Source organism: Streptosporangium sp. NPDC002544 (genome assembly GCF_040295965.1).
Taxonomy (GTDB): domain Bacteria; phylum Actinomycetota; class Actinomycetes; order Streptosporangiales; family Streptosporangiaceae; genus Streptosporangium.
Window position 1 is genome coordinate 262,889 of record NZ_JBEOWJ010000005.1, and the last position, 55,853, is coordinate 318,741.

Annotated in this window: 50 protein-coding genes, 3 tRNA genes, 1 pseudogene and 1 riboswitch (1 of these 55 cut by a window edge); of the genes and pseudogenes, 29 read left to right on the forward strand and 25 right to left on the reverse strand. The window is 70.0% G+C overall.

Features of this window, described 5'->3' with window-relative positions; genetic code table 11:
* Positions 1-419: 419 nt before the first annotated feature.
* Positions 420-803: an SH3 domain-containing protein gene (locus ABT061_RS09845; protein ID WP_350914683.1), complete on the forward strand. Its 384-nt coding sequence runs from the start codon at positions 420-422 to the stop codon at positions 801-803.
* A gap of 268 nt (positions 804-1,071) precedes the next feature.
* Here ABT061_RS09845 and ABT061_RS09850 read toward each other — a convergent pair whose 3' ends face one another.
* Together ABT061_RS09850 and ABT061_RS09855 are read right to left on the reverse strand one after the other, a co-directional pair.
* Entirely contained in the window at positions 1,072-1,389 is a 318-nt protein-coding gene (locus tag ABT061_RS09850; protein ID WP_350914686.1) for a DMT family transporter, read from the reverse strand.
* 5 nt (positions 1,390-1,394) lie between these two features.
* The gene (locus tag ABT061_RS09855) at positions 1,395-2,126 is read right to left on the reverse strand and encodes an SDR family NAD(P)-dependent oxidoreductase (protein WP_350914689.1); all 732 of its coding nucleotides are present in this window, start codon (positions 2,124-2,126) and stop codon (positions 1,395-1,397) included.
* An 82-nt stretch (positions 2,127-2,208) separates the two neighbouring features.
* Here ABT061_RS09855 and ABT061_RS09860 point away from each other — a divergent pair, with 82 nt between their 5' ends.
* The gene (locus tag ABT061_RS09860) at positions 2,209-2,790 is read left to right on the forward strand and encodes a TetR/AcrR family transcriptional regulator (protein ID WP_350914692.1); all 582 of its coding nucleotides are present in this window, start codon (positions 2,209-2,211) and stop codon (positions 2,788-2,790) included.
* An 80-nt stretch (positions 2,791-2,870) separates the two neighbouring features.
* On the opposite strand, the gene ABT061_RS09865 is transcribed toward ABT061_RS09860, so the two are convergent.
* From ABT061_RS09865 to ABT061_RS09875, 3 genes are read right to left on the reverse strand one after another with little or no spacing between them, the layout of a single operon-like run.
* Positions 2,871-4,364, reverse strand: coding sequence for a tripartite tricarboxylate transporter permease (locus ABT061_RS09865; protein WP_350914695.1), 1,494 nt, complete (start codon positions 4,362-4,364; stop codon positions 2,871-2,873).
* Positions 4,365-4,979 carry a tripartite tricarboxylate transporter TctB family protein gene (locus ABT061_RS09870; protein ID WP_350914698.1) on the reverse strand — a complete coding sequence of 205 codons (615 nt, stop codon included), beginning with the start codon at positions 4,977-4,979 and terminating at the stop codon, positions 4,365-4,367.
* Positions 4,979-5,944: a Bug family tripartite tricarboxylate transporter substrate binding protein gene (locus ABT061_RS09875; protein ID WP_350914701.1), complete on the reverse strand. Its 966-nt coding sequence runs from the start codon at positions 5,942-5,944 to the stop codon at positions 4,979-4,981. Before ABT061_RS09875 ends, ABT061_RS09870 begins: the two co-directional genes overlap by 1 nt.
* A gap of 175 nt (positions 5,945-6,119) precedes the next feature.
* Between ABT061_RS09875 and ABT061_RS09880 the strand changes: the two genes are divergently transcribed.
* The 8 genes and pseudogenes from ABT061_RS09880 to ilvC all read left to right on the forward strand — a co-directional run bounded on the left by ABT061_RS09880 (position 6,120) and on the right by ilvC (position 18,158).
* Positions 6,120-7,763 (forward strand): ATP-binding protein, encoded by a 1,644-nt coding sequence (locus ABT061_RS09880; RefSeq protein WP_350914704.1) that lies wholly within the window; start codon positions 6,120-6,122, stop codon positions 7,761-7,763.
* On the forward strand, positions 7,760-8,455 hold the full coding sequence (locus tag ABT061_RS09885) for a response regulator (protein WP_350914707.1): 696 nt from the start codon (positions 7,760-7,762) through the stop codon (positions 8,453-8,455). The genes ABT061_RS09880 and ABT061_RS09885 overlap by 4 nt, the downstream gene beginning before the upstream one ends.
* Before the next feature lie 348 nt (positions 8,456-8,803).
* Positions 8,804-10,609: a VanW family protein gene (locus tag ABT061_RS09890; protein ID WP_350914710.1), complete on the forward strand. Its 1,806-nt coding sequence runs from the start codon at positions 8,804-8,806 to the stop codon at positions 10,607-10,609.
* Between the two features lie 202 nt (positions 10,610-10,811).
* The gene (locus ABT061_RS09895; RefSeq protein WP_350914713.1) at positions 10,812-11,720 is read left to right on the forward strand and encodes a 2-hydroxyacid dehydrogenase; all 909 of its coding nucleotides are present in this window, start codon (positions 10,812-10,814) and stop codon (positions 11,718-11,720) included.
* A 268-nt stretch (positions 11,721-11,988) separates the two neighbouring features.
* Positions 11,989-14,646, forward strand: coding sequence for a putative bifunctional diguanylate cyclase/phosphodiesterase (locus ABT061_RS09900; protein WP_350914716.1), 2,658 nt, complete (start codon positions 11,989-11,991; stop codon positions 14,644-14,646).
* A 225-nt stretch (positions 14,647-14,871) separates the two neighbouring features.
* Positions 14,872-16,611 (forward strand): annotated as a pseudogene (locus ABT061_RS09905) (acetolactate synthase large subunit); the annotation flags it as partial.
* Positions 16,612-16,613: 2 nt separating this feature from the next.
* Positions 16,614-17,138, forward strand: a complete 525-nt coding sequence (gene ilvN / locus ABT061_RS09910) for an acetolactate synthase small subunit (RefSeq protein WP_343969953.1) — start codon at positions 16,614-16,616, stop codon at positions 17,136-17,138.
* 39 nt (positions 17,139-17,177) lie between these two features.
* Positions 17,178-18,158, forward strand: a complete 981-nt coding sequence (ilvC, locus tag ABT061_RS09915; RefSeq protein ID WP_343970053.1) for a ketol-acid reductoisomerase — start codon at positions 17,178-17,180, stop codon at positions 18,156-18,158.
* Positions 18,159-18,342: 184 nt separating this feature from the next.
* Here ilvC and ABT061_RS09920 read toward each other — a convergent pair whose 3' ends face one another.
* Positions 18,343-19,212 (reverse strand): CAP domain-containing protein, encoded by an 870-nt coding sequence (locus tag ABT061_RS09920; protein WP_350914720.1) that lies wholly within the window; start codon positions 19,210-19,212, stop codon positions 18,343-18,345.
* Between the two features lie 335 nt (positions 19,213-19,547).
* On the opposite strand from ABT061_RS09920, the gene ABT061_RS09925 reads away from it, so the two are divergent.
* The gene (locus ABT061_RS09925) at positions 19,548-20,945 is read left to right on the forward strand and encodes an MFS transporter (RefSeq protein WP_350914722.1); all 1,398 of its coding nucleotides are present in this window, start codon (positions 19,548-19,550) and stop codon (positions 20,943-20,945) included.
* Between the two features lie 64 nt (positions 20,946-21,009).
* On the opposite strand, the gene ABT061_RS09930 is transcribed toward ABT061_RS09925, so the two are convergent.
* Positions 21,010-21,558 (reverse strand): FHA domain-containing protein, encoded by a 549-nt coding sequence (locus tag ABT061_RS09930; protein WP_350914725.1) that lies wholly within the window; start codon positions 21,556-21,558, stop codon positions 21,010-21,012.
* A gap of 88 nt (positions 21,559-21,646) precedes the next feature.
* Here ABT061_RS09930 and ABT061_RS09935 point away from each other — a divergent pair, with 88 nt between their 5' ends.
* From ABT061_RS09935 to ABT061_RS09945, 3 genes are all read left to right on the forward strand, one after another.
* Positions 21,647-22,168, forward strand: coding sequence for a PadR family transcriptional regulator (locus tag ABT061_RS09935; protein ID WP_350914728.1), 522 nt, complete (start codon positions 21,647-21,649; stop codon positions 22,166-22,168).
* Between the two features lie 139 nt (positions 22,169-22,307).
* Complete coding sequence (locus tag ABT061_RS09940) at positions 22,308-23,015, forward strand: ABC transporter ATP-binding protein (protein WP_350914731.1); 708 nt, start codon at positions 22,308-22,310, stop codon at positions 23,013-23,015.
* Positions 23,016-23,055: 40 nt separating this feature from the next.
* Positions 23,056-25,677, forward strand: a complete 2,622-nt coding sequence (locus ABT061_RS09945) for an FtsX-like permease family protein (protein ID WP_350914733.1) — start codon at positions 23,056-23,058, stop codon at positions 25,675-25,677.
* A gap of 121 nt (positions 25,678-25,798) precedes the next feature.
* Here the strand turns inward: ABT061_RS09945 and ABT061_RS09950 are convergent, their stop codons facing one another.
* Positions 25,799-26,653: a hypothetical protein gene (locus tag ABT061_RS09950; protein ID WP_350914735.1), complete on the reverse strand. Its 855-nt coding sequence runs from the start codon at positions 26,651-26,653 to the stop codon at positions 25,799-25,801.
* 232 nt (positions 26,654-26,885) lie between these two features.
* Between ABT061_RS09950 and serA the strand changes: the two genes are divergently transcribed.
* Positions 26,886-28,475 carry a phosphoglycerate dehydrogenase gene (gene serA / locus ABT061_RS09955; protein WP_350914738.1) on the forward strand — a complete coding sequence of 530 codons (1,590 nt, stop codon included), beginning with the start codon at positions 26,886-26,888 and terminating at the stop codon, positions 28,473-28,475.
* A 631-nt stretch (positions 28,476-29,106) separates the two neighbouring features.
* On the opposite strand, the gene ABT061_RS09960 is transcribed toward serA, so the two are convergent.
* Positions 29,107-29,703: a C40 family peptidase gene (locus ABT061_RS09960; protein WP_350914740.1), complete on the reverse strand. Its 597-nt coding sequence runs from the start codon at positions 29,701-29,703 to the stop codon at positions 29,107-29,109.
* A riboswitch (cyclic di-AMP (ydaO/yuaA leader) is annotated at positions 29,691-29,921 on the reverse strand. (Overlaps the previous gene by 13 nt.)
* Positions 29,922-30,062: 141 nt before the next feature.
* Here ABT061_RS09960 and ABT061_RS09965 point away from each other — a divergent pair.
* Together ABT061_RS09965 and ABT061_RS09970 are read left to right on the forward strand one after the other, a co-directional pair.
* Positions 30,063-31,109, forward strand: coding sequence for a 3-isopropylmalate dehydrogenase (locus ABT061_RS09965; RefSeq protein ID WP_350914742.1), 1,047 nt, complete (start codon positions 30,063-30,065; stop codon positions 31,107-31,109).
* 171 nt (positions 31,110-31,280) lie between these two features.
* Positions 31,281-32,375 (forward strand): branched-chain amino acid aminotransferase, encoded by a 1,095-nt coding sequence (locus ABT061_RS09970; RefSeq protein ID WP_350914744.1) that lies wholly within the window; start codon positions 31,281-31,283, stop codon positions 32,373-32,375.
* A 232-nt stretch (positions 32,376-32,607) separates the two neighbouring features.
* Here ABT061_RS09970 and ABT061_RS09975 read toward each other — a convergent pair whose 3' ends face one another.
* The gene (locus ABT061_RS09975; protein ID WP_350914746.1) at positions 32,608-33,183 is read right to left on the reverse strand and encodes a Uma2 family endonuclease; all 576 of its coding nucleotides are present in this window, start codon (positions 33,181-33,183) and stop codon (positions 32,608-32,610) included.
* Between the two features lie 114 nt (positions 33,184-33,297).
* Entirely contained in the window at positions 33,298-33,951 is a 654-nt protein-coding gene (locus ABT061_RS09980; RefSeq protein ID WP_350914748.1) for an O-methyltransferase, read from the reverse strand.
* Positions 33,952-34,228: 277 nt separating this feature from the next.
* Between ABT061_RS09980 and cimA the strand changes: the two genes are divergently transcribed.
* A complete protein-coding gene (gene cimA, locus ABT061_RS09985; protein ID WP_350914750.1) occupies positions 34,229-35,803 on the forward strand; it encodes a citramalate synthase in 1,575 nt (524 codons plus the stop codon).
* Between the two features lie 150 nt (positions 35,804-35,953).
* On the opposite strand, the gene ABT061_RS09990 is transcribed toward cimA, so the two are convergent.
* Positions 35,954-37,483 (reverse strand): heparinase II/III family protein, encoded by a 1,530-nt coding sequence (locus tag ABT061_RS09990; protein ID WP_350914753.1) that lies wholly within the window; start codon positions 37,481-37,483, stop codon positions 35,954-35,956.
* Between the two features lie 355 nt (positions 37,484-37,838).
* Between ABT061_RS09990 and ABT061_RS09995 the strand changes: the two genes are divergently transcribed.
* Complete coding sequence (locus ABT061_RS09995) at positions 37,839-38,435, forward strand: HD domain-containing protein (RefSeq protein WP_350914756.1); 597 nt, start codon at positions 37,839-37,841, stop codon at positions 38,433-38,435.
* A 123-nt stretch (positions 38,436-38,558) separates the two neighbouring features.
* Here ABT061_RS09995 and ABT061_RS10000 read toward each other — a convergent pair whose 3' ends face one another.
* Genes ABT061_RS10000 through ABT061_RS10030 form a run of 7 tightly spaced genes read right to left on the reverse strand, consistent with a single transcriptional unit; the run spans position 38,559 to position 42,196 of the window.
* A complete protein-coding gene (locus ABT061_RS10000; RefSeq protein ID WP_350914758.1) occupies positions 38,559-38,954 on the reverse strand; it encodes an antibiotic biosynthesis monooxygenase family protein in 396 nt (131 codons plus the stop codon).
* 52 nt (positions 38,955-39,006) lie between these two features.
* Positions 39,007-39,594 (reverse strand): alkaline shock response membrane anchor protein AmaP, encoded by a 588-nt coding sequence (locus ABT061_RS10005; RefSeq protein WP_350914760.1) that lies wholly within the window; start codon positions 39,592-39,594, stop codon positions 39,007-39,009.
* Between the two features lie 5 nt (positions 39,595-39,599).
* Complete coding sequence (locus ABT061_RS10010; RefSeq protein ID WP_350914762.1) at positions 39,600-40,295, reverse strand: DUF6286 domain-containing protein; 696 nt, start codon at positions 40,293-40,295, stop codon at positions 39,600-39,602.
* Positions 40,292-40,891, reverse strand: coding sequence for an Asp23/Gls24 family envelope stress response protein (locus ABT061_RS10015; RefSeq protein WP_350914764.1), 600 nt, complete (start codon positions 40,889-40,891; stop codon positions 40,292-40,294). The genes ABT061_RS10010 and ABT061_RS10015 overlap by 4 nt, the downstream gene beginning before the upstream one ends.
* Complete coding sequence (locus tag ABT061_RS10020) at positions 40,888-41,076, reverse strand: hypothetical protein (protein ID WP_350914766.1); 189 nt, start codon at positions 41,074-41,076, stop codon at positions 40,888-40,890. Before ABT061_RS10020 ends, ABT061_RS10015 begins: the two co-directional genes overlap by 4 nt.
* Positions 41,073-41,642, reverse strand: coding sequence for an Asp23/Gls24 family envelope stress response protein (locus ABT061_RS10025; protein ID WP_350914769.1), 570 nt, complete (start codon positions 41,640-41,642; stop codon positions 41,073-41,075). The genes ABT061_RS10020 and ABT061_RS10025 overlap by 4 nt, the downstream gene beginning before the upstream one ends.
* Positions 41,643-41,695: 53 nt before the next feature.
* The gene (locus tag ABT061_RS10030) at positions 41,696-42,196 is read right to left on the reverse strand and encodes an Asp23/Gls24 family envelope stress response protein (RefSeq protein WP_451935028.1); all 501 of its coding nucleotides are present in this window, start codon (positions 42,194-42,196) and stop codon (positions 41,696-41,698) included.
* Between the two features lie 261 nt (positions 42,197-42,457).
* On the opposite strand from ABT061_RS10030, the gene ABT061_RS10035 reads away from it, so the two are divergent.
* Positions 42,458-43,234, forward strand: a complete 777-nt coding sequence (locus ABT061_RS10035; RefSeq protein WP_350914771.1) for a fumarylacetoacetate hydrolase family protein — start codon at positions 42,458-42,460, stop codon at positions 43,232-43,234.
* Between the two features lie 28 nt (positions 43,235-43,262).
* Positions 43,263-44,594 (forward strand): glutamate--tRNA ligase, encoded by a 1,332-nt coding sequence (gene gltX, locus ABT061_RS10040; protein ID WP_350914925.1) that lies wholly within the window; start codon positions 43,263-43,265, stop codon positions 44,592-44,594.
* Positions 44,595-44,738: 144 nt separating this feature from the next.
* Here gltX and ABT061_RS10045 read toward each other — a convergent pair whose 3' ends face one another.
* The gene (locus tag ABT061_RS10045; protein ID WP_350914773.1) at positions 44,739-46,430 is read right to left on the reverse strand and encodes a carboxylesterase/lipase family protein; all 1,692 of its coding nucleotides are present in this window, start codon (positions 46,428-46,430) and stop codon (positions 44,739-44,741) included.
* Between the two features lie 94 nt (positions 46,431-46,524).
* Positions 46,525-48,504 carry a M3 family metallopeptidase gene (locus ABT061_RS10050; protein ID WP_350914775.1) on the reverse strand — a complete coding sequence of 660 codons (1,980 nt, stop codon included), beginning with the start codon at positions 48,502-48,504 and terminating at the stop codon, positions 46,525-46,527.
* A 174-nt stretch (positions 48,505-48,678) separates the two neighbouring features.
* Here ABT061_RS10050 and ABT061_RS10055 point away from each other — a divergent pair.
* The 3 genes from ABT061_RS10055 (at position 48,679) to ABT061_RS10065 (ending at position 48,974) form a co-directional block, all read left to right on the forward strand.
* Positions 48,679-48,750: transfer RNA gene (locus ABT061_RS10055), tRNA-Gln, on the forward strand.
* A gap of 62 nt (positions 48,751-48,812) precedes the next feature.
* Positions 48,813-48,888 (forward strand) — tRNA-Glu (locus ABT061_RS10060).
* 13 nt (positions 48,889-48,901) lie between these two features.
* A tRNA-Glu gene (locus ABT061_RS10065) sits at positions 48,902-48,974 on the forward strand.
* Positions 48,975-49,254: 280 nt separating this feature from the next.
* On the opposite strand, the gene ABT061_RS10070 is transcribed toward ABT061_RS10065, so the two are convergent.
* Positions 49,255-50,991, reverse strand: a complete 1,737-nt coding sequence (locus tag ABT061_RS10070) for a hypothetical protein (protein WP_350914777.1) — start codon at positions 50,989-50,991, stop codon at positions 49,255-49,257.
* A 79-nt stretch (positions 50,992-51,070) separates the two neighbouring features.
* On the reverse strand, positions 51,071-51,787 hold the full coding sequence (locus tag ABT061_RS10075; RefSeq protein ID WP_030913609.1) for an IclR family transcriptional regulator: 717 nt from the start codon (positions 51,785-51,787) through the stop codon (positions 51,071-51,073).
* A 70-nt stretch (positions 51,788-51,857) separates the two neighbouring features.
* Here ABT061_RS10075 and leuC point away from each other — a divergent pair, with 70 nt between their 5' ends.
* The 4 genes from leuC to ABT061_RS10095 all read left to right on the forward strand — a co-directional run bounded on the left by leuC (position 51,858) and on the right by ABT061_RS10095 (position 54,528).
* Positions 51,858-53,234, forward strand: coding sequence for a 3-isopropylmalate dehydratase large subunit (gene leuC / locus ABT061_RS10080; protein ID WP_350914779.1), 1,377 nt, complete (start codon positions 51,858-51,860; stop codon positions 53,232-53,234).
* 12 nt (positions 53,235-53,246) lie between these two features.
* Entirely contained in the window at positions 53,247-53,834 is a 588-nt protein-coding gene (leuD, locus tag ABT061_RS10085) for a 3-isopropylmalate dehydratase small subunit (RefSeq protein WP_350914781.1), read from the forward strand.
* On the forward strand, positions 53,813-54,067 hold the full coding sequence (locus ABT061_RS10090; protein ID WP_350914783.1) for an SCO5555 family protein: 255 nt from the start codon (positions 53,813-53,815) through the stop codon (positions 54,065-54,067). The genes leuD and ABT061_RS10090 overlap by 22 nt, the downstream gene beginning before the upstream one ends.
* A 161-nt stretch (positions 54,068-54,228) precedes the next feature.
* Positions 54,229-54,528, forward strand: coding sequence for an HU family DNA-binding protein (locus ABT061_RS10095; protein WP_350914785.1), 300 nt, complete (start codon positions 54,229-54,231; stop codon positions 54,526-54,528).
* Between the two features lie 201 nt (positions 54,529-54,729).
* Here ABT061_RS10095 and ABT061_RS10100 read toward each other — a convergent pair whose 3' ends face one another.
* Together ABT061_RS10100 and cofC are read right to left on the reverse strand one after the other, a co-directional pair.
* Positions 54,730-54,936, reverse strand: a complete 207-nt coding sequence (locus tag ABT061_RS10100) for a hypothetical protein (RefSeq protein WP_350914787.1) — start codon at positions 54,934-54,936, stop codon at positions 54,730-54,732.
* A gap of 44 nt (positions 54,937-54,980) precedes the next feature.
* Positions 54,981-55,676, reverse strand: a complete 696-nt coding sequence (gene cofC, locus ABT061_RS10105) for a 2-phospho-L-lactate guanylyltransferase (RefSeq protein WP_350914789.1) — start codon at positions 55,674-55,676, stop codon at positions 54,981-54,983.
* Positions 55,677-55,743: 67 nt separating this feature from the next.
* Here cofC and ABT061_RS10110 point away from each other — a divergent pair, with 67 nt between their 5' ends.
* Positions 55,744-55,853, forward strand: the start of a protein-coding gene (locus tag ABT061_RS10110; protein ID WP_350914791.1) for a lysophospholipid acyltransferase family protein. 604 nt of this gene lie beyond the right edge of the window; 110 of the gene's 714 nt are visible here — the first part of the coding sequence; it begins with the start codon at positions 55,744-55,746; the stop codon falls past the right edge of the window.

The window sequence follows — 55,853 nt, forward strand, 5'->3', positions numbered from 1 at the left end:
TCGGCCGCGTCGCCGCGACCCCCGCTGGTCTTCCGGTCCCGTGATCGGGAACCGGTCACCGGGTCCTCGTTCTCGGCCCTGGTTGTGCGGAGAAATCTAGGAATGACTACTTGCGGGTCACTTGTGCCCTGGTTGTGGCCGGAGGCGGAGGTTCCTGACCGTCGTGGCCGCCTCCGGACGATCCGCGGGAGCGGGTGGCCTCCCCACGCGGCCCGGCCCGTCGAAGCGGTCCCCGTCCCGCTGAATCCGGGAAACGCGAAGAAAAGCGCCCGGTGATCGGCGGGGCTTTTTCATGTGGTAATTCATATTTCTGAAATTCAACAGGTATTGACGAAATTCTTGATGGCTTGCAAAGTGATCACTGCAGTCCCGCCATTCACTCTGGTACGACCTGACCTCACATTCGGAGAGCGCGAAAAATGAGAAGGTTCCTGGCATTCGCCGCCGCGACGTTGACGGCCGCGGCGGGAATGGTCGTCGCGGCGCTTCCCGCCCAGGCAGCCCCTGCGAACAGGCTTTCCGTCCTGTCGGCGCTCCCGGCGGTGGACGCCGTGGTCGTCGCCGACGGGGTGCGCCTGCGGGCCAGCGCCGGAGGCTCGACGGTTATCGGCTATCTCTATTACGGCGATTACGGGCAGGTGCTGAATCCGAACTCGACGAGCGGCTGGTGCAACTTCCGGCTGGGCGGCAGATCGGCCTCGGGACTGGCGGCGGGCACCACGGGATGGGTCTCGTGCAGCTACCTGGCCAGGGAGGACGGTCTGGGCGCCGACGGCTCGGACGTCGACACCCTGCGGGGATAGACCCGGCCGCCCGGCTCCCCACGGCCGGGCGGCCGTTTTCCGTTGTGAAACCCCGTGCGAGATCCCGTACGAAACCCCGCGTGAATTCCCGCGCGAAACCCCGTCGTCGCGCGAGGCTTCGACATCGCGTGAGCCCCCAACGTCGTGAGGCCCCAGCGTCGTGAGGCCCCGGCATCGCGCAAGACCCCAGCGCCGCGTCGTGAGGCCTCGGCGTCGCGAAGCCCTAACTTCGCGAAGCCCCAGCGTCGCGTGAGCCCCCGCCGTCGCGTCACCCGTCCAGGAGCTTGAGGCCGATGACGCCGACCAGGATGAGCGCCAGGCAGGCGAGCCGGCCGGGGGCCGCGCTCTCGCCCAGGGCGACGATGCCCACCGCGGCGACCCCGAGCGTGCCGAGCCCGACCCAGACCGCGTACGCGGTGCCCATGGTCAGCGTCCTGAGCGCGAAGGTGAGCATGACGAAGCTCAGGACCGCCGCCGTCACCCCGACGAACGCCGGCCAGAGCCGGGTGAACCCGTCCGAGCGTTCGAGCGCGGTGGCCCAGACGATCTCCAGCGCGGCGGCCACGAGAAGCAGGACCCAGGCCATGGCGGTCAGGCCGTGGTGCCGGCGTCGACGGTGATGGTGGCGCCGGTGATGTTCCTGCCGCCCTCTCCCGCCAGGTGCGCGACGGTGGCGGCGATGTCGCCGGGGGCGCAGTAGCGGTCCAGGGCGGTGAAGCGCCGCTCCTCCTCCGCCTCAGGGCTGTCGGCCGGGTTCATCTCGGTGTCGGTCGAACCGGGCTGGACGAGGTTGGCCGTGATGCCCCTCGGCCCCAGGTCCCTGGCGAGCCCCTTGGTCAGGCCGACCAGCGCGGACTTGCTCATCGCGTAGAGCGTCCACCCCGGGTACGGCACGCGCTCGGCGAGGCTGCTGCCGACGCAGATGATCCGGCCATCCCGGCCCATGTGCCGGGCCGCCGCCTGGGCCAGCACGAACGAGGCGCGGGAATGGATCGCGAGGGTGCTGTCGACCTCGGCAAGCGTCACCTCCTCCAGCGGGCCGAACGGGGCGACGCCGGCGTTGCTGACCAGGATGTCGATCCGCCCGAACTCGGCGACCGTCCGCTCGACCGCGGCGACCAGCACCCCGGCGTCGGTGGCCTCCGCCGCCACGGCCAGCCCGCGGGCGCCGGCGGCCTCGATCTCCTTGACGACCGCCGCCGCCCGCTCCGCCGAGCGCGCGTACGTGATCACCACGTCGGAGCCCTCGGCGGCGAGGCGTACGGCGACGGCGGCGCCGATCCCACGGCTTCCCCCGGTGACGAGCGCGACTCTGCGTGTCATGTGTGCTCCTTAAGCGGAATCAGTTCCGCTTAACTGTAAAGCGGAACTGATTCCGCTTACAAGTCTCCAGTAGCCTGTGATCGTGGACGTCGTCATGAACCCGCGCCGCGAGCGGGTCGACGCGGCGCGCAACCGGGAGAAGATCCTCGCCGCCGCCGCGGGCATCGTCGCCGCTCACGGCGTCGAGGGACTGTCGATGGCGGAGGTCGCCGCCGCCGCGGGGGTCGGAGTCGGCACGCTGTACCGCAGGTTCGGCGATCGCTCGGGGCTGGCGTACGCGCTCATCGACGAGCGGGAACGCGAGTTCCAGGCGGCCTTCATCGAGGGGCCGCCGCCGCTGGGGCCCGGTGCCGACGCGCCCGCCCGCATCCGCGGCTTCCTGCACGCCCTCGCCGACAGGACCGTGGAGCAGATCGACCTGCTGGTGATGGCCGAGACGGCGACGCCGTTCGCCCGCTTCGGCGGTGCCTACGACGCCTACCACGCCCACCTGTCGATGCTCGTCGGCCAGGCCAGACCCGGCGCCGACGCCTACGTCCTCGCCGACGCCCTCCTCGCTCCGCTGGCCGCGCCGCTGCTCGCCCACCGCCTGCGCGACCGCGGGGTGACGGTCGAGCGCGTCAAGGCCGGGCTGGACGACCTGCTGGCCGCCTTCACTCCTTAAGCCTTCACTCCTTAAAAGGAAGCGGGCACGGACGTCCGTCCGTGCCCGCGTGTGCCGCACCCCGGTGCGGCCCGCTCCGGTCAGGCGCCGCGCCTGGCGGCCACCTTCCTGATGAGGGGCGTGAACAGCGCCAGTACCGCCACGACCAGCAGCGTCGCCGCGATCGGGCTTTTGACCAGGACCGTCACGTCACCCGCGCCGATGGCCAGGGCCCGGCGAAGCTGGATCTCGGCCATCGGGCCCAGGATCAGGCCGATCACCGCGGGGGCGACCGGCAGGCCGAACCGGCGCATCGCGAAACCGAGCAGGCCCAGGAGATAGAGGATGACCAGCTCCACCCAGGAGGAGTTCAGCGCGTAGACGCCGAGCGCCGCGAACAGCGCGATCCCCGAGTAGAGGTAGGGGCGGGGGATGTGCAGCACCCGGGCCCAGAGCGGGGCCAGCGGCAGGTTGAGCACCAGCAGCATGGTGTTGCCCACGAACAGCGAGGCGATCATGCCCCAGACCAGTGCCGGGTTGTGGTCGAACAGTTGCGGCCCCGGCTGCAGCCCGTACTGCTGGAAGGCCGCCAGCAGGATCGCGGCCGTCGCGGAGGTGGGCAGGCCCAGGGTGAGCAACGGGACCAGCGTGCCCGCCGCCGAGGCGTTGTTGGCGGCCTCGGGACCCGCGACGCCCTCGATGGCGCCCTTGCCGTACTCCTCGCGGGCGATCCCGCGCGCCAGGCGCTTCTCGATCGAGTACGACAGGAACGTCGGGATCTCCGCTCCGCCACCGGGCAGCGCGCCGAAGGGGAAGCCGAGTGCGGTGCCGCGCAGCCAGGGCCGCCAGGAACGCGACCAGTCGGAGCGGCCGAGGAACGCCCGGCCGACCGGGATCACCTCCGGCTGGCCGTGCCGCAGCCGGGAGGCGACGTAGAGCACCTCGCCCACGGCGAACAGACCGACCGCGACGATCACCACGTCGATGCCGTCGAGCAGTTGCGGCACGCCCAGCGTCAGCCGGGCCTGGCCGGTCTGCTGGTCGATGCCGATGAGCCCGATGACCAGGCCGAGCCCCAGGGACGCCAGCCCCCGTACCACGGAGCGGGACAGCACGGACGAGACGGCCGTGAAGGCCAGAATGGCCAGTGCGAAGTAGTCCTCGGGGCCGAAGGAGATGGCGAAGTCCACCACCAGGGGCGCCGCGACGACCAGCAGCGCGGTGGCGATGGTGCCCGCGACGAACGAGCCGATCGCGGCGGTCGCCAGCGCCTGGGCGGCCCGGCCCCGCTTGGCCATCTTGTTGCCCTCCAGCGCGGTGATCATCGAGGAGCTCTCACCGGGCGTGTTGAGCAGGATCGAGGTGGTCGACCCGCCGTACATGCCGCCGTAGTAGATGCCCGCGAACATGATGAACGCGCTGGCCGGAGGGACGGTGAAGGTGATCGGCAGCAGCAGCGCCACGGTCATGGCCGGGCCGATGCCGGGCAGCACGCCCACCAGTGTGCCCAGCGTGACGCCCACCAGCGCGTACAGCAGGTTGACCGGGGTGAGGGCGGTCGCGAAGCCCTCCAGCAGCAACTGGAACGAGTCCACTCAGATCACCCCGGACAGCAGCCCGGCCGGCAGCGTCACGCCGAGCCCTTTGACGAAGGCCAGGTAGGTGGAGGCGGACAGCAGGATCGCGATGACGCCCGCGCGCAGCCGGTGGGGGGCGCCGAGCGTCACGGACAGGCCGAAGAAGAGCAGCGCGCCCGCGATGATCCAGCCGAGCAGGTCGAGCAGCCCGGCGAAGGCCAGGAAGATCACGCTGACCAGCGCGACGGTGCGCCAGTCCGCCCGCGCGCCGGAGTCGGCGTCCTCGGCGTCCTCGGGATCGCCGTGGCCTCCCCTGAGCACGTCGATCACGTAGAACAGCCCGATCAGCAGCATCGCCGCCCCGACCAGGGCGGGGAAGAACCGGGGACCGAGACCGAAGGAGGAACCCGGGGCGGTCACGTCCGCGGTGCCGACGATCACGAACGCCCCCAGCGCGAGGACCAGCACCGCCAGCCCCAGCTCGGGCCGCCGCCACGACCAGCCGGCACCGGTCTCGGAGGCCGGACGGGGATGCGCGCCGGTCTCCTGGCCGGTACCGCCGTCGCCGGCGCGGGCGACGGCGACGGCGACGGGTTCGTGTCCGGTGCCGGACGGGTCTTTCGCGGACGACATCAGGAGACGAGGCCCATCTCCGCGATGACCGCCTTGACCTTGGTCTGCTCCGCGGTGAGGAAGTCGGCGAACGGCTGCCCGGTCTGGAAGACGTCGGTCCAGCCGTTCTTGATCACCGCGTCCTTCCAGGCCGGCGAGTCGTGCATCTTGGTGACCAGCTCGGTGAGCTCCTTCTTCGCCCCGTCGTCCAGCCCGCCGGGCGCGACGAAGCCTCGCCAGTTGGCCAGCTCCACGTCCAGGCCGCCCTCCTTGAGGGTCGGGGCGTCCACGTTGTCGAGCCGGGCGGGCGAGCTGACCCCGAGGGCGCGCAGCTTGCCGGACTTCACGTGCTCGGCGAACTCGCCGATACCGGAGATCCCGGCCGCGACCTTCTCACCGAGCAGCGCGTTGAGCGCCTCGCCGCCGCCGGAGTGGGCGATGTAGTTGACCTGCTTGGGGTCGATGCCCGCGGCCTTGGCCATCAGGCCCGCCACGATGTGGTCGGTGCCCCCGGCGGAGCCACCCGCGATGGCGACCCTCGCGGGGTCCGCCTTCCACGCCGCCGTCAGGTCGGCCAGCGTCTTGTAGGGCGACCCTGCGGGAACCACGACGATCTCGTACTCCTCGGTCAGCTTCGCGATGGGCGTGGTGTCGGCCAGGGTGACCTTCGACTTGTTCTGCTCCACCGCACCGACCATCACCAGGCCCATGGTCATCAGCAGGTTGCCGTTGCCCTTCTCACCCGCGAGCTGGGCGAGGCCGATGGTGCCTCCCGCGCCTGGCACGTTGTAGATCTCGACCTTGCGGGACGGATCGGCGGACTTCAACGCCTCTCCCGCGACGCGGGAGGTCTGGTCCCAGCCGCCTCCCGGTGAGGCCGGAGCCATGATTCTCAGCGCGCTGGTACCTGAGCTGCCACCGGAACCGCAGGCGGTGAGGGCGGCGAGGGACAACACCGCGAGGGTGGCGAGTCTCCGAAGACGCATGGTCGAACTCCCAACAACATGAACAGAGCGTGGTGAGGATGGTGACCGCAGCCGGTCGCCGTGTCGATCCTTTGCGTGTTTGCCGTCGTATCGGTCATATTGGTCACGCGCCCCCGCGACCTCGTCGTTATCTCGGGCTGCTTTCATCGACCTTCCCTGACCAGGGAGTCAACTCGTGCGACGCTTAGTCAACGCCTCGCTCGGCACCCAGCTTTTCGTGTTGCAGACAGTGATCGTGTTTCTCGCGGTCGGCGGTACGGCGGGCGTCTGGATGGAGCACACCCGTGAGCTGCTGGACCGGCAGTACCAGCAGCGTGCCCTGGCGATCGCCGAATCCGTGGCGGGGCTTCCCCAGGTGCGGGAGGCGTTCACCAGGGCGCGGCCCGAACTGAGCCTGCAGCCGATCGCGGCCGGGGTGCAGGCGGCCACCGGCGCCGACTACGTGGTGATCGCCAACCGGAACCAGATCCGCTACGCCCACCCCAACACGGCCCTGATCGGCAAGCGGCTGTCCACCGACGGCTCGCAGGTGATGACGGACGGGCACCCCTGGACCGGCATCCAGACGGGAACGCTCGGCCGCTCGGTGCGCGGCAAGGCGCCGATCTTCGACTCCTCGGGGAAGGTCATCGGCCTGGCCTCGGTCGGGATCCTGGAGGAGACCGTCGACGACCAGCTCGGCGCGGCGCTCCCGCCGCTGTTCTGGACCGTGCTCGCGGTCCTGGCCGCCGGGTCGGCCGCCGCCGCGCTGATCGTCCGGAGGGTTCGCCGTCAGACGTTCGGCCTGGAACCGGCGGAGATCGCGGCCCTGCTCGAACAGCGCGAGGGCGTGCTGCACGGCGTCAAGGAGGGGGTGCTCGCCCTTGATCTGGCGGGCCGGGTGACGCTGGTCAACGACGCGGCACGCGACCTGCTCGGACTCTCCCAGCACGACGTCGGCCGGAGCCTGGGGGAGATGCCGCTCTCCGGCCGGATGCGGGACGTGCTGGACGGTGTGGACCCCGGTGACGACCGGGTGGTGCTCCACCGTGACCGGGTGCTGGTGCTCAACCGGACCCCGGTGGCGGTACGGGAGCGGCAGAGCGGCTGGGTGGTCACCCTGCGGGATCGGACCGAGCTGGTGCGGCTGGCACGCGAGCTCGACCAGGCCAGCACCACGACCGGCGCGCTGCGCGCGCAGGCCCACGAGTTCGCCAACCGGATGCACACCGTGGTCGGCCTGCTGGAACTCGGCGAGTACGAGACGGCCGTCAGTTACATCACCCAGACCACCGAGGCGTACAGCAGGCACGCCTCGGGCGTCCGGGAGAAGGTCGCCGACCCGACGCTGGCCGCGCTGCTGCTGGCGAAGTCGGCAGAGGCGGCCGAGCGGGGCGCCACCCTGGTGCTGTCCGACGACTCCCGGGTGGAGGAGGGCATGCTCGGTGATCCGCACGACGCGGTCCTGGTCGTCGGCAACCTGGTCGCCAACGCCCTCGACGCGTTGCAGGAGAGTGGGGGAACGGTGGAGGTCTCGGTCCGTACCGAGGCGGACGGGCTGCACATCCGGGTCGGCGACTCCGGTCCGGGGATCACCCCGGGCCTGGTCCACGAGGTGTTCCTGGAGGGCTTCACCACCAAGGTGGCCCACGCCGGGCCACGGGGCCTGGGGCTGGCACTGACCCGCCAGACGTGCTCGCGCCGGGGTGGCTGGGTACGGGTGCACAACGCGGGCGGCGCCGTCTTCACCGCGCTCCTCCCCACGGGTGAGCCCGCGCCGTCTTCCGAGAGGGAGCCCGCCGGCCCCGGGGAGCTCACGGAACGGCAGACGCGGAGATGACCGGGGACGGGCACGTGGGGGAGATCCGTGTACTGGTGGTGGACGACGACTTCATGGTGGCCAGGATCCACGGCGGCTACGTCGCCAGGGTGCCCGGCTTCACGGTCGCCGACGTCGTGCACACCGGAAGTGCCGCCATCGAGTCGGTCACGACGCACGGGCCCGACCTGGTGCTGCTCGACATCTATCTGCCGGACATGTCGGGACTCGACGTACTCATGACACTCAGGGGAGCCTCGCACCCGGTGGACATCCTGATGATCACCGCCGCGCGTGACGTGGCCACGGTCCGGGCGGCCATGCGCGGCGGCGCGGTCAACTACCTGATCAAACCTTTCACCGCCCGCGCCCTCACCGACCGCCTCGAACAGTACGCCGAGATGCGCCGGAGGCTCGCCACCCTCGGGGACGAGGCGCGCCAGGACGAGGTCGACCAGCTCTTCGGCACGGTCAAGGGGGTCCCACTGCCGCTGCCCAAGGGGTTGTCGGCCACCACGTGCACCCTGGTGGCCACCGCGCTCAGGAAGAGCGACACCGACATGTCGGCGGCCGAGGCGGCGGCGATCACCGGTCTCTCCAGAGTCAGCGCCCGCCGGTACCTTGAGCACCTGTGCGCGGCGGGCCAGGCGGAGCTCCGTCCGAAGTACGGCACCGCTGGTCGGCCTGAGCATCGCTACCGCTGGACTGGTTGATTTGTTATTTATTTTCGGGTGTTGGTTGACCAGTGTGGTTTAGGGTTGCGGGAGGTGGAAGCTGCGAAGCAGGAGGAGACGGAGGCCGTGCGGAACGCCGGAGCGTCTGTGGACCCGCCGACGGACCCCTTTGAGGCGATACCGCTTCCCTCACGTCCCGTCCCGCCCGGCGCCCGTGATCCACGCCTTCCTCCGGGAGCACCGGGCGGCCAGTCCAAGGACGGCTCGCGCCTCCCCCCGGGAGTCTCCCCCGACATCTTCGGCCCCACCGGCTTTGGCGGTCCCGCCGCACCGGCCCGCGGGGCGACGGCGCTTCCGCCCGCGGCACAGCCTCCGCAGCCCTGGCAGATGGCGGCCCCGCCCGAGCCCTCGTTCCGGCGAGACGAGCCCTCGCTCGTCCCCGGCGGCGACGGGGGGTTCCCACAGTCCAGCGGCCTCCGTTACGAGGAGCCCTCCCCGAGCCGGCGCAAGGGCCGCAGGATCGTCCTGATCATCCTCGCCGTGCTGTTCGTCGCCGCTCTCGCCTACGCGGTGCCCGCGGTCGTCATGTCCGGCAAGATGCTGCCGGGCACCGTGGTGCGGGGTGTCGAGATCGGCGGCCTGACCGCGACCGAGGCGGCCGACAAGCTCAGAGACCGTCTGGCGGGTGAGGCGTCGAAGGAGATGACCCTCCTGGCCGCGGGCAAGCGCCACGAATTCGACCCGGGCAAGGCGGGTCTGGAGTTCAACGTGGTCGCCACCATCGACCAGGCGCCCAGCGACTTCCCCACTCCCGCCGAGGTATGGCGGGCCTTCACCGGCACCACCGAGCTGGAGCCCAAGGTCTCCACCGACGCCGAGGCCATGAAGACCGCGGTCGCGAGCCTGGCCAAGAAGATCGACCTCAAGGTCCGCGAGGGCTCGGTCACCTTCGAGGGCGTCAAACCCGTCGTCGTGACGCCCCGCGACGGCAGGGAACTGGAGAGGGAGGCCGCGGTCGCCGCGATCACGGACGCCTTCCTCGGTCCGGCGAAGGAGGTCAGGCTCCCGGTCTCGGTGATCAAGCCCAAGGTCGGCGCGGAGACGGTCAAGAAGGCCGCGAACGACGCGGTCAAGGCCCTGTCCGGGCCGGTCACCCTGACTTTCTCCGGCAAGCAGGTCCAGTTGCCGGTGGAGACCCTCGCCGCGCACCTGTCCTTCGAGCCGGACGGCTCCGGCGGCATGCGCCCGGTGTTCGACGCCAGAAGCGCGGTGGCCTCCGTGGAGGACAAGCTCGTCGATCCGGCCCTGGCCCCGCGCGACCCCACCTTCCAGATCATCGCGGGCAAGCCGAAACTGGTGCCCGGCCGCAAGGGGAAGGGCGTCGACGACGAGCGGCTCGCGGCCGACGTGGCCGAGATGGTCTCCCGCAACGGAGAGCGGACGATCCCGGTGGCCATGACCACGGTCCGGCCGCGGATGTCCGACGCCGAGGCGCGCAAGCTCGGCATCAAGGAGCGGATCAGCCAGTTCACCACGCCCTACGAGTGCTGCCCGCCACGGGTGACCAACATCAGGGCGCTCGCCAAGCTGCTGGACGGTTACCTGGTCAAGCCGGGCGAGACCTTCTCGCTCAACGGCGTCATCGGCCAGCGCGACACCGCCCGCGGCTTCGTCCCCGCTCCCATGATCCAGGGCGGCAGGCTGGTCGACTCGGTCGGCGGTGGAATCTCCCAGTTCGTAACCACGATGTACAACGCGGTGTTCTTCGGCGGCCTTGAGGACGTCCAGCACATGGCACACGAGTTCTACATCTCCCGCTACCCCGCCGGACGGGAGTCCACGGTCTCCTGGCCCGAGCCCGACTTCCGCTGGAAGAACGACTCGCCGTACGGGGTGCTGGTGAAGACCTCCTTCGACAACAACGGGGTCACCGTCGCCTTCTGGAGCACCAAGCGGTACGAGATCGAGTCGATCTCGTCCGAGCGCTACAACATCACCCCGTTCAAGAGCGCGACCGACAGCGGCCCCAACTGCATCCCGATGGTCGGCCAGCAGGGGTTCACGATCGACGTCTGGCGCGTCTTCAAGCAGAACGGCAAGGAGATCAAGCGCGTCAAGGAGACCACGGTCTACCGCCCCGAACTCGACCTGAAGTGCGTGCGTGCCGATGGCGACGCTGACGCGTCGCAGTGAGGCCGCTCTTATCCGGCTCCTTCCCTCGTCGAGCGGGGTCGTTCGTTCCTCACGACCCCGCTCTCCTCAGTCCAGTCCCCGGCGCGGCCTCACGGGTAGTCCCTCGTGGACGGAGTAGGGGCACCTCCCCGCAGGAGTCCTGAGGGTGGTTTGTGGAGTGGTTGCCGAGCAACCTTTTGGAGAGCGGTTGGATAATGCGGGGATGAAGATCTGGGTCCCCTCGAAAGCCGCCGCCGACGTTCTGTGTGATCTGCCCGAAGTGGAGTGCGTCGTCTATGACGGCACGGAGCCGGTGCCGGAGGGGGCGGAGCAGGTCGAGGTCTGGATCCCACCGCTGACGCCGGTGGCGGATCTCCCCGATCTGCTCGCCCGGATGACCGGCCTGCGGTTGCTGCAGACCGTCACGGCGGGTGTCGACGCCTACCGGCCGCACCTGGCGGAGGGGGTGACGCTGTGCAACGCCCGGGGCGTGCACGACGCGGGTACCGCCGAGTGGGCGGTGGGAGCCATGATCTCCGTGCTCCGGGAGTTCCCCGGGTTCGTCCACGCGCAGCGGAGGGGTGAGTGGACCTACCACCACACCGGGGTGCTGGCCGACTCCACGGTCCTGATCGTCGGCTACGGCTCGATCGGTGAGGCGCTGGAGCGACGGCTCGACGGTTTCGAGGTGGACGTCGTCCGGGTGGCCAGGACCGCCAGGCCCGGCGTGCACGGCATGGACGAGCTGCCCGCCCTGCTGCCCGCGGCGGATGTGGTGGTGCTGCTCGTACCGTCCACCCCTGAGACCGCGGGCATGGTGGACGCCGGGTTCCTGGCGGCGATGAAGGACGGCGGCGTCCTGGTGAACGCGGCCAGGGGCCCGGTGGTGGACACCGCCGCGCTCGTCGCCGAGCTGGGCAGCGGCCGGATCCTGGCCGCGCTCGACGTCACCGACCCCGAACCGCTGCCCGAGGGACACCCGCTGTGGAGCGCGCCGGGGGTCTTCATCACCCCGCACGTCGCGGGCAGCAGCCCGGCGTCCGTACGGCGCACGCTGAAGCTGCTCCGCTCCCAGCTGCTGCGTTACCTCGCGGGGGAGCCGCTCAAAAATGTGATCACGGGTTCCTACTGACCGGCAAAGGAATCCGGACCGTGGCTACCTCGTGACCTGCGGTGCGTAGCGTCGGCGGAAACGATGTCCATCGCCCGCGCGGTTATCAGATCGGTGACGACTACGGCGTTGTCACCCCTCGCGCGGGCCGGACGGCCCACACTGGCCGTGTGTCGGTACGAGCGCCGAGGACGAAGGACGACGCGCTCGCGCCGGTGACATGAGCGCAGCGAGCAAGAGATGCTGCGGGAGCAGAACACACTGAAACGACACCGATAGGCAGACGACATTGATCCGCTGGCGTGACCCCCGGGTACCGCTGACCGCCGCCGCCGTCGGCGTGGTGGGGCTCGTTGCCGCTCTTGTCAGCGGCGCTCCCGCCGTGGTCGTCGAGGCGGTGGCAGGTGTCGTCACCGCGGCGGCCGCCGCGGGTTCACTGTTCGCCGCGGCCTCCAGGGTGATCGGCCGGCGCAGGGCGCTGGCCTGGCGCTGGCTGGCGGGTGGTTCGGTCACCTGGCTGGTCGGGGTGGGGGTGCGGCCGATCGCGGACGGCGCGCCGTTCGTGGTGACCTTCGCAGACCTGGTGCTCCTGGCCGGTACGGCCATGATCGCCGTCGGTACCGCGCTGTCGGCGGCCAGGCCCGCCCGAGGGCATGCCCTGCTGCGCGATCTCGCCGACTCCTACGTGTGCGCCGCCTCCATCCTGGTGATCATCTGGGTGACGCTGGTGGGGCCGGTCTACCGCGACGCCGGCGACGCGGGCAATGCCGCGGTCACCTTCGCCTCACCCCTGTTCTGCCTGATCCTCGCCTGCGTCGTGGGCCCCGCCGTGGTGCCGATCAGGCGGTCGGCCTGGCCGGTCGGCCTGGCGGCGCTGGCCGTGCTGGCCGCCGTCGCGACCTCCGAGACGACCACCGCGCTGGCCCGGGTGAGCGGCGACACGCCGTCGCTCACCTGGGTGTGGCTGGCCCCCGCCGCGTTCCTGGTGCTCGCCGTGGTCCCGTGGAGCGGGCGCGCGGCGCGGTCGCCGGATCTCGAGGACGACGAGCCGTTCCTCCGCGAGAGCACGTCCTCGCTGATCGCGGCGGTGCCGCTGTTCCTCGTCGCGGTGGCCGCCGTCGTCGTGCTCCTGAAGGTGATCGGGGGCGGGGTACAGGGGCCGCCGGTGGTTCTGGCCTCGGTGTGCGCGTCGATCGTCGCGGTCCTGCTGGTACGTATGTTCGTGATGCTGCTGGAGACCGGGCGGCTGCGGAGCCTGCTCCATCTCGGTGAGCGGCAGCTGCACGACCTGGCCGAGAGCGCCGGCGACGTGGTCCTGCTCTGCGACTACGACGGTGTGGTGCGGCAGATCGGCGAGGGTGTCGAGATCACGTACGGGTACCGCCCCGAGGAGCTGGTCGGCGGGAAGATCTTCGACTACATCCACCCCGAGGACGTGCCGGGAATCCAGGGGGCGCTGAGCGCGATGAGCCTGGAGGAGGAGACCGAGGAGGGGCCTGGCGCATGCATGGTCGCCTGCCGGGTCCGAGCCTCCGACGGTACCTGGCGCCCCGCCGAGTCGGTCGCCACCCGGCACGTGCGCGGCGAGGGCCTGCTGCTCGTCACCACCCGTGACATCAGCGACCAGGAGGCCCTGCGCAGCCAGGTCGCCCACCTGACCTTCCACGACGGTGTCACGGGCCTGCCCAACCGGGCCTACTTCGAGGAGCGCACCCGCGAGGTGCTCGGCCGTCCCGGCGCGAACAGCGTCGCCGTGGTCTTCCTGGACCTGGACGGCTTCACCGCGGTGAACGACTCGGTCGGCCACGCCAGCGGCGACTACCTGCTCGGCCAGGCGGCCCGCAGGCTGCGCGCCGCGGTACGGACCGACGACACCCTGGCGCGCTGGGGCGGAGACGAGTTCGCGGTGCTGCTTGAGGCGGTCGACGCCCAGACGGCGGTGGACCTGGCCGAGCGACTGGTCCGTACGGTCTCCTCCGAGCCGTTCCGGGTGGCCGACCGTGACATCGCGCTGACCGCGAGCGTCGGGGTGGCCTTCGCGGCCGACGACGTCTCCTCCGCCGATCTGATCCGCAACGCCGACGTGGCGATGGCCAGGGCCAAGGAACTGGGCGGGCGCAGGGTCGAGGTGTTCGCCGCGCACATGCACGCCGACGTGGTACGGCGCCTGGAGCTCGCCGCCGACCTGCAGCGGGCGCTGCTGGAAGACCAGTTCGTGATCGAGTACCAGCCGGTGGTCGACCTGGCCACCTCGCGCGTCACCGCCGTCGAGGCGCTGGTGCGCTGGTGCCGGGGGGGCGAGTTCGTACCGCCCGAGCAGTTTCTCGGCCCGGCGGAGGACACCGGCCTGATCGTGCCGCTGAGCGAGTGGATCCTGCGCGAGGCATGCCGGGAGGTGGCCACCTGGCGCGCCTCCGCCTGGGAGATCGGCCTCTCGCTCAACCTGTCCGCCCGGCAGATCATGGCGCCGCGTTTCGTGGAGACCGTCGAGTCCGCCCTGGTCGAGAGCGGGCTGCCACCCAGCGCGCTGACCCTGGAGGTCATCGAGGAGATGCTGGTCGAGGACGCCGAGCAGACCATCACCCGGCTCTCCGAGCTACGTACCCTCGGGGTCCGGCTGGCCATCGACGACTTCGGCACCGGTTACGCCTCGCTGGCGCTGCTGCGGCAGCTCCCGGTCGACATGATCAAGATCGACCCCTCCTTCGTGTCCGGGCTCGGTTGCGACGAGACGCTGACCCTGCTGACCCGTACGATCGTGCGGCTCGGTCACGACCTGGGGCTGATCGTGGTCGCCGAGGGCATCGAGCGGCCCGAGCAGCTGGAGTTGCTGCGTGAGATGGGCTGCACCCGAGGCCAGGGATTCCTGGTGGCGCGCCCGATGGCCGCGCGCGGCGTCGACTCGCTGATGCGTACCAGCCTCTCCAGCCTGGGGACTCACGCCTGACCTCACATCTCGGACTCTGAGATATCTGTCCCATGAATTTGACGTGGGGCCACTCCGTCGGCCAAGGTGGAGGCATGCAGATTGACCGTGGGATCCTCGTAGTACTTCACCGGCGCGCAGGTCGCTGAGCGAAGTACTCCGACCTGCGCGCCGCCCCAGCTCCGCCGACCAAGCGGAATGGGGCATTTTTTATGCCATTAAGCATGTTCAGCCACAAGGAACGAGCCGATGACCGAACAGATGACAGGAGCCCAGGCCCTCGTTAGGGCGCTGGAGCACGTCGGAGTCGACACTGTGTTCGGGATCCCGGGCGGCGCGATTCTCCCCGCCTATGATCCGCTCTACGACTCGACCAAGGTCCGGCACGTGCTTGTACGGCACGAGCAGGGTGCGGGGCATGCGGCCCAGGGGTATGCGCAGGCCACCGGCAAGGTCGGAGTCTGCATGGCCACCAGCGGTCCCGGCGCGACCAATCTGGTCACCCCGATCGCCGACGCCTACATGGACTCGGTCCCGATGGTCGCGATCACCGGTCAGGTGGCCAGCGCCGCCATCGGCACCGACGCCTTCCAGGAAGCCGACATCTCCGGCATCACCATGCCGATCACGAAGCACAACTTCCTGGTCACCGACCCGAACGACATCCCCAGGACGATCGTGGAGGCATTCCACATCGCCTCGACCGGGCGTCCGGGGCCGGTGCTGGTCGACATCGCCAAGGACGCGCTCCAGGCGAAGATGACCTTCGAGTGGCCGGTCGTCATGCAGCTGCCCGGCTACCGGCCGGTGACCCGGCCGCACTCCAAGCAGATCCGCGAGGCGGCCAAGCTCATCGTCGAAGCCGGCAGGCCGGTGCTCTACGTGGGCGGTGGCGTGCACCGGGCCGGCGCGTCGGCGCAGCTGCTGGAGTTCGCCGAGCTGACCGGCATCCCGGTGGTCACCACCCTGATGGCGCGGGGCACCTTCCCCGACAGCCATCCGCAGCACATGGGCATGCCCGGCATGCACGGCTCGGTGTCGGCGGTCGGCGCGCTGCAGAAGGCCGACCTGATCATCGGACTCGGTGTCCGCTTCGACGACCGTGTCACCGGCGACCTGTCGACCTTCGCGCCGTACGCGAAGATCGTCCATGCGGACATCGACCCGGCGGAGATCTCCAAGAACCGGCACGCGGACGTCCCGATCGTGGGCGACTGCAAGGAGGTCATCTCCGACCTGATCGCCGCGGTGCGCGGTGAGGGACGCAAGGGCGACTACGCCGAGTGGTGGACGGCGCTCAACACCTACAAGGCGACCTACCCGCTGGGTTACACCGAGTTCGAGGACGGCTCCCTCGCCCCGCAGTACGTGATGGAGCGGCTGGGAGCGATCGTCGGCCCGGACGCGATCTACACCGCGGGGGTCGGCCAGCACCAGATGTGGGCCGCGCAGTTCATCGGTTACGAGAACCCCGGTACGTTCATCAACTCCGGCGGCGCGGGCACGATGGGCTTCTCGCTGCCGGCGGCGATGGGCGCCAAGATGGGCCGGCCCGACACCACGGTCTGGGCCATCGACGGTGACGGCTGCTTCCAGATGACCAATCAGGAGCTCGCCACCTGCACGATCGAGGGCGTGCCGATCAAGGTCGCGATCATCAACAACGGTAACCTGGGCATGGTCCGGCAGTGGCAGACGTTGTTCTACAACGAGCGTTACTCCAACACCGACCTGCAGACGGTCCGCCGCATCCCCGACTTCGTCAAGCTCGCCGAGGCCTACGGTTGCGTGGGCCTGCGGTGCGAGCGCCCCGAGGACGTGGACGCGACGATCAAGAAGGCCATGGAGATCAACGACGTGCCGGTGGTCGTCGACTTCGTGGTGCACCAGGACGCCATGGTGTGGCCGATGGTCGCGGCCGGGACCAGCAACGATGACATCAAGTTCGCGCGCGACATGGCGCCGGTCTGGGACAGCGAGGACTAGGCATGAGCAGGCACACGCTCTCCGTGCTGGTGGAGAACAAGCCCGGCGTGCTCGCGCGCGTCGCGTCGCTGTTCAGCCGCAGGGGATTCAACATCGACTCGCTGGCGGTCGGGCCGACCGAGCACGCGGACATCTCCCGGATGACCATCGTGGTCAGCGTCGCCGACCTGCCGCTGGAGCAGGTCACCAAGCAGCTGAACAAGCTCGTCAACGTGCTGAAGATCGTGGAGCTCGACCCGGCGCAGTCGGTGCAGCGCGAGCTCACACTGATCAAGGTGCGGGCCGACGCGGACAACCGCTCCAGCGTGCTGGAGCTGGTCAACCTGTTCCGGGCGCGCTGCGTCGACGTCTCCTCGGACGCGGTGACCATCGAGGTCACCGGCACGCCGGACAAGCTGCAGGCCTTCATCAAGGTCCTTGAGCCGTTCGGCATCAAGGAGCTCGTCCAGTCGGGCATGGTGGCCATCGGCCGCGGCGCCCGTTCCATCACCGACCGTTCTCTCCGGGCCCTGGACCGGACCGCGTAACGCACCCGAGAAATCCGAAAGGTTAAGCAAGTGACTGAGATCTTCTACGACGACCAGGCCGACCTGTCGATCATCCAGGGCCGGCACGTCGCCGTTCTGGGATACGGCAGCCAGGGCCACGCCCACGCGCTCTCGCTGCGCGACTCCGGCGTGGACGTCCGGGTCGGCCTGCCCGAGGGTTCCAAGAGCCGGGAGAAGGCCGAAGCCGACGGCCTGCGGGTGCTCACGCCCTCGGAGGCCGTCGAAGAGGCCGACCTGACCATGATCCTCGCGCCGGACCACATCCAGCGCCACCTGTACGCCGACCACGTGGCCCCGAACCTGGTCGAGGGCGACGCGCTCTTCTTCGGGCACGGCCTGAACATCCGCTACGGCCTCATCGAGGCGCCGGAGGGTGTGGACGTGGCCATGGTCGCCCCCAAGGGCCCCGGTCACCTCGTGCGCCGCCAGTACACCGCGGGCCGCGGTGTGCCGTGTCTCGTCGCGGTGGAGAAGGACGCCAGCGGGAACGCCCTGGACCTCGCCCTGTCGTACGCCAAGGGCATCGGCGGCACCCGCGCCGGCGCGCTGAAGACGACCTTCAAGGAGGAGACCGAGACCGACCTGTTCGGTGAGCAGGCCGTGCTCTGCGGCGGCGTGTCCGAGCTGATCAAGGCCGGTTTCGAGACCCTGATCGAGGCGGGCTACCAGCCCGAGGTCGCCTACTTCGAGTGCCTGCACGAGATGAAGCTGATCGTCGACCTGATGTACGAGGGCGGCATCCACAAGATGTACTGGTCGGTCTCCGACACCGCCGAGTACGGCGGCTACTCCCGCGGCCCGCGCGTGGTGACGCAGGAGACCAAGAAGGAGATGCAGCGCATCCTCGCCGAGATCCAGTCCGGCGAGTTCGCCAGGGAACTGGTGGAGGAGTTCGACAGCGGCCAGAAGAAGTTCACCGCCTACCGCGAGGAGCTCGCCGAGCACCCGATCGAGAAGACCGGTGCCAAGCTCCGTCCGATGATGAGCTGGCTCAAGTAGGAGCCGCCCGCACCGGGCACCCCGTACGGCCCGCGCCCCCGCGACGAGTTCACGTCGCGGGGGCGCGGGCCGTTCCGGTGCGGATGGCCGACCGGCTCTCCCGCCCTGGCCGGGGTGGGAGAGCCGGTCGGACGCCGGGTCCGGCCGGGCTGGGCGCCCGCCCGGATCCGGTGCCCGGTGATGCTCAGTGCTTGGCGAAGATCTGGGTCCAGTAGATGCCCTGGGAGCCGGTGGCCACGCCCACCCCGAGATGGGTGTAGGCGCAGTTCATGATGTTGGCCCGGTGCCCGGTGCTGCCCATCCAGCTCTGGAGCACGTCGGCCGGGGTGCGCTGGCGCATCGCGATGTTCTCGGCCCAGGCACGCATCGGGCTGAACCCGCTCGCCTTGATGCGGGTGGTCAGGTCCCTGCCGTCCGGCGAGGTGTGGCTGAAGTAGTTCTTGGCGGCCATGTCGGCGGAGTGGCTCTGCGCGGCCGAGCGCAGCTGGGGGTCGGAGACGAGTGGAGCGCAGCCGCCCTTCTGCCGCTCGGCGTTGGTCAGGCGCACCACCTCCTCGGAGACGGCGGACCCTCCTCCCGGTGCGGGGGTGGTGGGGGACGGAGCCGGTGTCGGCTCGGTGGTGGCCGTCGGGGTGGGGGCCGGGGCGGTGGAGGTGGAGCTCGGGGTCGGGGTGGCCGCGGGGGAGCAGGCGAGCCTGACGGCCTTGGAACGGCTGACGCTGCCCCGGTAGTCGGTGACGACGGAGTAGTAGACGCCGGGGGCGCACGCCAGTCTCACGGTCACCCGCCCGTTGGTCCCGCGCAGGGAGGCGCTCTTGACGACCGGGTCGGCGCCGGCCACGGCGCGCTTGATGCGGATGCGGACCAGCGCGGTGTCGTCGCAGCCCAGCCGGGCGGCGGAGGCCTGGATCCGTCCCGCCGCGGTGACGTACGGCTTGGCGGCGTACACGCGGCACTCGGCCAGGGGGGCGGCCGCGGCGTGCGCGGTGGCGATCGGCGTGCTGAGGGCCGCCAGGCTCCCGAGGCACAGCAGTACCCCTAGCGGTCTGCGCATGTCGGTTCCTCCAGTTGGTGAGACGCTGGACGGTTCCGCATTCTGTCGGGGACAGATCGGGCTTGTCAGCAAATTACCGACATTAATTATGGGCTCCAGGTAAACCAGAGTGATCACATAGGCGTCTGGGACCGGCGATGCACCGGTCCAAATTTGGGGCGATCTGCCATAGAAAGTCCCTTTGTGGCCTGTCTGAGCTGGACATTCATGACATTGGTCGGTATAGAGATCGACTGGACCGGGTCGGGCGAAGGGTGCCCCTCGGAGCGGAAGGGAAAAAATATTCACGTTGCCCGGGGCCTACCAAGCGGTCGCTCGCTGCGATTGAATATGGCATGATCTCCCCGGCGCCATCCCCCGCCGTCGTCACCGTGCCGCGCGGCGTGCGCATCGGCTACGGTGTCGGCTCGATCTGCACCGCGACCTTCTCCACCGTCCCCGGGCTGCTGCTGCTCTTCTACATGACGAACGTGCTGGCGATTCCCGCCTGGATCGCCGGGGTGGTGGCCTTCCTCCCCAAGCTCTGGGACATGTTCATCAACCCCTGGGTGGGTCAGCGCTCCGACCGGACGGTCTCCCGCTTCGGGGCCCGCCGCCCGTGGATGCTGCTGGGCGCGCTCACCCTGCCGGTGGCCTTCGCGCTCACCTTCGCGGGCCCTCCGCTCACCGGCCTGTCCGCCGCGCTGTACGTCGGCCTCTGCTACTTCCTCACCGCGACGGCCTACGCCTTCTACGAGGTGCCGTACAAGGCGATGCCGGCGGAGATGACCGACGACTACCACGAGCGCTCCTCCCTGCTGCAGTGGAAGATGGTCTTCGTCGGTCTGGGGATCCTGCTCTCCGGGGCCGTCGCGCCGGTGATCGCGGGCACCGAGGTCTCCGGCTACCGGACCATGGGGCTGGTCGTCGGCGCGGCGCTGCTGCTGTCGATGCTCGCCTCCTTCTTCGGCACGGCCCGCGCCCCGATGGTCGCGCGGGCCGAGGCGGAGCCGTCGCTCGGCGCCCAGTTCACCGCCGCCCGCTCGAACGGGACGTTCATGGTGCTGCTCGGGCTGAGCTGCGCCCAGATGCTCGCGGCCGGGATCATGCTGGCCGGTGCACCGTACTTCGCCACCTACACGCTGGGTGATCCGGCGGCGACCACCACGCTCTTCGTGAGCCTCGTCGGCCCGCTGCTGATCACCATGCCGCTCTGGGTCTGGCTGTCCAAGCGTTACGACAAGCGCGGGGCGATGATCCTGTCGTCGGCGCTGTTCACGGTGGGCACCGTCGGGATGGTCTTCTCGGGACCGCTCGGCTCGGTGTACGCGCACGCCTGCGTGCTTCTCGTCGGCATCGGTTACGCGGGTTTCCAGCTGCTGCAGTTCTCGATGCTCTCGGACGTGATCGTCCATGACACGCTGGTCACCGGAAAGCGGCGTGCGGGGGTGTTCACCGGGCTCTGGACCGCCGCCGAGACCGTGGTCTTCGCGTTCGGCGCGCTCATCCTCGGCTGGCTGCTCGGCGCGACCGGATTCGTGGAGTCCGACCCCGCCACACCGGTCGCGCAGCCCGAGTCGGCGACCACGGCCGTGCTGTACGGCGCGACGCTGCTGCCCGCGCTGCTGATGGTGGTCAGCATCCTGCTGACCATGCGCTACACCCTGACCGCGGAGAAACTCAGGGAGGCCGGAGCCGGGGTGACCGAGGCAGCGGAGACCGAGGCCGGAGCGGCGGAGACCCAGGCCGACTGAGGAGGATGACCGGGTCCGGTTCGGGGTGATCGCGGCCCGGACCCGGGAGGGCCGGGCGGTGGGGTCATGACAACAGCTGAGGCGTGATCATCAGGAAGCCGCAGTCGCCGAAGGAGACGACGTCGCCCGGCCGGACCTTCGCCGGGCCGACCAGGCGCCAGTCGTTCAGCCGGGTGCCGTTCAACGAGCCGAGGTCGACGAGGACCCAGCCGTCCTCGTCGCGGCGGAGCTCGGCGTGCACCCGGGAGACGGTCAGGTCGGCGAGGACCAGGTCGCAGGCGGAGCCCCGGCCCACCACGTAGCGGGCCCGGTCGTCGGCGGGCAGTGCCAGCCTGGGCAGCCTGGGACGCCGCCAGGCCGACTCCACCCGCTTGGTGAAGTCGGAGGCCGAGGCGACGACCTCGGTGATCATGCGGCGGAACCGGCCGCGTTGCGGCAGGTCAGCGACGAGATTGTCGAGTTCGCCCTGGTTGCGCGCTCGCAGGGCCATATCGACGCGACCGAGGAACGTGTCGTGCGACAGATGCCCCTCGACAGCACGGTCACGGAGCTCGTTGATCGCACGATCGCGATCCCCGTCGGAGGCGCGGGACGGGGGATGCGTCGAGCTCATCCTCCGAGTATCGGCCCCAAGGGCGGAACCTGTCCAGAATATGCAGATCTCTTGCAACTGACATACTGGGTATGCATACTCAGTATGTATGGCGATTCGACAAGGGCTCCTCGCCCTGCTGAGCCAGGGACCTCGCTACGGCTACCAGTTGCGCGCCGAGTTCGAGGCGTCGACGGGGGCGGCCTGGCCGCTCAACATCGGTCAGGTCTACACGACGCTCTCCCGGATGGAGCGCGACGGCCTGGTGAGCCCCGGTGAGCAGGACGAGCAGGGCCGGGTCGTCTACTCGATCACCGAGGCCGGTCGGGCCGAGATGGAGCGATGGTTCGGCACCCCCGTCGTCCAGTCGGACCGGCCTCGGGACGAGCTGGTCATCAAGCTCGCGATGGCGGTCACCGCCGCCGCGGACGTACGGCCGATCATCCAGGCCCAGCGCACCGCGACCATGCGCACGCTGCAGGAGTTCGTCCGCGCCAAGCGCGCGAACGTCGAGAGCCCGGCCCAGCGGCTGGTGCTCGACTCGATGATCTTCCAGGCCGAGGCCGAACAGCGCTGGCTCGACCACTGCGAGGCCGTGCTCACGGCCACTGCCGAACCTCCGACCCCCTAGGTGCGGGCTTTCCGGAAACAGGCCCGGGAACGCCAGGTCCCGGCCACGGGATCTCGACGCGGGCCCTTCAGACGTAGGAGACAGACTTGACATCCTTCCCCCACTCGAATCCAGCGCTCCGGACGCCGGAGGGACCCAGATGACCCTCGGCCCCGTCGTGCGGCTCGCCGAGGTGACCCGTACGCACGGTGCGGGATCGCAGGCCGTGACGGCACTGCGCGGGGTGAGCCTCGACGTCGAGGCCGGAGAGCTGGTCGCGGTGATGGGCCCCTCCGGGTCGGGCAAGTCCACCCTGCTCAACCTCGCCGGCGGCCTGGAGGGGCCCACCTCCGGATCGGTGACCGTCGAGGGCACGCCGCTGGCGAGCCTGTCGGTACGGGAGCTCGCCGGGCTCCGGCGCAGGCACGTGGGTTATGTCTTCCAGGACCTCAACCTGATCCCCTCGCTCACCGCGCTGGAGAACGTGACCCTCCCGCGCGAGCTGGACGGAGTCGCCTTCAAGGTCGCCCGCCGAGAGGCGTTGGAGGTGCTCGCCGAGGTCGACCTCGGCGAGGTCGCCGACCGCTTCCCCGACGAGATCTCCGGCGGCCAGCGCCAGCGGGTCGCCATCGCCCGCGCGCTGGTCGGGGAGCGGCGGCTGCTGCTGGCCGACGAGCCCACCGGCGCGCTGGACACCCCGACCGGCGACGACATCCTCCGGCTGCTGCGCACCCGCTGCGACGCGGGAGCCGCCGTGCTGCTCGTCACCCACGAACCCCGCTACGCCGCCTGGGCCGACCGGGTGGTCTTCCTGCGCGACGGCGAGATCGCCGACTCCACCGCCGTCCCTCTGGAGAGCGCCCGATGAGCGCGCGAACGGACACCCGGCCGCGAGGCGGGAGGAACAGATGAGCGCCCTCCTCGCCGCGTTGCGGATCTCCCGCAGGGACGCCCTGCGGGCCGGCGGCCGCAGCGCGCTGATCATGCTGATGATCGGCCTGCCCGTTCTCGTCATCACGGGTTTCCTGACCCTGGTCGAGACCGCCGACATCAACCCCCGCGAGGGCCTCACCGCCGACCTCGGCACGGCCGACGCCCTGATCCGGATCGCCTCGGTGCAGGGGGAGGTGAGGCAGGACATCAGAGGCCGGATGTGGTCGAGTAACGAGGCGTCCAGTGGTCCCGCGCGGCCCAGGACACAGGCCGAGGTGGGAGATCTCCTCGGGCCCGGGGTCCGGTTCCTCCCGGCGAACGAGGGCAGCGTCGACTACCTGGCCGCCGACGGCCGCGACCACGTGAGCGCGCGCGAGGTGGACCTGCGAGACCCTCTGACTGCGGGAATGTACCGCCTGGTCGAGGGCCGGTTCCCGGCCTCCGCCCAGGAGATCGCGGTGACCCCGGAGCTACTGGGGCGGGGGGCTCGCCTCGGCGCGCCGCTGGAGGTCACGCGGGACAGGAAACCGATGAGGGTCGTCGGTGTGATCGAGCACCCGCACCGGACCCGTGCCACGGAGATCGTCGGGCTCCCCGGCACCCTGCTCTTCGCCCAACCCGGTACCCAGGGCACCAACTGGCTGGTCGACACCCCGGGACCGGTCACCGGGGCCGTCGTCCAGCGGCTGAACGCGGTCGGACTCCTGGTCCAGTCCCGCGCCGTCATCGAGAACCCGCCCGACCGCGACTGGCTCACGCCTTCGGGCAATGAGAACCGGCCCGTGGCGATCGGACTCGCCGGGGTCATGATCGTGCTGGAGGTGGTGCTGCTGGCCGGCCCCGCCTTCGCGGTCGGCCTCCGGCGCCGCCGCAGGGAACTCGCGCTGATCGCCGCCCAGGGCGGCTCACCGAGGCAGCTGCGTTTGATCGTCCTCGCCGACGGCATCGTTCTCGGCGGCGGGGCCGCGGCGCTCGGCCTGGTCCTCGGCGTGGGCCTGGCGTCGCTCTCGGCCGCACTGGAGGCGGGCCGGCTGATCGGCACGATCGGCCCACTGGAGATCCCCTGGCTCCCGATCGTGGGCGTCACCCTGCTCGGCGCGGGAAGCGGGGTGGTCGCCGCCCTGGTGCCCGCCGTACAGGCGGCCCGCCAGGACGTGGCGGCGGTGCTCGGCGAGCGCCGGAGCATGGTGCGCGACCGGGTGGGCCGCCCGGTGCTGGGTCTGATCCTCCTCGCGGCCGGAGTCGCGGCGACCGTCCTGTCCATCAGGTACGACGTGGTCTGGGTCTTCGCCGCCGCGGTCCTTACCCAGTTCGGGCTGGTCGCACTGGCACCGAGGCTGGTCAGGAGTGCCGCGGCCCTGGCCGCCCGGCTCCCGCTACCCTTCCGGCTGGCCGCCCGCGACGCCTCCCGCCACCGGGGCCGCACCGCTTCCGCCGTCGCGGCGGTGATGACCGCCACGGCCACGGTCGTCGCGGCCGGCATCGCGGTGAACAGTAACTTCGCCCAGAACCGGGACGCCTTCCAGGCGGTCGTCCCGGCCGGGAGCACGACGATCGAGGCCGGTGACCTCGACGACGACCGGTGGGCCACGCTGAGAGCCACCGTCGGGCGCGTGCTGCCCGGGGTGCCACTGGTCGAGGCCGCCGTGCTCAAGGACACCAGGGGGGCGTCCGTCTGGATGGAAATCCGGCCCACCGCTGAGAACGCCGAGAACGAGAGGAGACGCTTCTATGGAAATCTTCCCATCGGAGACGAACGGCTGCTCACGCTCGTGCAGGGACGGCGGGACCCCGTGGCGGCGGCCGCGCTCGCCTCGGGAAAGGCAGTGGTGTTCGATCCCCGCCTGGTGCGGGACGGGAAGCTCACCCTGAACCCCGTCGTGACGGCGACCGCGGTCCCCTTGGGAGAGGCCGTGGTGTTCGACGACGAAACCGCGATACCCAGGAACATCGTGGTTCCCGCCGTCCTGGCCAGGGCCGCCGATCCCCGGCACGCCGTCGCGGTGCTGCCAATCGCCGCCGTACGGAACGCCGGGCTGAAGACCGAGCCCCGCGTCCTGTACGTCGACCCGGCCGCACGCCGGCTCACCGAACGGCAGGGAGTGACGCTGGAATGGGAACTCGCGGCAGTGGTTCCCGGGGCCGACCTCTACGTCGCCGTCGAGCGCGGATTCCAAGGCGACATCGTCCCCGAGATGTGGCTGCTCCTGGGCGCGGCGGTCATCCTGGTGCTGGGTGGCACGTTCGTCGCCACCGGGCTCGCGGCGGCGGACATGCGGCCCGACCTCACCACGATGGCCGCCGTCGGGGCGCCGCCAGGCACACGCAGGCTGGTCGTCGCCGGGCAGGCCGGATTCATCGCGGGGCTTGGCGTGCTGATCGGCGCGGTGGCCGGCGCCGTGACGGGAGTCGCCGCGACCTGGCCTATGGCGGTTCGGACACACGGGGTCTTCTCATTCCTCCCGCCGGGCGTGCCGACGGTCGAGATCCCCTGGCTTCTCCTCGCGGCCGTGGTGATCGGTCTGCCGGTGCTGGCGGCTCTGCTGGCGGGGGTGTTCACCCGTGCGAGGGTGACCCTGACCCGCAGGACCGGCTAGCTGTGTTGACCACGAACGTTGTTGACAGTTGGGCCTGATCAATAGCGAAGACCTCCGATGTGGTGGAGGTGTCTAGGCTCCACACCACACACGGAGGTCTTCGTGTCCCGCGAGCCCGGAGTCAGTCGGTGACGTCGGCGCAGACCACGTGCGCGCCCAGCTCGACCATCCGCTGCTCGCTGCGGGCGTCGGCGACCCTGGCCATCAGGATCGGCGCCTCGCTCGCGGCGAGCTGCGGCAACCGGGCGCGCACCCCGCGATGGATGTCCCTGACCACGTCCTCGGCCGCCGACATGTGCACCTTCACGTGCAGCATGATTCCCGGGGCACCGGAGGAGGTGCTGGCCTCGGAGATCCACACGTGATGGACGAGCGGGTAGTCGACGAGCAGGTGCGAGATCGCGGCGCGCAGCGCGGGCAGGATCGGGTGCTCGCACCGCCGGTAGCCGGGATCCACCATCTGCATCGGCCCCGACAGATGGGGCCGGGGCGCGGGGATCCACGGCTGGGCGGGTGCGGCGGGCACCGGCGTCCGCTGCGGGCGCACCGGCGCGGGACGCGAGACCGTGGCCATCGCCCCGGTCGCGTACGCCGTCGGCGTCGCGCTCGACAGCACGGGCGCGGGGCCGCTGCGCTTCGAGAGCAGGTACCGCTGGAGATCCTCGATCGGCACGGCCGCGGCTGCGGGTCCCGCCGCGTCGATCACTATCTCCCGCACGCCGGTGACCCGCTGGATGTCGAGGACCGTGTCGGCGTCGCACGCCGACAGTGAGTGGCCGCCACGGTGCCGCGCGTAGGTGTCCGCCGAGGTGTACCCGAGCAGGACACGCTCACCGGCCTGCGTCGTGCCGAGCACGACGGAGCGGTCAGGTCGCACGGCGACCAGGAGTCCCCATTCGGCAAGCGCCGCCAGCAGCCGGTGCGGCTCGCCGTGCTGCGCGAGGACGTTGCCGAGAGCGGGGTTCCCGATGCTCATATGAGGAACGATAGGTAGTGACCCACGGCTTATCAGGGTAATCGCGAAGTTTTCTTAGGATCAAGACCAACTTGAATTTTTGGCGCATGGGATGCGTCAGGGGCGGGTACCGGCGTGCTGGATCATGGAGGCGGTCGCGTCTCGCATCTCGGGACACTCGTGAATACGTTCACAAGCGCCGATAGACTACGTGAGGTCCGTGCACCCTCACCGCCTAGTAAGGATCCAGCCTGTGAACAAGCCCGTCGTACTGGTCGCCGAGGAACTTTCCGAGGCCGGTCTCGCGGTCCTGGGCGCGGACTTCGAAGTCCGCCACACCGACGGCGCCGACCGTGCCCAGTTCCTGCCCGCGCTCGCCGACGTGGACGCGCTCATCGTGCGCAGCGCCACGCAGGTCGACGCCGAGGCGATCGCCCACGCGCCCAAGCTCCGCGTCGTCGCCCGCGCCGGTGTCGGTCTGGACAACGTCGACGTGGAGGCCGCCACCAAGGCAGGCGTCATGGTGGTCAACGCGCCGACCTCCAACATCACCAGCGCCGCCGAGCACACCGTCGCGCTGATCCTCGCCTCCGCCCGCAACGTCGCCCAGGCGCACTCCGCGCTCAAGGGCGGCGAGTGGAAGCGCTCGAAGTACACCGGCGTGGAGCTCGACGAGAAGGTCGTCGCCATCCTCGGTCTCGGCAAGATCGGCCAGCTGGTCGCGCAGCGCCTCCAGCCGTTCGGTGTCGAGCTGATCGCCTACGACCCCTACCTGCAGCCGGCCCGCGCCGCGCAGATGGGCGTCCGCCTGGTCACGCTGGAGGAGGCCCTGCGCGAGGCCGACTTCATCACGGTGCACCTGCCCAAGTCCAAGGAGACCATCGGCCTCATCGGTGACAGGGAGCTGCACGCGGTCAAGCCGAACGTCCGCCTCGTCAACGTCGCCCGCGGCGGCATCATCGACGAGAACGCCCTCTACTCCGCGATCAAGGAGGGCCGCGTCGCCGGGGCCGGCATCGACGTGTTCCCGAAGGAGCCGGTCACCGACAGCCCGCTCTTCGAGCTCGACCAGGTGGTCGTCACCCCGCACCTGGGCGCCTCCACCCACGAGGCCCAGGAGAAGGCCGGCACCCAGGTGGCGCGTAGCGTGAAGCTCGCCCTGGCCGGGGAGTTCGTGCCCGACGCGGTCAACGTCCAGGGCGGTGCCGTCGCCGAGGACGTCAAGCCGGGCCTGCCGCTGGCCGAGAAGCTCGGCCGGGTGTTCACGGCTCTCGCGGGCGAGGTCGCCACCAAGCTCGACGTCGAGGTGCGCGGCGAGATCGCCGCCCACGACGTCCGCGTGCTGGAGCTGGCCGCGCTCAAGGGTGTCTTCACGGACGTGGTCGAGGACTCCGTCACCTACGTCAACGCCCCGCTGCTGGCCAAGGACCGCGGCGTCTCGGTCGAGCTGGTCACCAGCGCCGAGAGCCCCGACTGGCGCAACGTCGTGACGGTCCGCGGCGTCCTCGCCGACGGCCGTGCGGTCTCGGTCTCCGGCACCCTGTCGGGTCCGCGGCAGATCACGAAGATCGTCGAGGTCAACGGCTACCAGATGGAGATCGAGCCGACCGACCACCTGTCGTTCTTCACCTACACCGACCGCCCCGGCGTCGTCGGCGTGGTCGGCCGCATCCTCGGCGACCACTCGATCAACATCGCCTCGATGCAGGTGGCCCGGGACGTCAAGGGCGGCAAGGCCCTCATCGCGCTCACCGTCGACACCGCCATCCCGGCCGACGTGATCGACCAGATCGGCGCGGAGATCGGCGCCGACAGCGGCCGCTCGGTCGACCTGGCCGACTAGGGCCTGCCCCGCGGATCTTGCCGTGGCGAGGATCGGTCAGGCGGTGTCTCGCAGGGCGGAGGAGGGAGCCGTAGCGTGCTGCGGTGACCGACGACAACGCGGCGAGGCGCCGCCTGGGCGACCGCGGTAGGCAAAAGATCCAAGGGACAGGGCCTGGGCCCGATAGGCAAAGGATCCACCGAGGTGGCCGCCGCCCCGCATCGCGGGGCGGCGGCCACCTTTCGTCTCAGTATGTGAGAAGTGTGTACGCCGGGCGAGACGGTGTTCCGGCCGCCAGGTAGCCTGGGATGAAATGCGCCAGGTCCCAGCCTGCCGCGACGGGGCCTGACAGGGGTGGGCCGGCAACTCTCTGGCACCACGCCCCAGATCACCGGTCCGTGACCCGGACCCGTGACATCAGGCCTGGTCGGAGCCCTGATCGGAGTCTCGACCATTGCCCCTGCTCGCATGCGACCGAGACGAGATTCGCCATGTACGACATGTATCCCTGGAACCACGCCGAAGAGGTCAAGGACGAGGCCGCCGAGGCGCTCCAGACCGCCCTGGACCGCCGGGACAACGGTGGTTCCCCCATCCGCTGAACCTGTTCCCAGCGCCGGCGGGGTTCCCGCGGCTGATCAGCCGGCGTGTCTCATCCGCCGGTCGCGATCTCGATCTGCTCGGTCGACTTGACCCCCTGCGGATCGGGGCGCACCGCGCCGACGAAGGAGGACCGGCGCCAGGCGCTGAGCTTCTCCTCCTTGACCACGTCGCCGCTCCGCGGGGCGTGGACCATGTAACCGGGTCTGGTGATCATGCCGACATGGCCGAGGCCGCTGAAGAAGGCCAGGTCACCGGCCCTGAGGTCCTTCCAGGCGATCTTCTTGGAGAAGGCGGCGTACTGGTCGTTGGTGACGCGGGGCAGCTTGATCCCGGCGGCGCCGTAGGCGCGGAGCATCAGGCCTGAGCAGTCGAAGCCGCCGTTGCCGGTGCCACCCCAGACGTAGGGCGTGCCGCGCTTGGACATGGCCCACTTCACGGCCTTCTGCCAGGCGGGCCTGGGGGTCGCGCTTTTCACTGCCGCCTTCAGCCTGACGGTGCCGAGTGCGGGAGCTTCGGGGGAGGGGAGAGGGGCGGCGGCCAGGGCCGCCGTCGGCGCCATGGCCGAGGCCGCGAACACCGCGGCACCTGAGACGAGAATGGACAGGACGCGGGAGTACATCTTGCCGGACAGGATGATTCCTTCCATAAGGCCGGCCGGGTGAGCTGTCGGGCTCGGGCGTGGAGGCCGCCCTACGGCGCGAGAGTGCGCCGATTCGCCCCAAGGAATCCCGTGATGGCGGCCGGGAGCGCGCTCCGGGGGAGGAGCGGGTTCCCGGGGGCCCGGTGGATCCCGGAAAAAGTGGTTCCCCGGCTCCGTACGGGCCGGTAAGGGGGTGGTCCGTACGGATTAGGCATCGATGTGAATGGGGAGGACGATAACGAAACCTCGCGAAACGGTCAATAGGGAGCAAAAAAGGACAAAACGATCACATGGGTGGACGTGCGGACACGTCCGAAGAGTGAGACCGGTGTTCGATCACCGAGACGGACAGGTAAGGTGCCTGCATGGATTCGCGTAACATTCGCCTGGCGGTCATCCCCGGGGACGGGATCGGAGTCGAGGTCGTCACCGAGGGTCTGAAGGTCCTCGAAGCGGTCGGCACCAAGGTGGAGACCACCACGTACGACCTCGGGGCCAAGCGCTACCACGAGACCGGCGAGACCCTGCCCGACCCGCTGCTCGACGAGCTACGCGGATACGACGCGATCCTGCTCGGCGCGGTCGGCGACCCCAGCGTGCCCCCGGGCATCCTGGAGCGCGACCTGCTGCTCAAGCTCCGCTTTCAGCTCGACCACTATGTGAACCTCCGCCCGGTCAAGCTCTTCCCCGGCGTCGAGACGCCGCTGGGCAAGGCCCGCCCCGAGGACATCGACATGATCGTCATCCGGGAGGGCACCGAGGGCCCCTACGCCGGTGCCGGAGGCGCCATGCGCCGCGGCACGCCGCACGAGATCGCCACCCAGGAGTCGCTGAACACCGCCTACGGTGTCGAGCGCGTGGTGCGCTACGCCTTCGAGAAGGCGGTGGCCCGCCCCCGCAAGAAGCTGACGCTGGTCCACAAGACCAACGTGCTCACCTACGCCGGTGACCTCTGGGCCCGCACGTTCGACCGGGTCAGCGTGGAGTACCCCGAGGTCCAGACCGACTACTGCCACGTCGACGCGGCCTCGATGTTCTTCGTCAGCCAGCCGGAGCGCTTCGACGTGATCGTCACCGACAACCTCTTCGGTGACATCCTCACCGACATCGGCGCGGCGATCGCCGGTGGCATCGGCCTGGCGGCCAGCGGCAACGTCAACCCCGACCGCACCGCGCCGAGCATGTTCGAGCCGGTCCACGGCAGCGCCCCCGACATCGCGGGCCAGGGCAAGGCCGACCCGACCGCCACCATCCTGTCGGTCGCCATGCTCCTGGACCACCTGGGACTGGCCGACGAGGCGGCCCGGGTCGAGCAGGCCGTCGCCGACGACCTGCTCGAGCGGCTGGCCGGCTGGGCCGGCCGGACCACCCAGGAGATCGGTGACGACATCACCGCGCGAGTAGCCGGCTGAGGAAGCCGCCCCCTCGACCCCGATGCGCCTGGCGGCTCCTACGAGCCGCCGGGCGCTTTTTGTTTCCCACGCACTGCCGGTTTTCGGCATGGATGCAGTAGTTTCCCGTTACCCGGTCCAACGCAGAATGGACCCGAGGGTAAGCCAGACATCAAGATAAGGATCCGCGTCATGACCACCGCTCAGAAGCTCAGCTTCGACGTGCAGCTCTCCGACCACGCTCGCACCGCGGCCGAGCGCGAGCAGGTAATGGCGGCTCCGGGGTTCGGCCAGGTCTTCACCGATCACATGATCTCGATCGACTACACCGAGGGCGAGGGCTGGCACGACGCCCGGCTCATGCCGTACGGCCCGCTCAGCCTCGACCCCGCGACCGCGGTCTTCCACTACGCGCAGGAGCTCTTCGAGGGCATGAAGGCGTACCGCCAGCAGAACGGCGCGATCGTGACGTTCCGCCCCGAGGCCAACGCCGCCCGCTTCAACACCTCCGCGTTGCGGATGGCCATGCCCGAGCTGCCCGAGGAGACGTTCGTCGAGTCGCTGGAACTGCTCGTCCAGACCGACCGCGAGTGGGTGCCGACCACGCCCGGACACAGCCTCTACCTGCGCCCTTTCATGATCGCCACGCAGCCTGCGCTCGGGGTCAACTACCCCTCCAGGACCTACAAGTACATGGTGATCGCCTCTCCGGCGGCGGCCTACTTCGGTGGTGGGCGGGCGGTCAGCGTCTGGCTCTCCACCGAGTACACCCGCGCGGCCCCCGGCGGTACCGGCTTCGCCAAGTGCGGCGGCAACTACGCGGCGGCCTTCGTGGCCCAGCGCCAGGCTGTCGAGCAGGGCTGTGACCAGGTGGTCTGGCTGGACGCGAGCGAGCACCGCTACGTCGAGGAGATGGGCGGGATGAACCTGTTCTTCGTCTACGGCGACCGCCTGCTGACCCCGGCGCTCACCGGCACGCTGCTGCCGGGCATCACCCGCGACTCGATCCTCGCTCTGGCCTCGGACCTCGGCCTGCGGGCGGAGGAGGGGCGGCTGTCGATCGAGGAGTGGCAGCGGGGTTGCGAGTCGGGCGAGCTCACCGAGGTCTTCGCCTGCGGCACCGCCGCGGTGGTCACCCCGGTCGGCTCGGTCAAGGGCGCCGACCGCGCCTGGACGATCGGCGACGGCACCCAGGGGCCGGTCACCGAGCGGATCCGCGAGGAACTCGTGGGCATCCAGTACGGTTCCCGCCCGGACCCGCACAACTGGGTCCACAAGATCTGCTAGTCCCGCGTTCCGCGTGCGGCCCCGATTGACCCGGGGCGGTTACCTGCGGTGTCGGCTCTTACGCGGCATCTGACCCGGGATGATGCCCCACATGTGCGAAGTGGGGCAGCACGGCGACAGGTGCCGCCAAAGGGCGCGAGGAGACCTGGCCAACACGTCTACGGTCGGTCACCTCGGTGGCAGCCGGAGGAGGCCGGGTCTCCGCCTGGCCGGGCCTCCTCCGTGAGCGGGTCTATCCTTCGATCAGCTTGCCGGTGTCGACCGTGAGGTTCCACGGCGCGGGCAGCTCAAGAGGCTTGCCGATCGACTCGGTGATCTCGTCGGCGTAACCCTCCGGGCCCGGTCGGCTGAGCAGCCTGAAACGGTTCGCGAAGGTGTCGATCACCAGGTAGAGCGGAACTCCCGCGAGCGCGCAGGCCCGCGGCTTGACCACATGGTCATCGTGAACGCTGCTCGGGGAGACGACCTCTGCGACCAGCAGCGTGGCGTTCGCGTACACATGGCTGGGATCCCAGAGGCGAGGGTTCGGGGGAACGACGATGAGGTCGGGTTCGAAGCGGTCCGCCTGCACCTGAAGGAGTAGCCTGGCTTCCGGGTAGACGCGCCATCCTTTCTCCATGGAGAACGGTATGAGCTGGGCCATGAGCTGGTACACGACGTCGGCGTGAGCGATCGTGGGCATCTCCCTCACCACGATCCGGCCGTTGATGATTTCGATTCGATGCTTCTCGAATCGCTCGACGAGCTCCAGGTAGAGTCGCTCGAGCTCGCCCTGATCGGTGATCTGGTAGGCGATCGATCTTTCCATGAGTAGTCCCACAGGGTCATCCTTCCCTCCGCGCGGGTGGGCACAACGTGTTCTGCACGTCACTTAAAGTAATCGAAAAGGTTTGCGCCCGCCCCGGGTTTGGAAAAGTTCTCGTCAGTGTTTTCGAATCATGGTGAGGCCGTCGGCGATGGGGAGCATGATCGAGGTGACCCGCCCGTCGGCGCTGACCATGTCGTTGAACTCGCGGATGTGCCTGACCGTCTCGTCGTCCCTGCCGGGATCGGCGACGTGGCCGCTCCACAGCGTGTTGTCGACGAGGATCACCCCGCCGGGGACCAGCCGCGACATCAGGATCTCGTAGTAGACGGGATAGTTGACCTTGTCGGCGTCGATGAACGCCAGATCCACCCCGGGGTGCTCGGGGAGCTCGCGCAGCCGTTCGGCCGCCGGGCCGATCCTCAGCTCGATGCGGTCGGAGACCTGCGTCCTCTCCCAGTATCTCCGGGCGACCGCCGTCCACTCCTCGCTCACGTCGAAGCAGGTGAGCCGGCCGCCGGGGGCGAGCCCGCGGGCGAGGCAGATGGAGGAGTAGCCGGTGAAGGTGCCCACCTCCACCGCGTTCCCGGCGCCGCCGATCTGGGCGATCATGGTGAGGAAGCGCCCCTGGTCGGGGGAGATCTGCATTCCCGCGCTGTCGCCGGTCAGCTCGCGGGTCTCGACGGCGAGCGCGTCGAGGACGTCGTCGGGCAGGGTGGTGTGCGCGAGCAGATACTGCCCCACGGCGGGGTCGAGGTAGGTCGCCTTCATGGGCCTCATTCTGGTCGGTACGAGGTGGTCGCGGGGGGTGAACCCGAGCCGTGTCGGCGGATCGCGGGTCTCAAATCCTAAGATCGATGTGTCAGATGCTGTCAGCGTGTGGCAGACTCCAAAGCATCATGTTCTACGGTCTGCTCATTATCGGCAGGCGCGCTGGCTGAAAAGGGACACCGCCAGCGCGCAGACCTCTCACGTCCGTGAGGGGTTTTTTTGTTTCTCGGAGCCGAATGAGCGCGCGGCGAATCATCGAACCGCGAAGGAGAACGACATGGCCGACGACCGCTTCCATGTGTACGACACGACCCTCCGTGACGGAGCCCAGCAGGAGGGGCTCAATCTCACGGTGGCCGACAAGCTGGCCATCGCGCGTCACCTGGACGGCCTGGGCGTCGGTTTCATCGAGGGTGGCTGGCCGGGGGCCAATCCCAAGGACACAGAGTTCTTCAGGAGAGCTCAAACAGAGCTCGACCTGAAGCACGCGCAGCTCGCCGCGTTCGGCGCGACCCGCCGGGCAGGTGTGAAGGCAGCCGACGACCCGTTGGTGGCCGCGCTGCGCGAATCCGGCGCGCCGGTCGTGACCCTTGTCGCCAAGAGTCACGACCGGCACGTGGAGCTGGCCCTCCGCACGACCCTGGAGGAGAACCTCGCGATGATCCGCGACACGGTCTCCCACCTGCACGCGGAGGGCCAGCGGGTCTTCCTCGACGCCGAGCACTTCTTCGACGGCTACAAGTCCAACCCGGCGTACGCGCTGGAGGTGCTGCGCACCGCCGCCGAGGCGGGAGCCTCGGTCATCGCGCTCTGCGACACCAACGGGGGCATGCTCCCCGACGAACTGGCCGAGGTCGTGCAGGCCGCCGTCGGCACGTCCGCCAGGATCGGCATCCACTGCCACGACGACACCGGCTGCGCGGTCGCCAACTCCCTGGCCGCGGTGAAGGCGGGCGCGACCCACGTGCAGGGCTGCGCCAACGGCTACGGGGAGCGCTCGGGCAACGCCAATCTGTTCACGGTCGTGGCCAACCTGCAGCTCAAGCGGGGATTCGACCTGGTGCCGAGGGAGGCGCTGGCCGACATGACCAGGATCGCCCACGCGATCACCGAGGTCACCAACGTCACCCCCAACTCCCACGCCCCCTACGTCGGGGTCTCCGCCTTCGCGCACAAGGCCGGGCTGCATGCCAGCGCGATCAAGGTCGATCCCAACCTCTACCAGCACATCGACCCCGCCGAGGTCGGCAACGACATGCGCATGCTCGTCTCCGACATGGCCGGACGCGCCTCGGTCGAGCTCAAGGGCCGCGAGCTGGGCTACGAGCTGGCCCCCGACACCTCGCGGGAGCTGGTGATGCGGGTCAAGGAGATGGAGTCGAAGGGCTACACCTTCGAGGCCGCCGACGCCTCCTTCGAGCTGCTGCTCCGCGACACCGTCGCGGGCGAGCGCAGGCGTCACTTCCAGGTCGAGTCCTGGCGAGTGATCGTCGAGCAGAACCGCGGCGGCGAGGTCGTCAGCGAGGCCACCGTGAAGCTGCACGCCAAGGGCGAGCGGATCGTCGCCACCGGCGAGGGCAACGGTCCGGTCAACGCCCTCGACCGGGCCGTACGGCAGGGACTTGAGCGGCTCTACCCCGAGCTGGCGGGGGTCGAGCTGATCGACTTCAAGGTGCGCATCCTGGAGGGCACGCACGGCACCGACGCCGTCACGCGCGTGCTGATCACCTCCAGCGACGCGGCCGGGGAGTGGTCCACCGTCGGTGTCGACGAGAACATCATCGAGGCGTCCTGGCAGGCGCTGGAGCAGGCCGTCACCTACGGCCTGCTGCGCGCCGGCCACACCGACTGAGGCGGCCCTCGAAGGGCGCGCACGGGAGACCCTCCGGAGGGCGTGACCGGGCGGCTCAGGTTCGGGGTCGCCCCTCCTGACCTGGCGGGCGTGAGCGTCCCGGATCGCCCCCGAGCGCCCCCGGCCGGGGGCGCTCGGGGCCGAAGGCCGTCAGGAGAGGTCGGCGCCGCCGACGCGGAAGCTCACCGGACCCTCGGAGGTCTCCACGCTGACCTTGCCGCCCGCGCAGGAGAGCGACGGCTTGCCGGTGCCGGGCACCAGCACGGTCAGCACGGAGTCGCCCGCGGCGGGGGCGACGACCGCGGGCGCGGGGTGCCTCTGCAGGTAGGCGGAGGAGACCCAGCCCTGGTAGGGGTTCTTCTGGCCGCGGATCACCTTGAGCCCGCCGACCGGCTTGCAGGAGGGCATCGAGACCTGCACGAGCGTCGCCTTCCAGCCCGACTTGTCCTTCACCACGACCTGGCCGCCGCTGTTCGAGACGGTGGACAGGTCGCGGGAGAAGTGCCAGATGTTGCGGACCGAGGAGCCCTTGGGGACCGTGTCCAGCACGGCCATCAGGTCATTGCCGTGGTTGACGAGCACCGAGCGGGTCCTGGGCACGCCGTAGGCCCTGTCGGTCAGCCGGTAGCTCTGCCGCTCGGACCCGATCGAGGATCTGCTCAGGGTGGTGGCGGTCTTGCCACGGAACCTGGCCCCGGACACGATCGAGGTGTTGTGCGCCTCGGCCGACATCGTCCAGTGCCGGTAGCCGCTGTTCTCGTACGAGTCGAAGCCGACGTCGACCAGGACGTCGCGGCCCTGGGCGTAGTAGGTCACGCCCAGGTGGTCCTCGTGGCCGTGGTACTTCATCCCGGGCCCGAAGCGGATGGAGTAGAACGCCGACTCGGGCTTGTCCCAGGCGGTGCGCCCGTAGACGTAGCCGTTGCCGAACACCCGCACCGTCTTCTTCGGGTGGGAGTAGCCGACAGGCCGCACGTCCGCGCCGCCGTCGCCGATCGGGACCATGAACCCGTCGGGCTGGGTGGAGTGGGAGATGAAGTCCTCCAGCGACTCCCAGCGGCGTGAGATGTCGGTGGGCACCTTCCGCCCGCACGCCTTGATGTTGTCCATCGCGACCTTCAGCCGCTCGTAGACGTAGATCGCGTAGCGGGGGGCCTGCTCGCGCAGCGCGCCCTGGGAGTCGATGTCGAGCTTCACGGTCTCGGTGAGCCGCCTGATCGCGAGGCTGGACCACTGATCCCGGCCATAGCGGCAGCCGATGCCGAGCAGCGCGATGTCCTGGTCGATGCCGTGGTTGTGACCCTTCTCGTACAGCTTCGGGTCCGACAGCATCTTGGCGTGCTCGGCCAGGCTGCGGGACAGCCACGACTCGTTGACGTGCTTGCTGAGGCAGACCAGCGCGGGGGCGCGCAGCGCGATCGGGTGCTCCTGCCAGGCGTACGGGCTGGCCCCCGCACCACCGCGGGGGTTGTCGGCCACCCAGTCCTTGGCGATCTCGACGGCCCGCGCCAGGTACGCCTCGTTGCCGTTCGTCTCGTAGTCGGCGACGAGGCGGCCCATCCAGCGCAGCGAGTGGAAGACCATGCTCCAGGAGCGGTTCCGGTAGGGGTCGGTGCGCCAGTCGACGTTCTTGCCGATCTTCACCGGGGCCAGGTCGAGGAAGGCCACCTCGCCGTTCATGATGTCCGCCGCCGTCGGCGTGGCCGGTAGCCAGTCACCCTGGCACTCAGCGGTGCGTTTTACCTCCCGTGCTTCCGCGGTGCCGGCCGTGGCGCCACAGGTCGTCAAGAGGACAAGGGAGAGAGCGAGTGCTTGTGTGCGGCGGCGCACGCCAGTTCCTTCCGGGCCGAACGAGGGGAGTGGATCATGCTGTCCGAATCCCACCAAACCGGTCAAGTCGGGATGGGTGCTTCCGGGACATCGTTAGCAACTAGATGCGGGTTTCCCAGGTTTCCCGGTGCGAGTGACCTGATCCTGCCGGTCGATGTTCCTGCGGCCACTCGCGGGCGTAACCGCGTTTCGGCAGGCTGGGCGTATGAGACTCGCCGACATCGTGATCCCCGACACACCGGCCGCCCGCGGCGCGCTGGAGGTGGCGACCGCCTACTGCTCGCCCGCCCTGCTCAACCACTCCGTGCGCGCCTACCTGTGGGCGGCGGCCCACGGTGCGATGAACGACATCGCCTTCGACGCCGAGCTGCTGTACGTCGCGTCGATGATGCACGACATCGGCCTGGTCAAGGAGTTCGACAGCCATACCGTGCCGTTCGAGGAGGCGGGGGGCCATGTCGCATGGGTCTTCGCCGCCGGGGCCGGATGGCCCGTCGAGCGCCGCGTGCGCGCGTCGGAGATCGTCGTACGCCACATGTGGGACGGCGTGGACCCCGGGTGGGATCCCGAGGGGCACCTGCTCGAACTGTCCACCGGGCTGGACATTTCCGGGCGGGGGGCGGAGGACTTCCCCGCCGGGCTCCGGGCCGAGGTGCTTGAGCGTTACCCCAGGCTGGGGATCGGCCCGGAGTTCGCCGGGTGCCTCGCGGACCAGGCCGCGCGCAAGCCGGACAGCCTGGCCGGGCGGTTCGTCCGCTCGGGGATCGCCGAGCGGATCGCCGCCAACCCTCTGGACCGCTGAGCGGGTCGGCCCCGCTCCCGGAAACGAGGGGAGCGGGGCCTACCCGCTCAACGCGGACTCGGACGGGATCGTCCGATCGTCTCGAAACCCGGCCGGGCCGGTCGGGCGCCCCTCGGCGAGCGATCAGGCTCCGGGCGCGGGCCCGGTGCTCTGTACGACTTCAAACGACCACAGCTCGGCCCCGGAGGCTGCCGGGCCCTGCCCGTGGCCGTGCCCCTGGGCCGGGCCGGCCGCCTCCTGCCCATGCCCATGACCCTGGCCCTGACCGGCCTCGGCGGCGGCCTGGGCGTGGCCGCGCTGGAAGGCCTGGCTCTCGGTCCAGCGCTTGAAGTCCTCATCGGAACGCCAGCGGGTGTAGACCAGGTAGCGGTCGGTGCCGTCCACCGGGCGGAGCAGTTCGAACCACTCGAACCCGTCCGCGGACTCGACCACTCCCGCCCGTCCCGAGAAGCGGCGCTCCAGTTCCTCGCGCATCTCCGCGGACACTGTCAGCACGTTTATCTTCACGACCGAAGGCACATCGTCTCCTCGAAGCGTTGGTTTCCCTGATCACCCTATGATCGGCGCTCCGTCAGGTGACGGTCCTGCGGGGGTGCGGCGCGTCCCCCAGGCTCACCCGGGCGACGGCGGGTATGCGCTCGGTCTCCAGGGTCTGGCGCATGTGCGGGATGACCACCCCGCTCAGCTGCTCGCGGACCGCGCTCATCGGCGCGTCCTCGGCGACCGCCACCCGCATCCGGACGGCGGGGTGCTCGCTCGTGCCGATCATCGCGGCGGTGGCGCCGATGATCGAGGGGTGCGAGCCGGCCTCGGCGGCCGCCGCGTCGGTCACGCTGTGCGCGTCCACCTCGGTGATCCCGGCGGGACCGCCGTCCAGGCGGATGCCGCTCAGCCTCCGGCGGCGTCCCTGGACCAGCAGCCAGCGCAGGCCGAACAGCGCGAGCACTATCGCCGCCGCGGCGACCACCCACCACAGCCACGGGTCGTAGCGGGCGAACGCCGCACGCGTCTGGGTGTCCACGAGTGGTGCGCGGGCGGACGCCACGGCCGGAGGGAACGCCCCCGCGCCGCGCGCCATCACCAGGGCGCTCAGGGCCATCAGCGCCAGTCCCACGAGCAGCAGCCCCAGCCGGTTGCCCCGGGCGGTCTTGTCGTCCATGGCGCTCACTTCCCTCGCAGGTGCACGTGGACGGGATGCTTCCAGACGGGGGAGAGCGCGGCGATCCGCGCGGTCACCGCCTCCCGTACGGCGTCGGCCAGTCCGGTGGTGTCCCGGACGCCGCTGCGGGCGTTCACTCGCACGGTCTTTCCCACCAGCCGTACCTTGGCCCGGTCCACCCCCTGTACCCGCTCGGCCGTGTGGGCCAGCGACCGGGTGAAGCCCCGGCGCTGCATGCCGATGACCAGGTCCTTGTCGCCCGTCCGCACCGGGATCAGGGTGGGCCGTCCCGGGATGAGCGCGAACAGCACCAGCAGCAGGCCCAGCAGGCCGACCAGGCCCGCGCCCGCCATCACCTGCCGGTCGCTCCACGGCGTCGACGACGCCCAGGTGAGCATCCGGTCGTAGGGCAGCAGGCGCAGCGGGTGGCCGACCAGCGCGGAGATGACCTCCAGCGCCACCAGGACGCCGATCGCCGTCAGCACCACGGCGGTGATGACGGCGGGGACCACCCGGCGCGGGCGGAAGGCCCTGACCGCCGCGCGGTCCGCGGAGGCGTTCCTCGCCACCTCGTCGGGTGCCCGCGACGCGGACGGCTCCACGAACGCCGCGCCGGGTGCGGCCGGAATCTCCTCGGTCGGCCCCGTCTCGGAGACATGCTCGGAGAAGGGCTCAGCCGGGTCGGGGGTCTGGGAGGTCATTGCCCTTCCTCCCGCGACGGGACGTCGGTCCCGTGGGCCGTCGCGCCCGGTGTCCGGAAGTCGGGCCGGTTCCCGCCCTCGGCCGGCGAGGTCTCGTATGAGGTCTCACGCGAGACCTCGTACGAGGTCTCGGGCGGGCTCTCCGGAGCGCGGATCACGTTGGTGACGTCGATGTCGATGTAGCCGACGTCCATGCCGGTCAGTGTCATGACCCGTTCGGCGACGTGGCGCCGGACCTCGTCGGCCACCTCGCGGATCGGGGCCGGATACTCCATGGTCACGTCCAGCTGGAGCGTCGCGAGCGTGCCGTCGACGGCGGCGCGGGTGCCTCCGCGGAGGGACAGCGGCCCCCGCTCGCCGACCTTCCGCACCCGTGCCACCTCCCTGGCCGCGCCGGCCGCGATGCGCGACACCACCCGGTTGGATATGTCGGTTCTGCCACGCAGTTCGGCCGGTACGGCCGGCTGGGCGGGTACGGCGGGCGGCGCGGGCCGCCCGGTCTCGGCGAGGGCGGAGCCCGTCCGGCCGGCGGGGAGGTCACCTGAGTCCGCGGCCGCTCCCGAGGAGGTGGCGTGGTGCTCGACGGGGGTGTTCATCGCCGTCTCGCCGAGATCCGGGACAGGTTGACCTCGCCGACCTCCGCGAAGTGGCCGAGGAGGAATCCGATGGCGCCGAGCACGAGCACCAGCAGGAACGCCCAGAAGCCGCCGAAGGCTCCGGCGAAGCCCAGCAGAACGCCGACGATCGTGCCGAGCACGGACCACACTGGGAACTTGTTCATGTCAAACCTCCGATATGGACATTCACCGGCAGGTCATCCGCCAGCGGGGCGACCGCCGCACGTACCTCGTCGGCGATCTCCGGCAGCGGGCGCCCCAGCCTGACGACCACCGAGATCTCGATCCCGTCCTCGTGCAGCGCGACGCCGGGCACCCTCTCGCCGGGCAGGTAGGTCGCCACCGTCCCGAACGGGCCGCCCGAGAGGTCGACGACATCGGGGCAGCGCCGTACGGCGTCGGCTATCCCGTGCGCGAGACCCGCCTCCCGGCCGGCCGGTTCCCGATCAGCGGCCGCGGCCGGTTCCTCGCGGGGCGGACTCGCCGTCTTGCCCGGTGTGGCGGCCGTCGTGCGGGCCGGGGCCCGTGGTCTCTGGGCGGGTACGGCCCCCGCCGGGGCCTGAGTGGCGGGCGGGTGGACCGGATGCTCCGGCTTGTGCGCGGGCATGACGGTCGCCGGGGTCGGATGCTTCGGACGCTCCGGTCCGTGCGCCGGGGTGGGCGGCCGCGGGGCCGGGTCACCCGGGTTGTTCGCGGGCGCGGCCGTCCGGCGGCCGGATCCCGCCGTCACCGGACGCGTCGTCTCCTCGCGGGCCGGGTCCTCAGGCCCGCGCGCCGGATCCCTCACTGGACGCGCGGCCCCGGCTCGGACGACTCCTCCGCGGAGTCCTTGTCCTGGCCGGGCATGTGGACGTCGGAGACCTTGATGTTGACCTCGGTGACCTCGAGCCCGCACATGCGCTCGATCGCCGTGATCACGTTGCGGCGTACGGCGGCGGCCAGGTCGGGAATGGCCATGCCGTACTCGACGACCACTTCGAGGTCGGCGGCGGCCTGACGCTCGCCCACCTCGACGGAGACCCCCTGGGTGATGTTCTGGTCGACACCGACCATGCCGCGTACCGCGCCCAGGGCTCGCGCGGTGCTCGCGCCCATGTTGTGCACGCCGGGAATCTCCCTGGCCGCCAGGCCCGCGATCTTCGCTACGACGCCGCTCTCGATGGTGGTGGTTCCCTTGGGAGTGACCAGGCCACCCTGGGATCCGGGACTGTCGGTGCGTGCCCGGGGCACGGATACCTCGTCGCCCTTGGGCCTGTTCACCGTGCTGGCTTCAGTCACGTCCATTCCTTCCCCCGAGGGAAGACCTTCTGGCTCCCCGATGCTGACAGAAACGGTCATACCCCCCATATGAACAGCAATCAGGACATACTTATTTTTAACTCAATCGTGGTCGTATCAGGAAAATAGGTTTTATGGGTATTTTTAGTTGCATATAGCCCAGATGGCTCGGCGATGTGATGGAGGAGACCGGATGGGCGGAGGCGTGAACCTCCCGGAGGCGCGGGCGCGGTCAGGCGAGACCCGGAGCCCGACTAGCCTTGTCGTGTGCGTATAGCGAGGTTCTCCACAGGAGACGGTGTCGGGTTCGGGGTGGTCGAGGGTGGCCCAGGGGAGGAGTTCATCTCCGCGATCTCCGGTCATCCGTTCGGGCCGATCCAGTTCACCGGTGAGCGTCACTCGCTCTCCCAGGTCAAGCTGGTCGCGCCCATGCTGCCCAGCAAGGTCGTCGCGATCGGCAAGAACTACGCCGACCACGCCCGCGAGATGGGCGGCGAGGTCCCCGACGAGCCACTGGTCTTCCTCAAGCCGTCGACCTCGGTGATCGGCTCGGGTGAGGCCATCGCCTACCCGACGACCCTGTCCCAGCGGGTCGACTACGAGGGGGAGCTGGCGGTGGTGATCGGCAGGCTCTGCCGGGAGGTGCCCCGAGAACGGGCCCACGAGGTCATCTTCGGCTACACCTGCGCCAACGACGTCACCGCGCGGGATCTGCAGAAGAAGGACGTCCAGTTCACCCGGGCCAAGGGCTTCGACACGTTCTGCCCGCTCGGCCCGTGGATCCAGACCGAACTCGACCCGAGCGACGTCGGCATCGTCACGTCCGTGAACGGCGAGGTCAAGCAGAGCTCGCGCACCTCCAAGCTCATGTACGACATCCCCGCGCTGATCGCCCACGTGAGCGCGGTCATGACCCTGATCCCCGGCGACGTCATCCTCACCGGGACGCCGGAAGGGGTCGGCCCGCTCAGCGTCGGCGACGAGGTCAGCGTCTTCATCGAAGGAATCGGCACTCTCAGCAACCGGGTGGTCTCCCGTGATTAGGGTTCGTTTCGCCCCCTCGCCGACCGGCATGTTCCATGTCGGCGGCGCCCGCTCCGCGCTGTTCAACTGGGCCCTGGCCGAGAGGTCCGGCGGAAGGTTCGTGCTCCGCATCGAGGACACCGACGCCGCGCGCAACCGGCCGGAATGGACCGAGGGCATCATCTCGGCGCTCGCCTGGATCGGGATCAACGACGGCGCCCCGGCCTTCGAGGGACCCTACTTCCAGTCCTCGTACGAGAAGCAGCACCGCGAGGCCGCGGCCAGGCTGCTGGCCGAGGGCCGGGCCTACTACTGCACCTGCACCCGCGACGAGGTCAAGGCCCGCACCGGGTCCGAGCACCAGGGCTACGACGGCTTCTGCCGCGACCGAAGCCTGACCGAGGGCGCGGTCCGTTTCCGTACCCCCGACGAGGGCGTCACCGTGATCTCCGACCTGGTCCGCGGCACCGTCGAGTTCCCCAACAACGCGATGGAGGACTTCGTCATCGCGCGCGGCGACGGCTCCCCGCTCTTCGTGCTGGCCAACGTCGTCGACGACGTCGAGATGCGGATCAGCCACGTGGTCCGCGCCGAGGAGCACCTGTCCAACACCCCCAAGCAGCAGCTGCTCTGGGAGGCGCTCGGCGTCGCCCCGCCCACCTGGGCGCATGTGCCGGTCATCGTCAACGAGAAGCGCCAGAAGCTGTCCAAGCGCCGGGACAAGGTCGCCCTGGAGTCCTACCGCGAGGAGGGCTACCTGGCCGAGGCGATGGTCAACTACCTGATGCTGCTCGGCTGGGGCCCCGGCGACGACCGGGAGATCATGCCCTGGTCGGAGATGGTGCCGCTGTTCAGCCTGGAGGACGTCAACCCCTCCCCGGCGTTCTTCGACGAGAAGAAACTCCGCGCGTTCAACGGCGAGTACATCAGGGCCCTGCCCCTGGAGGAGTTCATCACCCGCTGCGAGCCGTGGCTGGACCCGAGCTGGGACCGCGAGACCTTCGCCAAGGTCGCCGAGCTCGCCCAGACCCGTATCGCGGTCCTGTCCGAGATCACCGCGAACGTGGACTTCCTCTTCCTGGACGAGCCCGTCTTCGACCAGGCCTCGTGGGACAAGGCCATGAAGAGCTCCGCCGTGGAGATCCTCACCGGCTACCTCGACCGGCTTGAGAAGGTCGAGATGGACCCCGAGTCGCTCAAGACGGCGCTGGAGGAGGTCGGCGCCTCCTACGGCCTCAAGCTCGGCAAGGCCCAGGCGCCGGTCCGGGTGGCCGTCACCGGCCGCACCGTCGGCCTGCCGCTGTTCGAGTCGATCGAGGTCCTCGGCCGGACGCGGTCGATGGACCGCATCCGCGCCGCCCTCGCCAGGCTCCAGGCCTGAGGAACGCGGACCGGACGAGGCCCGGGGCGCGGCGGAGCCGTCAGCGCGTCGGAGGTCATCGTGGAGCAGGGGGTCCTGCCCTGGCCTGGGAGGACCAGGCCGGGGCAGGACCGGTGGTGCGGGAAGGATCAGGTCAGCAGGCCCCTAGGAGGGGCGTGCCGGCTCCGTCCCCTGTGCGGCGAGTCTGTCCCAGAAGGCGAGACGGTGAACCGCGGCCCGGTCGAAGGGGGCGACACCGCCTCGCCCCGGAGCCAGCCCCTGCACGTACGGCGTGCCGCCGGTGGGGCGCACGCGACTCCAGGTGGGCAGGCCAGGCCGGTTCGGGTCGCCGACGGCGGCGAACCTGGACCAGTAGTCGATCATCGTGTCGCCGAGCCGCCGCTGCTCGGGGGTGAGCGGGGCGGACTTCCAGCCGACGCCGAACAGGAACGACAGCTCGGACCCGTGCGAGGCGAGCGGCCTGACCCCGTTGGGCAGCGGGAAGAGCCGGGGCGCCGTCCGGTCGGTGAACTCGTAGGAGAAGGTCGGCACGTGCCGGGCGAACAGCAGGTCCGTGTCGCGCGCCGGCCACGCCCAGTCCAGGTCGCTCATGACGGCCGCCACCGCCTGGAGGGGTGAGCCGCCGTGGGCGTCCGGCGGATACTCGGCGAGCACGTCCGGCCCCGCCGCGCCGAACTTCTCGTTGACCGCAGCCTCGTACTCCCCGGCCGTCATCGGCGGGAACAGCAGCGACGTGAAAAGCGTGCCCTCGTCCCTGGTGATGCCCGTCAACATGGGCACCCGGTGGAAGCGGCCCTCCTCGAACACCGCCGAGGGATCCTCGGGCAGCACCGCGTTACCGTACGCGGGCAACGGGAGCGGCTGCTGGGCGAGCAGGTCGGCCACCGGCCTGCCCCGCAGGCAGGCGAGCGCGGTTTCCGGGTCCGCGCACCCCAGCCCGGCCGCCAGGGCCTGTCCGTAGCCGTCGTGGGCGGCTCGGGGCACCCAGAGCGGTATGTCCATCACCGGCCGCAGCGGGGTGCCCTCGAAGTTCCCGGCCCCGCACGGGCTGCTCTGGGTGATCGCCCGGTGGAACAGCCCCGCCGCGGAGGGGGAGGCGAGCTGCGCGCACACCGAGTGCGACCCCGCCGACTCGCCGAACAGGGTGACGTTGCGCGGGTCGCCGCCGAACGCCGCCGCGTTGCGCCGCACCCAGCGCAGGGCCGCCTGCTGGTCCTCGATCCCGAACGCTCCCGCGTTCTCCAGCCCGGGATACCCGAAGAACCCGAAGACGCCCAGCCGGTAGTTGACCGTCACCACCACGACATCGCCCCGCACGGCCAGCCTGCGGGCGTCGTAGTCGCTGCCGGCCCCCTTGGTGAGGCTCCCGCCGTGCAGCCACACCATGACCGGCCGGGGCCGCTTCCCGCCTGCCGGGGCGGGTGCGGTCACGTTGAGGTAGAGGCAGTCCTCCGCCTCGCTTCCCGGCAGGCCCCAGATGTCGGCGGTCTGCGCGCACCGCTCACCCGGCGCGGTGGCGTCGCGCACCCCCTGCCACGGGGTGACGGCTCGCGGCGACCGCCAGCGCAGCTCACCGACGGGGGGCGCGGCGTACGGGATGCCCTGGAAGGACAGGTGATCCTTACCGGCCTCGCCCCTCACCCATCCGGAGTCGGTACGTACCGTGGTGCCCGCGCCGCCCGCGGTGGCCGGGGCCGTGGCCCTCGGCGGCACGGTGCCGGTACGGGCCGCCGTGTCCCCACCGCCCGCGGACGCCGGGGCCGCCGTCAGCAGCGGCAGGGCACAGGCCAGGCCGGCGACGAGCGCGGCGCTCGTCCTGTTCCATGGTCGTTTCATGCTTTTCAGCGTGCTTGAGATCCGGGCGGAGCGCATTGGAGCCGCGTTCCCGCCCGGGGTGTGGTTTCCTGCACCCCGGACGGTGCACGAAGGGCTACGCCTCCAGGCCGCGGCGCTTCAGCAGGGGCTCGATGCGCGGGTCGCGGCCGCGGAAGTCGCGGAAGGCGTCCATCACGTCCCGCGAGCCGCCGACCGACAGCAGGGTGGAGCGGAAGTGGTCACCGTTGCCGCGCGTCAGGCCGCCGTTCTCCTCGAACCAGTCGACGCTCTCGGCGTCCAGCACCTCGCTCCAGATGTAGGAGTAGTAGCCGGCGCTGTAGCCGCCCACCCCGCTGACGAAGATGTGCGCGAAGTAGTTGGTCCGATAGCGGGGGCGGACCAGGTCGTAGGCGATCCCGGCCCGCTCCAGGGCCGCGTTCTCGAACGCCTCGGCGTCCTCGACGGTCTCGCCCCCGGCCAGCTTGTGCCAGGCCCAGTCCAGCAGTGCCGCCGCGAGATACTCGACGGTGTCGAAGCCCTGGTTGAACTTCTCCGCGGCCTTCATCTTCTCCAGGAGCTCCGCGGGCACCGGCTCGCCGGTCTCGTGGTGCCTGGCGAAGTTGGCGAGGATCGAGGGCCAGGTGGCCCACATCTCGTTGACCTGCGAGGGGTACTCCACGAAGTCGCGCGGCACGTCGGTGCCGGAGACCCGGGGGAAGCGCACGTCGGAGAAGAGGCCGTGCAGGGCGTGGCCGAACTCGTGGAAGGCGGTGTTGACCTCCTCGAACGTCAGGAGCGTCGGCCCCTCGGAGGGCTTGGTGATGTTGAGGTTGTTCATCACCACGGGCAGCTCGCCGAACAGGTGCGACTGGGTGACCAGGTTGTTCATCCAGGCGCCGCCGCGCTTGGTCGGCCGGGCGTACGGGTCGAACACGAACAGGCCGAGCGGTGAGCCGTCCGCGTCGGACACCTCGAAGACCCGGACGTCCGGGTGGTACCCGGCCAGGTCGTCCCGGTCGGCGAAGGTGATCCCGTACAGCCCGCCGGCGGCGTGGAAGATACCGTCCCGCAGCACCCGGTCCAGCTCGAAGTAGGGGCGAAGGTCGGCGGCGTCGAAGTCGTAGCGGGCCTTGCGCACCCGCTCGGCGTAGAAGGACCAGTCCCACGGCTCCAGGGGGAAGCCGGCCTGCTCGCTCAGCGCCTCGGCCTCCCGGCGGGCGTTGGCCACCGCGGGGCCCACCAGCTTGCCGAGCATCTCCTCGACGGCGTCGGTGGTCTTGGCGGTCTGGTCGGCGACGGAGTAGGCGGCGTGGTTGGGAAAGCCGAGCAGGGCCGCCCGCTCGGCGCGGAGCGCCGCCATCCTGGCCGCCAGCTCGAAGTTCTCCGGCGCCCGGCCGACGGACAGCTCGTACAGCCTCCTGCGGGTCTCCCGGTCGGTCAGCTCGGCCAGCGCGGGCTGGTTGGTGTAGTTGAACAGCGGCAGGACATACCTGCCGTCCTTCTCGATCGCCTTGATCGTGCTCTCGGCGAGCCCGTCCAGCAGCTTGACGTCCTCGACGACCAGCGCGGAGGCCGTGGAGGCCGTGAGCAGGTTCTGGGAGAAGGTCGTGGCGAGCCTGGTCAGTTCCTCGTTGAGCGCCCTGAGGCGGTCCTGGTCGCCTTCGGACAGGTCCGCGCCGGCCCTGACGAAGTCGACGCGGTACTTCTGCAGCAGCCACGCCTCCTCGGGGTCGTCGGTGGCCACCTGTTCGATCCGGGCGTACAGGGCGCGGTTCAGGCGGATGGAGTCGGCGTGCTGGGTCAGCCTGGGGGAGACCTGGGTCTCGATCTCCTGGATGCCGTCGGTCGTGTCGGAGGCGGAGATGCTGCTGAAGACGGTCACGGTCCGCTTGAGAATCCGGCCCGAGCGCTCCAGGGCCTCGATCGTGTTGGCGAACGTCGCGGGCTCCGGGTTGTCGGCGATCTCCCGCACCTCGCGCAGCTGGTCGGCCATGCCACGTTCGAAGGCGGGAAGGTAGTGCTCCTCCCTGATCAGGGCGAACGGCGGCAGCCCGTACGGCAGCGTGCTGGGTTCGAAGAACGGGTTCTCGGCCAAGGCTGGAACTCCTCTCAGGTGGACGGATCTCTCAGCAGGGTCGCACAGCGGACCTTCGTTGCGGCAGCCCGGTGATACCGCGATTCGGCCGCCGGCAATCGTTTTGGTCTTGACCCCCAACCTGGGCTATTCTTTCGGAGGCGCCAGCGAGTCCCGAAAGGGAGTCCGGTGCGGTGGGGTATGGTGTAATTGGCAACACGGCTGATTCTGGTTCAGTTGTTCTAGGTTCGAGTCCTGGTACCCCAGCTGCATCCTCTCAGGAGGATGCCGCAGATTCGGCTCCCTCCGAATCTGATGACAGTGTGTAGGGTCCCGTCGTCTAGTGGCCCAGGACGCCGCCCTCTCAAGGCGGTAGCGCCGGTTCGAATCCGGTCGGGACTACCACTGTCTCTCGCAAGGCTCCGTCGTCTAGTGGCCTAGGACGCCGCCCTCTCAAGGCGGTAGCGCCGGTTCGAATCCGGTCGGGGCTACAAGTGCGAAACCCCCGGGAGCAACGGTTCCCGGGGGTTTTTGTCGTTTCAGGGGCGGGTGAAGCCGCACCCGGCATGGATCTCTCAGATCGCCCTCCCGCTCGGCGCCGCGGCCGGATGCTCTTTTCCGACCCGGGAGATCGGGCACGCCGGACGCATGCCCGATCGAGAAGAACCCCCGCCGTCACCCGATGTACGGCCAGGTGGCGGCTGAACGCTCCCCGCCATGGCGGAACCGGAAAGGGACGGGGCGCCGCCCCGTCCCTTTCCGGTTCCGTTCCTAGTTCTGCCCCGAGCGGGCCTTGAACAGGGCACGCTTGGCGGCCTTGCCCACCTGCTTGTCCGGATGCGCCTTGCCGATCGCCTCCAGCAGCTCCTCCAGGTGCGGGTGCGGCACCTTCCAGATCACTTCGAGCAGGCTGACCAGGTTCGGCACGTTGCCGATGTCGTCCAGGCTGCTGACGAACTCGGGACGGCCCAGGCCGGCGGAGATGGTCAGCATGTCGAGGATCAGCCAGTGGGTGTCGGCCTGGGTGGGCGTGGGAGCGTCCTCGACGCCCAGCTGGGCCAGGTGGGTGGCCGCGTACGGGCGCAGGGACGGCTCGTCGAGGGCCTCCCGCCAGGCGGGTATGGCCACCTCACCGAGCGAGCCGACCATGCTGGCCGCCTGAACCCGGATCAGTGCGTTCGCGTCGTCCTCGGCCGCGGCCTCCAGCAGGTCCCTGGCGGCCTGCTCGGGGGCGCGCAGCTCCATCCAGGCCTCGAACTCGGCGTCCGCCTCCTCCTCGGGCAGCTCGGAGCCGAAGGAGAGCAGGTCCAGGGCCGTCATCGCGTCGATGGCGGGCCGGGCGTCCAGCTCGATGTCGGCCTCGTCCACGAGGTGGACCACGCCCTCCATGCCGAGTGGGGTCAGCCGCACCTGGTCGTGCTCGACCTCGACCATGCCGTACCCGGCCAGCCAGTCGAGCACCGGGTTGAGCGGGTCGCCGTACTGCGCGGTGGCGGCGGCCCAGGCCTCCGCGCCCAGGTCGTCGTACTCGGCGGCGGCCTCGGCCAGCTCGGTGCGGAGCTCGGCCAGCGGCTTGGAACCGGTCGCCAGCAGCACCCGGACCAGCAGCGCCCTGGTCAGCCCGGACAGGGCGATCGTGGCCTCCTCGTCCGCCAGCTCCGGGTCGCCGTAGTCGATGGAGTGCAGACCGGCCATCCACGCGTCAAGGGCGTCGTCGTCCTCCTCGAAGGGCCACTCCACGGTGTCGGCGTCGATGCTGACCGTGTCCTCCCCCTCGGGCTGGAGGAAGTCGAGGTCGATCGCGAGGTTCCAGATGTTCCAGAGCGCGGGGACGGAGTCGGCCAGCGACTTGTCGCCCTTCTCGGGAAGCGGGATGCCGAGGACGGCCAGGGCCTCGGTGATCTCGGTGTCGTCGAGCAGGCTCGTCTCGCCCACCCGGCGCTCAGAGCCGACCCAGATCGCGAGGTCGCGGGCCTTGGAGATCAGGGGTGTCCTGCGGGTGGCCTCGGCCAGCTCGGAGTCCGGGCGGAGCCTGATCGTCGGCAGCTCGGAGAGCTCGTCGGCGAACGGCTCGAAGTCACCGAGCCCCTCGGACTCCTCGTCGTACTCGTCGTCCTCGTCCTCCTCGACGACGAGATCCTCCATGGCGTCGACGAAGTCGTCCTCAAGGCGGTCGAGCTCGGCGAGCAGGTCCCCCAGCGGGGCGGAGCCCTTGGCCAGGCGGTCGGACTCCGACAGGAAGGTCAGATAGGCACGGACCGCGGGCACCATGCCGTCGGCGGCGGCGTCCGGATCCTCGACGACCTGGGGCATCCGGTCGAGGAGAACCGTGCGCAGGTCGGACTGCCTCCACCGGCCGACGTCGTCGGAGGCGATCAGCCGGTGCCACAGCGCGACAGAGCCGACCAGGTTGGAATCGCTGCCGGGCGCGTTCTCACGCGCCCACAGGATGAAGTTCTGGAGCAGGGGACGCAGTTCAGCCGCGGCTGCCTCGATGCGATCTGTCACCTGCCCAGCCTAGGGGGCCGCAGGGGTGCTCGCCTCCTCATATCGCCCACAGGTCGATCGGTGTCAGCCGCCGCGGAGGTCAGTTGGCGCGGCGCATCGACTCGGTGATCCGCTCGGCGGCGGTGACCACGGGGGCGGCGTGCAGCCTGCCGGGGGTGCGGGTCAGACGCTCGATCGGGCCGGAGACCGACACCGCGGCGACCACCTTGCCGCCCGCGCCCCTGATCGGCGCCGAGACGCTGGCCACGCCCTGCTCGCGCTCGCCGACGCTGTGCGCCCAGCCCCTGCGCCGCACGCTCGCGAGCGTGGCCGCGGTGAACTTGGCCCCGCGCAGGCCCCGGTGCAGGCGGTCGGGCTCCTCCCAGGCGAGCAGGATCTGCGCCGCGGACCCCGCGAGCATCGGCAGGGCCGAGCCGACCGGCACGGTGTCGCGCAGTCCGCTGGCACGCTCGGCGGCGGCCACGCAGACCCGCTCGTCACCCTGGCGCCGGTAGAGTTGCGCGCTCTCCCCGGTCAGGTCTCTCAGCTGGGTGAGAACCGGTGAGGCGACGGCCAGCAGCCTGTCCTCGCCGGCGGCGGTGGACAGCTCGGACAGGCGGGGGCCCAGGACGAAACGGCCCTGGGTGTCGCGGGAGACGATGCGGTGGTGCTCCAGAGCGACGGCCAGCCGGTGGGCGGTGGGGCGGGCCAGGCCGGTGGCGTGGACGAGTTGTGCGAGGGACGCCGGGCCGGCTTCAAGGGCGTTGAGCACGAGGACGGCCTTGTCCAGTACGCCGACTCCGCTAGAGTTGTCCATACACCGATACTGCCGTCTCGACATATGAGAAAGCAAGTGGGTGCGGGATAGCCGATCGCAAGGAGGCGACATGGGCCGCACGCTCGCGGAGAAGGTCTGGGAGCAGCACGTCGTGCGACGTGCGGAGGGAGAACCCGACCTGCTCTACATCGACCTTCACCTCGTTCACGAGGTCACGAGCCCGCAGGCGTTCGACGGCCTGCGCATGGCGGGTCGCCCCGTCAGGCGGCCCGACCTCACCATCGCCACCGAGGACCACAACGTCCCGACCGTACGCGGTCCGATCAACGACCTGGTGTCGCGGACGCAGGTGGAGACGCTGCGCAAGAACTGTGCGGAGTTCGGCGTCCGGCTGCACCCGATGGGTGACGCGGGGCAGGGCGTGGTCCACATCATCGGCCCGCAGTTCGGCCTGACCCAGCCCGGCATGACGATCGTGTGTGGTGATTCTCACACCTCCACCCACGGCGCCTTCGGCGGCATCGCGTTCGGCATCGGCACCTCCGAGGTGGAGCACGTGCTGGCCACCCAGACGCTGCCCGCCTACCGGCCGAAGACCATGGCCATCGAGGTCTCCGGCGAGCTGCCCCCCGGCGTCACCGCCAAGGACCTGATCCTGGCGATCATCGCCAAGATCGGCACCGGCGGCGGCCAGGGCTACATCGTCGAGTACCGGGGCGAGGCCATCCGCAGGCTCTCCATGGAGGGCCGGATGACGGTCTGCAACATGTCCATCGAGGCGGGTGCCCGCGCGGGCATGATCGCCCCGGACGAGACCACCTTCGAATATCTCAAGGGCCGTCCCCACGCGCCGTCCGGCGCCGACTGGGACGCCGCGGTCGAGTACTGGAAGTCGCTGGTCAGTGACGAGGACGCGGTCTTCGACGCCGTCGTGGAGATCGACGCCACGACGCTGACCCCGTTCGTCACCTGGGGCACCAACCCGGGCCAGGGCGCCCCGCTGGGCACGTCCGTGCCCCGTCCGGAGGACACCGACGACCCGGCCGCCGCCGCGCGTGCCCTGGAGTACATGGGCCTGACCGCGGGCACCCCGCTCCGCGAGGTCAAGGTCGACACGGTCTTCGTGGGCTCCTGCACCAACGGCAGGCTGGAGGACCTGCGCGCCGCGGCCGAGGTGCTGCGCGGGCGCCAGGTCGTGACGCGCACGCTGATCGTGCCCGGTTCGATGCTGGTCAAGCTCCAGGCCGAGCAGGAGGGGCTGCACGAGGTCTTCAAGGCCGCGGGCGCCGAATGGCGCGAGGCCGGCTGTTCCATGTGCCTGGGGATGAACCCCGACACCCTCGCCCCCGGCGAGCGCAGCGCCTCGACCTCCAACCGCAACTTCGAGGGGCGGCAGGGCAAGGGCGGCCGTACCCACCTCGTGTCCCCGCAGGTCGCCGCCGCGACCGCCGTCACCGGCAAACTCACCGCGCCCGCCGACCTGTAAGGAGTCCTCGCGATGGAAGCGTTCACCACCCACACCGGCCGGGCCGTGCCGCTGCGCCGCAGCAACGTGGACACCGACCAGATCATCCCCGCCGTCTGGCTCAAGCAGGTCAGCAGGACCGGGTTCGAGAAGGGCCTGTTCTCCGCCTGGCGCGAGGACCCCGGCTTCGTCCTGAACAACCCCGTTCACGAGGGCGCCACGATCCTGCTGGCCGGCCCCGACTTCGGTACCGGCTCCTCCCGCGAGCACGCGGTCTGGGCCCTGCAGCAGTACGGCTTCCGCGTCGTGATCGCGGCCCGTTTCGGAGACATCTTCCGTAATAATTCCACCAAGATGGGCCTGCTCCCGGTCGTCCTGCCGGGCGGGATCGTCGAGGCGCTGCAGGCCGCGGTCGAGGCGGACCCGACCCTTGAGATCACCGTTGACCTGGCGGGACGCCAGGTCCGCTGGGGCGCGGAGGCCGTCGCCTTCGAGATCGACGACTACACGCGCTGGCGGCTGATGGAGGGCCTGGACGACATCGGGCTGACCCTGCGCAACGCCGATGCCATCGGGACATACGAGAATGGTCGGCAGCCATGGCTGCCGACGACCGTCTGACGAGTTCAGAGGACGAGCTGGCGTGGCGGCTGCGCGAGGCGCACCGCCGCGTCAGGTCCCTGCATGTCTCCGTCGAGGAGAGAAAACGTCTCACCAGGCGCCTGCTGGCCATCTGCGATATGGCCAAGCGCGACCTCGATCACGCCACAGGGCGTCTTGATTTGTTCCTTCTCAGTATTGATGTCTTGGTTTCAGATACGCCGAGCACTGGAAACATTGCGGAAGGTGATTGAGTCATACGGCTCCGTCCCCTAATTTCAAGCGAGCAGGGGGTTTCTCATCGTGATCGTTGATGAGATCTGTGATGAGACCCCTCGCCGTGACAAATCGGGTGAGACGGGTTTTCTGCCCCGTGACCCACTCCCGGACATCGGTAAGCAGGGGGAGCAACCTTATGAACAAAAAGGAACTCGTCGACGCCATCGCGGATCGGGTGGGCGACAAGAAGACGGCCACCGAAGCCGTGAACGCGGTGCTCGACACGATCCAGGCCACCGTCGCGAGTGGCGACAAGGTCTCGATCACGGGGTTCGGTGCCTTTGAGATGGTGCACAAGCCGGCCCGCACCGCCCGCAACCCCTCGACGGGTGCCGAGATCCACGTCGCCGAGAGTTGGGGGCCGAAATTCCGGCCCGGTTCCGACTTCAAGGAACTCGTCAACAACGGCGGCAAGAAGGCAGCGAAGAAGAAATAGGCTTCGGCCTAGGCGCCCGGACTCCCGAAGCGGGAGCCCGGGCGTCCGGCTTCCCGGCCGGCGCCGGCCGGATCCCGATCCCCTGCCGGGGCCGCCGAAAGTGCCCCGTGCGGTGTTCGGTCACGTTCACCGGATTCGCCGGCGGGCGCCACGGAGATGATTTCGGCTCGGGCCGTCGGGGAAGCCGGTTTCCCGGCCGCCTCACCGGCCGGGTACGGGGAAGGTCGAGAGGGTGATGTAGGCGACGTCGTCGCCGTCCATGACGATGTTGACCCGCTGACCCGCCCTGAGCAGCCGGAGCGGCCCCGCGTCGAACGCCGCCGCGCCGAACGGGATCTCGGTCCCGTCGTCCAGGAAGACCGACCCCGACCGGGTCGCCTCCTCGAAGCTCCGCACCGTCGCCTGCACACGCCCAGGGTAGCCTCCGGACGGGAATCCCGCCCGAACCGGGGCTATCGGTCCCTGTCGCGTTCCTCCGGCTGCGAAGACCCGCCGGACAGCGCGATCCTTTCCGCCATGGCCAGCGTGCGGGGGCCGACGCCCAGGACCAGCGCCCGGCGGAGATCGTCCGGGGTGTCCACGTCATGGCGGACCGACTCCACCCCCGCCACGCAGAGCTCCTTGGCGCCGCGCCGCAGGTGCCGGTCCCGCGACTCGCCGCCGAACCCCGGTGTGAACGGCATGCCGGGCCGTACGCCGTAGAAGGTCGTGCCGATCTCGGAGGCGTCGGGCAGGAACATCTGGTCGAACTCCGCGGCGGCGGTCAGCACGCGGGCCAGCTCAGTGGGGCGGAGGGCGGGGAGATCGGCCTGGAGGGCGCCGACGGCGTCGCCGGGCGCCAGCCGTACCGCTTCCAGGGCGCCGTGTCGCAGGGCGGCGTTCAGCCCCGCCTCCGGGTCGCCGACCACGTGCGCGCCGACCCCGCCGAGTGCCTCGGCGGCCACGGGGTCACCCGTCACCACGACCACCCGCGTGACGAGCGCGCACCTCAGCGCCGCCTCGACGGTGTCACAGGCGATCGCCACGGCCAGCGCGGCCCGGTGCGGGCCCGCCGCCGCGGACAGGCGGGTCTTGGCGGCGACCAGCGTTTTGACCGGGACGACAAGGGTCCAGGCGGAACTTTCCTGAGCAGCCATAGCGTTAAGCATCTCGCCTCGACATCCCGGGGAGCCAACCGGGAGACTTGGTGCGCAAACCGCTCATACGGAGGAGCCCATGAGACGCCCCGGCTGGCCCTCGCGATTCTGGGTCGCCTTCGCCGTCGCGATCGTCAAGCCGATCTCATGGCTCCTGGTCAAGAAGGACTGGCGTCGCAGCGACCGGTT

Excerpts from the sequence above, each read along its gene's own strand:
- ABT061_RS09845 (WP_350914683.1), top strand. The coding sequence starts at position 420 with ATGAGAAGGTTCCTGGCATTCGCCGCCGCGACGTTGACGGCCGCGGCG.
- ABT061_RS09850 (WP_350914686.1), bottom strand. The coding sequence starts at position 1,389 with ATGGCCTGGGTCCTGCTTCTCGTGGCCGCCGCGCTGGAGATCGTCTGG.
- ABT061_RS09855 (WP_350914689.1), bottom strand. The coding sequence starts at position 2,126 with ATGACACGCAGAGTCGCGCTCGTCACCGGGGGAAGCCGTGGGATCGGC.
- ABT061_RS09870 (WP_350914698.1), bottom strand. The coding sequence starts at position 4,979 with ATGTCGTCCGCGAAAGACCCGTCCGGCACCGGACACGAACCCGTCGCC.
- ABT061_RS09875 (WP_350914701.1), bottom strand. The coding sequence starts at position 5,944 with ATGCGTCTTCGGAGACTCGCCACCCTCGCGGTGTTGTCCCTCGCCGCC.
- ABT061_RS09885 (WP_350914707.1), top strand. The coding sequence starts at position 7,760 with ATGACCGGGGACGGGCACGTGGGGGAGATCCGTGTACTGGTGGTGGAC.
- ABT061_RS09890 (WP_350914710.1), top strand. The coding sequence starts at position 8,804 with ATGGCGGCCCCGCCCGAGCCCTCGTTCCGGCGAGACGAGCCCTCGCTC.
- ABT061_RS09895 (WP_350914713.1), top strand. The coding sequence starts at position 10,812 with ATGAAGATCTGGGTCCCCTCGAAAGCCGCCGCCGACGTTCTGTGTGAT.
- ilvN (WP_343969953.1), top strand. The coding sequence starts at position 16,614 with ATGAGCAGGCACACGCTCTCCGTGCTGGTGGAGAACAAGCCCGGCGTG.
- ABT061_RS09920 (WP_350914720.1), bottom strand. The coding sequence starts at position 19,212 with ATGCGCAGACCGCTAGGGGTACTGCTGTGCCTCGGGAGCCTGGCGGCC.
- ABT061_RS09925 (WP_350914722.1), top strand. The coding sequence starts at position 19,548 with ATGATCTCCCCGGCGCCATCCCCCGCCGTCGTCACCGTGCCGCGCGGC.
- ABT061_RS09930 (WP_350914725.1), bottom strand. The coding sequence starts at position 21,558 with ATGAGCTCGACGCATCCCCCGTCCCGCGCCTCCGACGGGGATCGCGAT.
- ABT061_RS09935 (WP_350914728.1), top strand. The coding sequence starts at position 21,647 with ATGGCGATTCGACAAGGGCTCCTCGCCCTGCTGAGCCAGGGACCTCGC.
- ABT061_RS09940 (WP_350914731.1), top strand. The coding sequence starts at position 22,308 with ATGACCCTCGGCCCCGTCGTGCGGCTCGCCGAGGTGACCCGTACGCAC.
- ABT061_RS09945 (WP_350914733.1), top strand. The coding sequence starts at position 23,056 with ATGAGCGCCCTCCTCGCCGCGTTGCGGATCTCCCGCAGGGACGCCCTG.
- ABT061_RS09950 (WP_350914735.1), bottom strand. The coding sequence starts at position 26,653 with ATGAGCATCGGGAACCCCGCTCTCGGCAACGTCCTCGCGCAGCACGGC.
- ABT061_RS09960 (WP_350914740.1), bottom strand. The coding sequence starts at position 29,703 with ATGGAAGGAATCATCCTGTCCGGCAAGATGTACTCCCGCGTCCTGTCC.
- ABT061_RS09965 (WP_350914742.1), top strand. The coding sequence starts at position 30,063 with ATGGATTCGCGTAACATTCGCCTGGCGGTCATCCCCGGGGACGGGATC.
- ABT061_RS09970 (WP_350914744.1), top strand. The coding sequence starts at position 31,281 with ATGACCACCGCTCAGAAGCTCAGCTTCGACGTGCAGCTCTCCGACCAC.
- ABT061_RS09975 (WP_350914746.1), bottom strand. The coding sequence starts at position 33,183 with ATGGAAAGATCGATCGCCTACCAGATCACCGATCAGGGCGAGCTCGAG.
- ABT061_RS09980 (WP_350914748.1), bottom strand. The coding sequence starts at position 33,951 with ATGAAGGCGACCTACCTCGACCCCGCCGTGGGGCAGTATCTGCTCGCG.
- cimA (WP_350914750.1), top strand. The coding sequence starts at position 34,229 with ATGGCCGACGACCGCTTCCATGTGTACGACACGACCCTCCGTGACGGA.
- ABT061_RS09990 (WP_350914753.1), bottom strand. The coding sequence starts at position 37,483 with ATGAACGGCGAGGTGGCCTTCCTCGACCTGGCCCCGGTGAAGATCGGC.
- ABT061_RS09995 (WP_350914756.1), top strand. The coding sequence starts at position 37,839 with ATGAGACTCGCCGACATCGTGATCCCCGACACACCGGCCGCCCGCGGC.
- ABT061_RS10005 (WP_350914760.1), bottom strand. The coding sequence starts at position 39,594 with ATGGACGACAAGACCGCCCGGGGCAACCGGCTGGGGCTGCTGCTCGTG.
- ABT061_RS10010 (WP_350914762.1), bottom strand. The coding sequence starts at position 40,295 with ATGACCTCCCAGACCCCCGACCCGGCTGAGCCCTTCTCCGAGCATGTC.
- ABT061_RS10015 (WP_350914764.1), bottom strand. The coding sequence starts at position 40,891 with ATGAACACCCCCGTCGAGCACCACGCCACCTCCTCGGGAGCGGCCGCG.
- ABT061_RS10020 (WP_350914766.1), bottom strand. The coding sequence starts at position 41,076 with ATGAACAAGTTCCCAGTGTGGTCCGTGCTCGGCACGATCGTCGGCGTT.
- ABT061_RS10030 (WP_451935028.1), bottom strand. The coding sequence starts at position 42,196 with ATGGACGTGACTGAAGCCAGCACGGTGAACAGGCCCAAGGGCGACGAG.
- gltX (WP_350914925.1), top strand. The coding sequence starts at position 43,263 with ATGTTCCATGTCGGCGGCGCCCGCTCCGCGCTGTTCAACTGGGCCCTG.
- ABT061_RS10045 (WP_350914773.1), bottom strand. The coding sequence starts at position 46,430 with ATGAAACGACCATGGAACAGGACGAGCGCCGCGCTCGTCGCCGGCCTG.
- ABT061_RS10075 (WP_030913609.1), bottom strand. The coding sequence starts at position 51,787 with ATGGACAACTCTAGCGGAGTCGGCGTACTGGACAAGGCCGTCCTCGTG.
- leuC (WP_350914779.1), top strand. The coding sequence starts at position 51,858 with ATGGGCCGCACGCTCGCGGAGAAGGTCTGGGAGCAGCACGTCGTGCGA.
- leuD (WP_350914781.1), top strand. The coding sequence starts at position 53,247 with ATGGAAGCGTTCACCACCCACACCGGCCGGGCCGTGCCGCTGCGCCGC.
- ABT061_RS10090 (WP_350914783.1), top strand. The coding sequence starts at position 53,813 with ATGGCTGCCGACGACCGTCTGACGAGTTCAGAGGACGAGCTGGCGTGG.
- ABT061_RS10095 (WP_350914785.1), top strand. The coding sequence starts at position 54,229 with ATGAACAAAAAGGAACTCGTCGACGCCATCGCGGATCGGGTGGGCGAC.
- cofC (WP_350914789.1), bottom strand. The coding sequence starts at position 55,676 with ATGCTTAACGCTATGGCTGCTCAGGAAAGTTCCGCCTGGACCCTTGTC.